General features: G+C 68.1%; 53 protein-coding genes (2 of these 53 cut by a window edge). 24 read left to right on the top strand and 29 right to left on the bottom strand.

The window, feature by feature from the left end; translation table 11 throughout:
- The 4 genes from G6032_RS00735 to G6032_RS00720 all read left to right on the top strand — a co-directional run.
- Positions 1-849, top strand: the 3' portion of a protein-coding gene (locus G6032_RS00735) for a homogentisate 1,2-dioxygenase (RefSeq protein WP_165280212.1). It extends 282 nt beyond the left edge of the window; the window shows 849 of its 1131 coding nt (coding positions 283-1131); its start codon lies beyond the left edge, outside the window; it ends in the stop codon at positions 847-849.
- Entirely contained in the window at positions 846-1832 is a 987-nt protein-coding gene (locus tag G6032_RS00730) for a fumarylacetoacetate hydrolase family protein (RefSeq protein ID WP_165280211.1), read from the top strand. Before G6032_RS00735 ends, G6032_RS00730 begins: the two co-directional genes overlap by 4 nt.
- Positions 1807-2496: a maleylacetoacetate isomerase gene (maiA, locus tag G6032_RS00725; RefSeq protein ID WP_165280210.1), complete on the top strand. Its 690-nt coding sequence runs from the start codon at positions 1807-1809 to the stop codon at positions 2494-2496. The genes G6032_RS00730 and maiA overlap by 26 nt, the downstream gene beginning before the upstream one ends.
- Before the next feature lie 92 nt (positions 2497-2588).
- Positions 2589-3065, top strand: coding sequence for a hypothetical protein (locus G6032_RS00720; protein ID WP_165280209.1), 477 nt, complete (start codon positions 2589-2591; stop codon positions 3063-3065).
- A 14-nt stretch (positions 3066-3079) separates the two neighbouring features.
- On the opposite strand, the gene G6032_RS00715 is transcribed toward G6032_RS00720, so the two are convergent.
- A complete protein-coding gene (locus G6032_RS00715) occupies positions 3080-3709 on the bottom strand; it encodes a glutathione S-transferase (protein ID WP_165280208.1) in 630 nt (209 codons plus the stop codon).
- 100 nt (positions 3710-3809) lie between these two features.
- Positions 3810-5384: a peptide ABC transporter substrate-binding protein gene (locus G6032_RS00710; RefSeq protein WP_165280207.1), complete on the bottom strand. Its 1575-nt coding sequence runs from the start codon at positions 5382-5384 to the stop codon at positions 3810-3812.
- Positions 5385-5543: 159 nt separating this feature from the next.
- Here G6032_RS00710 and pdxH point away from each other — a divergent pair, with 159 nt between their 5' ends.
- Positions 5544-6179, top strand: a complete 636-nt coding sequence (pdxH, locus tag G6032_RS00705; RefSeq protein ID WP_165280206.1) for a pyridoxamine 5'-phosphate oxidase — start codon at positions 5544-5546, stop codon at positions 6177-6179.
- Here the strand turns inward: pdxH and G6032_RS00700 are convergent.
- The 6 genes from G6032_RS00700 to G6032_RS00675 form a co-directional block, all read right to left on the bottom strand.
- Positions 6157-7155, bottom strand: coding sequence for an ArsA family ATPase (locus G6032_RS00700; RefSeq protein ID WP_165280205.1), 999 nt, complete (start codon positions 7153-7155; stop codon positions 6157-6159). The two genes, pdxH and G6032_RS00700, sit on opposite strands and share 23 nt — an antisense overlap.
- Positions 7146-7418, bottom strand: coding sequence for a cory-CC-star protein (locus G6032_RS00695; RefSeq protein ID WP_206211722.1), 273 nt, complete (start codon positions 7416-7418; stop codon positions 7146-7148). Before G6032_RS00695 ends, G6032_RS00700 begins: the two co-directional genes overlap by 10 nt.
- Before the next feature lie 6 nt (positions 7419-7424).
- Complete coding sequence (locus G6032_RS00690; RefSeq protein WP_165280204.1) at positions 7425-9098, bottom strand: carbon starvation protein A; 1674 nt, start codon at positions 9096-9098, stop codon at positions 7425-7427.
- 41 nt (positions 9099-9139) lie between these two features.
- The gene (locus G6032_RS00685; RefSeq protein WP_165280203.1) at positions 9140-9895 is read right to left on the bottom strand and encodes a hypothetical protein; all 756 of its coding nucleotides are present in this window, start codon (positions 9893-9895) and stop codon (positions 9140-9142) included.
- A 2-nt stretch (positions 9896-9897) separates the two neighbouring features.
- On the bottom strand, positions 9898-10641 hold the full coding sequence (locus G6032_RS00680) for an MliC family protein (protein WP_165280202.1): 744 nt from the start codon (positions 10639-10641) through the stop codon (positions 9898-9900).
- A gap of 70 nt (positions 10642-10711) precedes the next feature.
- Positions 10712-11392, bottom strand: a complete 681-nt coding sequence (locus G6032_RS00675) for a DUF480 domain-containing protein (RefSeq protein WP_165280201.1) — start codon at positions 11390-11392, stop codon at positions 10712-10714.
- A 120-nt stretch (positions 11393-11512) separates the two neighbouring features.
- On the opposite strand from G6032_RS00675, the gene G6032_RS00670 reads away from it, so the two are divergent.
- Entirely contained in the window at positions 11513-13459 is a 1947-nt protein-coding gene (locus G6032_RS00670) for an ATP-binding cassette domain-containing protein (protein ID WP_165280200.1), read from the top strand.
- 6 nt (positions 13460-13465) lie between these two features.
- On the opposite strand, the gene G6032_RS00665 is transcribed toward G6032_RS00670, so the two are convergent.
- The 4 genes from G6032_RS00665 to G6032_RS00650 all read right to left on the bottom strand — a co-directional run bounded on the left by G6032_RS00665 (position 13466) and on the right by G6032_RS00650 (position 16566).
- Positions 13466-13675, bottom strand: a complete 210-nt coding sequence (locus G6032_RS00665; RefSeq protein ID WP_165280199.1) for a SlyX family protein — start codon at positions 13673-13675, stop codon at positions 13466-13468.
- Between the two features lie 52 nt (positions 13676-13727).
- Positions 13728-14666 carry a hypothetical protein gene (locus tag G6032_RS00660; protein WP_165280198.1) on the bottom strand — a complete coding sequence of 313 codons (939 nt, stop codon included), beginning with the start codon at positions 14664-14666 and terminating at the stop codon, positions 13728-13730.
- Positions 14667-14737: 71 nt separating this feature from the next.
- Positions 14738-15370: a response regulator transcription factor gene (locus tag G6032_RS00655; protein ID WP_165280197.1), complete on the bottom strand. Its 633-nt coding sequence runs from the start codon at positions 15368-15370 to the stop codon at positions 14738-14740.
- Positions 15367-16566, bottom strand: coding sequence for a histidine kinase (locus G6032_RS00650; RefSeq protein WP_165280196.1), 1200 nt, complete (start codon positions 16564-16566; stop codon positions 15367-15369). The genes G6032_RS00655 and G6032_RS00650 overlap by 4 nt, the downstream gene beginning before the upstream one ends.
- Positions 16567-16682: 116 nt before the next feature.
- On the opposite strand from G6032_RS00650, the gene G6032_RS00645 reads away from it, so the two are divergent.
- The 8 genes from G6032_RS00645 (at position 16683) to G6032_RS00610 (ending at position 25484) form a co-directional block, all read left to right on the top strand.
- Positions 16683-17351, top strand: coding sequence for a hypothetical protein (locus G6032_RS00645; protein WP_165280195.1), 669 nt, complete (start codon positions 16683-16685; stop codon positions 17349-17351).
- 82 nt (positions 17352-17433) lie between these two features.
- On the top strand, positions 17434-17904 hold the full coding sequence (locus G6032_RS00640) for a hypothetical protein (RefSeq protein ID WP_165280194.1): 471 nt from the start codon (positions 17434-17436) through the stop codon (positions 17902-17904).
- Between the two features lie 37 nt (positions 17905-17941).
- Complete coding sequence (locus G6032_RS00635) at positions 17942-18451, top strand: exonuclease domain-containing protein (RefSeq protein WP_165280193.1); 510 nt, start codon at positions 17942-17944, stop codon at positions 18449-18451.
- Positions 18452-18544: 93 nt separating this feature from the next.
- Positions 18545-20920, top strand: coding sequence for a hypothetical protein (locus G6032_RS00630; protein ID WP_165280192.1), 2376 nt, complete (start codon positions 18545-18547; stop codon positions 20918-20920).
- Entirely contained in the window at positions 20917-21648 is a 732-nt protein-coding gene (locus G6032_RS00625; RefSeq protein ID WP_165280191.1) for a hypothetical protein, read from the top strand. The genes G6032_RS00630 and G6032_RS00625 overlap by 4 nt, the downstream gene beginning before the upstream one ends.
- 56 nt (positions 21649-21704) lie before the next feature.
- Complete coding sequence (locus G6032_RS00620; protein ID WP_165280190.1) at positions 21705-24617, top strand: M14 family zinc carboxypeptidase; 2913 nt, start codon at positions 21705-21707, stop codon at positions 24615-24617.
- 4 nt (positions 24618-24621) lie between these two features.
- Entirely contained in the window at positions 24622-25053 is a 432-nt protein-coding gene (locus G6032_RS00615) for a CrcB family protein (protein ID WP_165280189.1), read from the top strand.
- Positions 25050-25484: a CrcB family protein gene (locus tag G6032_RS00610; protein WP_206211721.1), complete on the top strand. Its 435-nt coding sequence runs from the start codon at positions 25050-25052 to the stop codon at positions 25482-25484. Before G6032_RS00615 ends, G6032_RS00610 begins: the two co-directional genes overlap by 4 nt.
- Here G6032_RS00610 and zapE read toward each other — a convergent pair.
- The 13 genes from zapE to G6032_RS00545 form a co-directional block, all read right to left on the bottom strand.
- Positions 25472-26581 carry a cell division protein ZapE gene (gene zapE / locus G6032_RS00605; RefSeq protein WP_165280188.1) on the bottom strand — a complete coding sequence of 370 codons (1110 nt, stop codon included), beginning with the start codon at positions 26579-26581 and terminating at the stop codon, positions 25472-25474. The two genes, G6032_RS00610 and zapE, sit on opposite strands and share 13 nt — an antisense overlap.
- Complete coding sequence (locus tag G6032_RS00600; RefSeq protein WP_165280187.1) at positions 26581-28533, bottom strand: acetoacetate--CoA ligase; 1953 nt, start codon at positions 28531-28533, stop codon at positions 26581-26583. The genes zapE and G6032_RS00600 overlap by 1 nt, the downstream gene beginning before the upstream one ends.
- 45 nt (positions 28534-28578) lie before the next feature.
- The gene (locus G6032_RS00595; RefSeq protein ID WP_165280186.1) at positions 28579-29538 is read right to left on the bottom strand and encodes an electron transfer flavoprotein subunit alpha/FixB family protein; all 960 of its coding nucleotides are present in this window, start codon (positions 29536-29538) and stop codon (positions 28579-28581) included.
- Positions 29535-30284, bottom strand: coding sequence for an electron transfer flavoprotein subunit beta/FixA family protein (locus G6032_RS00590; protein ID WP_165280185.1), 750 nt, complete (start codon positions 30282-30284; stop codon positions 29535-29537). The genes G6032_RS00595 and G6032_RS00590 overlap by 4 nt, the downstream gene beginning before the upstream one ends.
- A gap of 12 nt (positions 30285-30296) precedes the next feature.
- A complete protein-coding gene (locus G6032_RS00585) occupies positions 30297-31958 on the bottom strand; it encodes an electron transfer flavoprotein-ubiquinone oxidoreductase (protein WP_165280184.1) in 1662 nt (553 codons plus the stop codon).
- Positions 31959-32012: 54 nt separating this feature from the next.
- Positions 32013-32780: an SDR family NAD(P)-dependent oxidoreductase gene (locus tag G6032_RS00580; protein WP_165280183.1), complete on the bottom strand. Its 768-nt coding sequence runs from the start codon at positions 32778-32780 to the stop codon at positions 32013-32015.
- 63 nt (positions 32781-32843) lie between these two features.
- Positions 32844-33746 carry a hydroxymethylglutaryl-CoA lyase gene (locus G6032_RS00575; protein WP_165280182.1) on the bottom strand — a complete coding sequence of 301 codons (903 nt, stop codon included), beginning with the start codon at positions 33744-33746 and terminating at the stop codon, positions 32844-32846.
- Position 33747: 1 nt separating this feature from the next.
- The gene (locus G6032_RS00570) at positions 33748-35757 is read right to left on the bottom strand and encodes an acetyl-CoA carboxylase biotin carboxylase subunit (protein WP_346763728.1); all 2010 of its coding nucleotides are present in this window, start codon (positions 35755-35757) and stop codon (positions 33748-33750) included.
- Positions 35754-36572, bottom strand: a complete 819-nt coding sequence (locus tag G6032_RS00565) for an enoyl-CoA hydratase-related protein (protein ID WP_165280181.1) — start codon at positions 36570-36572, stop codon at positions 35754-35756. The genes G6032_RS00570 and G6032_RS00565 overlap by 4 nt, the downstream gene beginning before the upstream one ends.
- 11 nt (positions 36573-36583) lie before the next feature.
- Positions 36584-38194, bottom strand: coding sequence for a carboxyl transferase domain-containing protein (locus G6032_RS00560; RefSeq protein ID WP_165280180.1), 1611 nt, complete (start codon positions 38192-38194; stop codon positions 36584-36586).
- A 5-nt stretch (positions 38195-38199) separates the two neighbouring features.
- Positions 38200-39378, bottom strand: a complete 1179-nt coding sequence (locus G6032_RS00555) for an acetyl-CoA C-acyltransferase (RefSeq protein WP_165280179.1) — start codon at positions 39376-39378, stop codon at positions 38200-38202.
- A 10-nt stretch (positions 39379-39388) separates the two neighbouring features.
- Entirely contained in the window at positions 39389-40528 is a 1140-nt protein-coding gene (locus G6032_RS00550; protein ID WP_165280332.1) for an isovaleryl-CoA dehydrogenase, read from the bottom strand.
- Positions 40529-40574: 46 nt separating this feature from the next.
- Complete coding sequence (locus G6032_RS00545; protein ID WP_165280178.1) at positions 40575-41696, bottom strand: Glu/Leu/Phe/Val dehydrogenase; 1122 nt, start codon at positions 41694-41696, stop codon at positions 40575-40577.
- A 333-nt stretch (positions 41697-42029) separates the two neighbouring features.
- On the opposite strand from G6032_RS00545, the gene G6032_RS00540 reads away from it, so the two are divergent.
- From G6032_RS00540 to G6032_RS00495, 10 genes are all read left to right on the top strand, one after another.
- A complete protein-coding gene (locus tag G6032_RS00540; RefSeq protein ID WP_165280177.1) occupies positions 42030-45455 on the top strand; it encodes a methylmalonyl-CoA mutase family protein in 3426 nt (1141 codons plus the stop codon).
- A 132-nt stretch (positions 45456-45587) separates the two neighbouring features.
- On the top strand, positions 45588-46367 hold the full coding sequence (locus G6032_RS00535) for a DUF3450 domain-containing protein (protein ID WP_165280176.1): 780 nt from the start codon (positions 45588-45590) through the stop codon (positions 46365-46367).
- Complete coding sequence (locus tag G6032_RS15530) at positions 46364-47707, top strand: MotA/TolQ/ExbB proton channel family protein (RefSeq protein WP_165280175.1); 1344 nt, start codon at positions 46364-46366, stop codon at positions 47705-47707. Before G6032_RS00535 ends, G6032_RS15530 begins: the two co-directional genes overlap by 4 nt.
- Positions 47704-48228, top strand: coding sequence for a MotA/TolQ/ExbB proton channel family protein (locus G6032_RS00525; protein WP_165280174.1), 525 nt, complete (start codon positions 47704-47706; stop codon positions 48226-48228). Before G6032_RS15530 ends, G6032_RS00525 begins: the two co-directional genes overlap by 4 nt.
- 13 nt (positions 48229-48241) lie before the next feature.
- Positions 48242-48652: a biopolymer transporter ExbD gene (locus G6032_RS00520; protein WP_165280173.1), complete on the top strand. Its 411-nt coding sequence runs from the start codon at positions 48242-48244 to the stop codon at positions 48650-48652.
- A gap of 44 nt (positions 48653-48696) precedes the next feature.
- Complete coding sequence (locus G6032_RS00515) at positions 48697-49107, top strand: biopolymer transporter ExbD (RefSeq protein WP_165280172.1); 411 nt, start codon at positions 48697-48699, stop codon at positions 49105-49107.
- On the top strand, positions 49107-49733 hold the full coding sequence (locus G6032_RS00510) for an energy transducer TonB (protein WP_165280171.1): 627 nt from the start codon (positions 49107-49109) through the stop codon (positions 49731-49733). Before G6032_RS00515 ends, G6032_RS00510 begins: the two co-directional genes overlap by 1 nt.
- Complete coding sequence (locus G6032_RS00505; RefSeq protein ID WP_165280170.1) at positions 49733-51022, top strand: hypothetical protein; 1290 nt, start codon at positions 49733-49735, stop codon at positions 51020-51022. The genes G6032_RS00510 and G6032_RS00505 overlap by 1 nt, the downstream gene beginning before the upstream one ends.
- A 185-nt stretch (positions 51023-51207) precedes the next feature.
- The gene (gene xerD / locus G6032_RS00500; RefSeq protein ID WP_165280169.1) at positions 51208-52158 is read left to right on the top strand and encodes a site-specific tyrosine recombinase XerD; all 951 of its coding nucleotides are present in this window, start codon (positions 51208-51210) and stop codon (positions 52156-52158) included.
- A 129-nt stretch (positions 52159-52287) separates the two neighbouring features.
- Positions 52288-53007 carry a DsbC family protein gene (locus tag G6032_RS00495; RefSeq protein WP_165280168.1) on the top strand — a complete coding sequence of 240 codons (720 nt, stop codon included), beginning with the start codon at positions 52288-52290 and terminating at the stop codon, positions 53005-53007.
- A 104-nt stretch (positions 53008-53111) separates the two neighbouring features.
- Here G6032_RS00495 and fdxA read toward each other — a convergent pair whose 3' ends face one another.
- From fdxA to feoB, 4 genes are all read right to left on the bottom strand, one after another.
- Positions 53112-53435 (bottom strand): ferredoxin FdxA, encoded by a 324-nt coding sequence (gene fdxA, locus G6032_RS00490; RefSeq protein WP_165280167.1) that lies wholly within the window; start codon positions 53433-53435, stop codon positions 53112-53114.
- Between the two features lie 119 nt (positions 53436-53554).
- Entirely contained in the window at positions 53555-54097 is a 543-nt protein-coding gene (locus tag G6032_RS00485) for an NUDIX hydrolase (protein ID WP_165280166.1), read from the bottom strand.
- A gap of 119 nt (positions 54098-54216) precedes the next feature.
- Entirely contained in the window at positions 54217-54447 is a 231-nt protein-coding gene (locus G6032_RS00480) for a FeoC-like transcriptional regulator (RefSeq protein ID WP_165280165.1), read from the bottom strand.
- Positions 54448-54456: 9 nt separating this feature from the next.
- On the bottom strand, positions 54457-56769 hold the 3' portion of the coding sequence (gene feoB / locus G6032_RS00475; RefSeq protein ID WP_165280164.1) for a Fe(2+) transporter permease subunit FeoB. 24 nt of this gene lie beyond the right edge of the window; 2313 of the gene's 2337 nt are visible here — the last part of the coding sequence; its start codon lies beyond the right edge, outside the window — the gene reads right to left on this strand; its stop codon occupies positions 54457-54459.

Raw genomic sequence — 56769 nt, 5'->3', positions numbered from 1 at the left:
CTGGAGCGCAACATGCCGGCGCTGGCGCGGAACTCGGATGGCGACGAGCTGCTCTTCCTGCACTCGGGGGAAGCGCAGCTGTTCTGCGATTACGGCCATCTCGAGCTCGTGGCCGGCGATTATCTCGTGCTGCCGCGCGGGACCATGTGGCGCCTCGAAGTGTCTGCGCCGATCTCGGCCCTGTTGATCGAGGCCACCAACGACAGTTATTGCCTGCCCGACAAGGGGCTGGTCGGGCCACATGCGATTTTCGACGAAGCGATGCTGGACACGCCGGCGATCGACGAGCGCTTCCGCGCACAGCAGGACGAGCAGACCTGGCGGGTGGAGGTGAAGCGCCGCGACGCCGTCTCCACCATCACCTATCCCTACAACCCCCTCGATGCCGTCGGGTGGAAGGGCGACCTGGCGCCCGTGCGCATCAACTGGCGAGCGATCCGCCCGCTCATGTCGCACCGCTACCATTTGCCGCCGTCGGCCCACACGACCTTCCTGGCCGGGCGCTTCGTGGTATGCACCTTCGTGCCGCGTCCCTTCGAGAGCGATCCGGAGGCGCTGAAAGTTCCCTTCTTCCACAACAACGACGACTTCGACGAGGTGATCTTCTACCATGCGGGAGAGTTCTTCTCGCGGGACAACATCCATCCGGGCATGATCACCATGCATCCCTGCGGCTTCACGCACGGACCGCATCCCAAGGCGCTCAAGAACATGCTTTCCCAGTCCGCGCCGGGCACCAACGAGGTCGCCGTCATGCTCGACACGCGCGATGCCCTCGAGGTCGATGAGGCGGCGGCCGGTATCGAGTGGGACGCTTACGTGGACAGCTGGAAAGGAGGCGCGGCATGAAACTGGGCACCCTGAGAGCCGGAGGGCGCGACGGCACCCTCGTGGTGGTCAGCGCGGACCTGGGGCACGCCGTGGTCGCGCGGGACATCGCACCGACCCTGCAGGCGGCGCTCGACGACTGGGATCGCACTGCGCCGGCGCTGGCCGAGCTCGCCACCGCGCTCGAAGCAGGTTCGGTCGAGGGACGGTTCGCGCTGCGCATAGAAGATCTCGCCGCACCGCTGCCGCGCGCCTACCAGTTTCTCGACGGCAGCGCCTACCTGGCCCACGTCGAGCGGGTGCGCCGCGCCCGGGGTGCCGAGATGCCGCCCAGTTTTCTCGAGGATCCCCTCATGTACCAGGCGGCCTCCGACGGTTTCCTCCCCCCGGTCGGCACGATCCCGGTGTCCAGCGAGGAATTCGGCATCGATTTCGAGTCCGAGGTCTGCGTCGTCACGGGGGACGTGCCGATGGGCGTCGGTCCGGCGGAAGCCGCGAACCATGTCCAGCTCGTATGCCTGGTCAACGATGTCTCGCTGCGCAACCTGATCCCCGCCGAGCTGGCAAAGGGCTTCGGCTTCGTGCAGAGCAAGCCGCGCTCGGCCCTGTCGCCGGTGATGGTGACGCCGGATGAGCTCGGCGACGCGTGGCGCGACGGCAAGCTGCACCTGCCGCTGCTGACCTGGCTCGACGGTGAGCGCTTCGGCGCCCCGGAGGCCGGTGCGGACATGCAGTTTTCCTTCCACGAGCTGATCGCGCACGCCGCGAAGACGCGGCCGCTGGCAGCGGGGACCATCATCGGCTCGGGCACGGTCGCCAACCAGGACGAGTCGCTCGGCGCATCCTGCATGGCGGAGAAGCGCATGCTGGAAATCATCCGGGACGGCAAGCCGAGCACGCCCTTTCTTTCGTTCGGCGCCCGGGTGCGCATCGAGATGCTGGACGGTGCGGGACGCAACATCTTCGGCAGCATCGAGCATGTCTACGAACCTTACCGCCGCTGACCGGGCGCTGCCCCGGCTTCACGGCTACTGGCGCAGCTCCGCCGCATGGCGCGTCAGGATTGCGCTGAACCTGAAGGGCGTGGAATGGAGCGCCACGCCCGTCCACCTGGTGCGCGGCGGCGGCGAGCAGCGCCAGCCGGCTTTTCTGCGGCTCAACCCCCAGGGACTCGTGCCGGCGCTCGAGATCGACGGGCTCGTGCTGACGCAGTCGTTGGCGATCATCGAGTATCTCGAAGAAACGCGCCCCGCGCCGGCCCTGCTGCCGCCCGACCCTGCCGGGCGCGCCCGGGTACGCAGCCTGGCGCAGCTGGTTGCCAGCGACATCCATCCGCTCAACAACCTGCGCGTCCTGCAACAGCTGGAAGGACGCTTCGGCCTCGACGCGGCGCAGCGCCGCGACTGGTATTGCCACTGGGTCGAGGAAGGTCTGCGGGCGCTCGAGAAGCGCATTGCCGCGGCGCCGGAGACCGGCCGCTTCTGTCACGGGGATGCCCCCGGCCTGGCCGACTGCTGCCTCGTGCCGCAGCTGTACAACGCGCGGCGCTACGGTTGCTCGCTCGAGGGGCTGCCCGAGTTGTTGCGTATCGAGGCGGCCTGCGCGGTCCTGCCGGCGTTCACCGCCGCGGCCGCCGATGCCCAGGCCGACGCGGTGGCGGGAGCCTGAGCGACGGCAGGCAGCGGCCCTCCGCGACACGCGTCGAGACTGCCGCGAGCGTCTAGAATCAGGGTAGGGCAAACAGCCACGGGAGCATATCGATGAGCATATTCAGTCTCGACAAGATTCCTGCCGCACCGGGGGTCTATGCCTTGTACGCCCATGATCGCCCGCTGCTCGTCGGTTCGGCGTCCAACCTGCGCGAGTACGCCGCGGAGCACCTGTTCGGCGGCGACGGGCCCAGCGAGGCCTTGCGCCAGTCGTTGCCGCACCCCGAACAGGTGACGGAGGTGAGCTGGTGGCAGCATCCGGAGATGCTGGACGACGCGCGTCGCGAGGCCGCCTGCCAGGTGGCCGTCCAGGCCTTGTCCCCGGCGGCCAGGCCGCGCTCGAGGCTCTCGGATCTCGGCGGGATCGCGCTCGAGGATCCGGGCTTCGTCAAGGAGATGAACGCCCTGTTCCACGGTCCTCCGAGCGGATCCTTCGTGCCGCAGTCGCTGCATGAACTGGCCCGCAGCGTCTACGAACTCAGGGACAAGGTGGCCGAGCTGGAACGGCGCCTCGAGGAGCGTCGCTGAGCCGTTGGCCCCGGTCAGGCCTGCGCGCTGGGCCGCGCGGATACCTGGGCATGCCAGCGCGCGAAATGCGCGCAGCCCTCGGGGGCCGGCAGCTTGACGGCCACCGCGAAATCCACGATACAAAGCAGCGTGATGTCGGCGAGGGAAAAATGCCCGCCCGCCACGTACTCGGACTCGCCGAGGCGCCGATCGATGGCCGGGTAGAAGTCCGCGAGGCGTGCACGGCCGCGCTCGACGAGGCCGGGAATGGCCGCCGTACCGCTCCGGCCGGGGATCGCCCGCTCGGCATAGGGCGGGTAGCTGTTGCGGAACGCGTCGATCACGGGCTGTCCCGCATCGAACTCGATGCGCCGGTTCCAGCATTCCACCATGGCCTGCTCCAGCGGCGTCGTGCCCAGCAGCGGCGGCTCCGGATGCAGTCCCTCGAAGTAACGGCAGATCGCCGTGGTCTCGTCGATCACCGTGCCGTCTTCGAGCTCCAGCGTGGGCAGGAGCCCGCGCGGATTGATGGCGAGGAAGGCGGGCTCGAGATTCTCTCCGGCGCGAATATTGATTTCCACACGCGGCACATCGAGGCCTTTCTCGGCAATAAAGATGCGCACCCGGCGTGGATTGGGCGCGACCCGCATATCGTAGAGTTTCATGGCCTGGACCTCGCTGCCGTGGTGCCCGGATCATAGCGCAGTCGCCAGCCGCCAGCCGCCAGCCGCCAGCCGCCAGCCGCCAGCCGCCGCCGCGCCGCGTTCAGTCGTACGGTGGTGAAAGGCCGAGGTAGCGGCTGCGATTGACGTCGAGCAGGTTGTCGCTCCAGCCGACGACGCGCGGGCCGACCAGGTTGCGCGAAGCGTGGTGATACAGCGGGATCAGGGCCTGGGTCTGCATGGCCAGCGCCTCGGCCTCGCGCAGCAGCTTCGCCCGTTCGCTCATGTCGCCACGGCCCGACGCCTCGTCCGTGAGCCGATCGTAGTCGGCGTCCGAGTAGTCGCCGAGGTTGTTGGGGCCGCTGTCCGTCTGCAGCAGCAGGGTGAAGGTTTGCGGATCGTCATAGACGGCCAGCCAGCTTGCGAGGCCGAGATCGAAGTCGCCCTGCTGCAGGGCCGCGTAATGCACGGCGGTCTCGGCGCGTTCCAGCGTGACGTCGGCGAATATCGCGCGCCACATCGACTGCATCGCGATGGCCACGCGTCGATCGTTGTCCGACAGCGGGTAGCGCAGTTTCAGGTGGAGCGGCCTGTCGCGGTGCCAGCCGGCGGCGGCCATGAGTTCGCGGGCGCGCAGCTGCCGCTTCGCCAGTGGTTCGTCGCGCCATGCGACCTGCGCCGGCGCGGCGTAATGCGCGGTGCCGGGCGGGACCAGGCTCCAGGCCGGGCGCTCGCCGCTGCCGAGCACCTGCGTCGCCAGGATCCGCCGGTCGATCGCCATCGACAACGCCTGGCGGACCCGTTCGTCGCGCAGTGCTTCGCGCGCGTGATTCACAGCGAGGAACGACAGGCCGAGCATGGGTGAGGCGTGCACGGCCTCGGGCAGGTTGTCCTCCAGCCACGCCGTGCGCCCCGCGGGAAAATCACGCAACACGTCGAGTTCGCCCGCCCGAAAGCGCAGCAATGCGGCGTCGCGGTCCTCGAGGCCGAAATAGATCACGCCCTCGAGCCGCACGTCGTCCGCCGCGAAGAACGCGGGGTTCTTTTCCAGCACCACGTGGTCGTTGGGCTGCCTTGCGGCCAGGCGAAAAGCGCCGTTGGCCGGCATTCGCCCGGGGTCGGTCCAGTCCTCGCCATGCGCCTCGATGGCATGCCGCGGGACCGGGAAGGCCGCGAAGTGCATGAGGAGTCCGGGGAAATAGGGGGTGCGCCGCTCGAGGCGAATCTCGAGCCGATCGGACGCCAGCGCCTCCACGCCGAGGGCGGTGGGCGGCAACGTCCCGGTGGTCACGGCGCGCCCGTTCTCGATCACCCAGAAGAACTGGGCATAGGGCGAAGTCGTGTCGCCGGACATCATGCGGCGGAAGGAATAGACGAAATCCTCCGCGGTGACGGGCGGGCCGTCGGACCAGCGGTGCGGGCGCAGCGTGAACTCGTAGCGGAGGCCGTCTGCCGAAACGCTCCAGTCTGTCGCAGCGCCGGCGCTCACCGCGCCATCCGGCCCCTCGGTGGTCAGGCCCATCAGCATGTCGCCGACGATCCGGTTCTCCCAGACGCCGGTGATGCGGTGCGGGTCGAGCGAGGCGGGATGCCCCGGGTTGCCCACCCGCAGCACGCCGTCGGCCGCGGCCGGCAGGGCGACGAGCACGCACAGCAGCGCTGCGGCGCTACGGCGCACGGGGAATCTCCATCGGCAGTTCACGCGAACTAGAATAACGGTTGGGGCCGCGGGCTTCGACCCCTGCGGCCGGGCCGGGAACGACGGGGCGTAGCCAGGCGTCTGGCCGTGGCAGTACGCTGGGCCGGAAACGAAAATCCTACAGGCGGGAGCATCGACATGGACATCGGCGACCTCAGGAACGAATACAGCGGCGAACCGTTTCGTCGCGTCGATCTCGATCCGGACCCCGTGGAGCAATTCGGTCGCTGGTTCGGGCAGGCCCGCGAGGTCGCCCAGCCGGAGGTCAATGCCTGTGCGCTGGCCACCAGCGGACTGGACGGGCGGCCGAATGCGCGCACCGTGCTGCTGAAGTACTTCGATGTGGACGGCTTCGTATTCTTCACGAACATGGAGAGTCGCAAGGCGCGCGAGATGGCCGAGAACCCGGCCGTCGCGCTGCTGTTCTTCTGGCAGTCGCTGGAGCGCCAGGTAAATATTCGCGGCCGCGCTGAGCGGATCAGCGCCACGGAGGCGATGCGTTATTTTGCGCGGCGCCCGCGCAACAGCCAGCTCGGCGCCTGGGTCTCCGAGCAGAGCGCGGTGATCAGTTCACGGTCCGTGCTCGAAATGAAACTCGATGAACTGAAGCGCAAGTTCGCCGCGGGGGACGTGCCGTTGCCGTCGTTCTGGGGCGGCTACCGGGTGCGTCCCGAGGAGATCGAGTTCTGGCAGGGGCGGCAGTCGCGCCTGCACGATCGTTTCCGCTACCGGCGCATCGACGACACCTGGGTCATCGAGCGTCTCGCGCCCTGATCAGGGCGGCGAACTCGGACAACGCCGCAGGGCCCACGATATCGTGAGCGCTCAGCGGCAACTCGATGCGCGCCAGGCCCGGCAGACCGGCATCGAGCGTCTGCAGGTGTTCCGCTTCCTGGTGCCGCCGCGCGGCGAGAAACTCCCCGGCATCCTCCGGGGAGCGCTTGTTCACCACCAGCCCCCCGACAGTGACGCCTGCGACGCCGAGCTTTTCGGCCAGTTCGAGCGTTTCGAGGACCGGCAGGCGTTCGGCGGCAAGCACGATGACGAAAGCCGTCAGCGACTTGTCCGCCAGCGTGTCGCGCAACAGTGCGAGACGTTCCCGCCGCCGATTCAGCAGGTGGCGGATCCGGTCGTCGCGGCCACCCCCTTCGCCGGGCCCGCCACCGAACAGCCGGTCACCCATCTCGGCTTCGCCGCCAAGATTGCCGAGCGCGGTGTCGAAGCGCCCCGCGCGCGTGCGCCGCGCCAGCAGCCCTTCCGTCCACGCCGCCATCATTTCCGGCAAGGCCATCAACCGCGCCGTATGCCCCGAGGGGGCCGTGTCGAAGACCAGCAGGTCGTGCTCGGAGAGGCCGCGCGCCACGGTTTCGGCGATGCGCTCCAGCAGCGCGGCCTCCTGCATGCCCGGCGCCTCGCGCGACATCTGCATGTGGCGATCGACCTCGCCGGCGAGATGCTCCGGCATCAGCCTGCGCAGGGCCGTGCCGACCTCGGCGAGATGCGCATCCACCACGCGATCCGGGTCCAGTTCCACGCCGTCCAGTCCCGGTGCCAGCCGCACCGGCTCGGGCCCCACGGCGCGGTTCCACAGGTGACCCAGGTTGTGCGCCGGGTCGGTCGATACCAGCATGACGCGGCGTCCCCGCTCCGCTTCGGCCAGTGCCACCCCGCTGGCCACCGTGGTCTTGCCGACGCCCCCCTTGCCGCCGAAGAACAGTACCCGTCGGTCGGCAGCGAGCTTCAACAGCACCGCAGGTGATCCAGCGGGGAATGCTCCATGCCCATGCGGCGATGCCAGTCGTGGAAGGACTCGTAGAGGACCGGCATCATCTCGAGCGTGTACCAGGAGGCGGGATTCGGCACGCCGAGCGTCTCCGAGAACACCAGCAGCATGAAGAGGTCGTCCTCGTCACGCTTCAGGCGTGCGAAGGTCCGCCGGTACGGGGCGATATAGAACTCCCGCAGCGCCGCGGAAAGCCGTTCCATGCGACCCGGCCGGCGGACCTCGCTCATCGACCGCTAGACCTCGGTCTCGATCGCCGGGACCCCCTTGGTGCCCCGGCTCATGGCCACCGCCGCCTCGAAGATCACCCACAACGCGGCCAGCAGGATCACGATGTCCATGCCGAGCAGCAGCCAGTTCTCCTGGCGGTAGAACTGCCCGAGCTGGACCAGCAGGGCGAACACGGACATCGTCAGCAGGAAAGCCAGGGGCACGGCCGTGAACCAGGCCGGCCGTCCCTGGCGGATCAGGATCACGGAGATGATCGAGAGCGTCAGGCCGGCCAGCAGCTGGTTGGTGGTGCCGAACAGCGGCCAGATGACCATGCCGCCTGCGCCGTCCGCGCCCGCGCCGAAAGCCAGCGCCAGGCAGAATCCCAGGGCGAGGAGGGTGCTGAAGACCACGTTGACCTTGACGCCCGCGACCTCCGCCGCTTCCTGGATCACGTAGCGCTGCAGGCGCAACCCCGTGTCCATCGTGGTGGCCGCGAAGAGGATGGCCATCACCGCCAGCATGGTTGCGCCGAGCTGGGTCGACATGCCGTAGCCGGCGCTGAGAATACTGCCGCCGCCCTGCACGAACGCGCCCACGCTGCCCGCGCCGAACTTCGAGTAGATCGCCTCCCAGTCGGCCAGGCTCGCGAACCCGGCGGTCGTGCAGATGATGGCTGCGAGCGCCAGCATGCCTTCGCCCACGGAGCCCCCGTAGCCGACGAAGCGCGCGTCGGTCTCCTTGTCGAGCTGCTTGGAACTGGTGCCGGAGGCCACGAGGCCGTGGAAGCCGCTGATCGCGCCGCAGGCAATGGTGACGAACAGCAGCGGCAACAGGCTCGGCGTCCCTGCCGGGACATTCTGGTTCAACGCGGGCGCGACCACGTCCGGCGCCGCGATCAGCACGGCGCCGTAAAGCAGCCCGAGGCCGAGGAACAGCTGCAGGCCGTTGATGTAGTCGCGCGGCTGGAGAAGCACCCAGACGGGCAGCATCGAGGCGATCCCGGCATAGAGGAACAGCAAAAGGATCCACTGCGAGCGCGGCCCGAGCCCCAGCACGCTGGCCGGCAGCTCGATCGGGAAACTGCTGCCGATGAATATCAGGCTGTAGAGCGCGACGACACCGATGATGGACGGCCAGAGGAGCCCCATCTTGTAGCGATAGATCAGCTGCCCGATCACCAGCGCCACGAGGATCGCGCCCCAGGTCGGAATGACGGCCGTCGGGGTGGACACCAGCAGGTTGGAAATCACCACCGCGAATGCGGCGTTGACCATCAGCAGCAGGAGGAAGATCACGACCAGGAACAGGTTACGCGCACGCGCGCCGATCACGTTTCCGGTGAGCGTGCCGATCGATTTTCCCTTGTTCCTGACACTGGCCCAGAGCGCGCCGAAATCATGCACGCCGGCGAAGAAGATGGTGCCGAAAATGACCCAGACGAAGGCCGGTCCCCAGCCCCAGATGACGGCGATCGCCGGTCCCACGATGGGTGCGGCGCCGGCGACGGACGTGAAGTGGTGCCCCCAGAGGACGAACTTGTTGGTCGGCACGTAATCGACACCGTCCCGGAACTCGTGCGCCGGCGTGCGGAAATCCGGATCGAGCCGATAGATTCGCTCGGCGATGAAACGTGAATAGAAGAGATATCCGCCGGCCAGCATCGCCAGGCCGAACAGCAACATCGTCACAGCACTCATCTGCTTCCCCTTTGTCTGGATCTATTTGTTTTATTGGTTGCTCAGGCGGAGGACCCGAAACGCGCAGGGTCCACCTCGATCCAGGTTGCCCGGCCCCACGCGCAGGGCGTGCCGTCCGCACGCCAGATCGCGGTGCCGGAAAAATGCTTGCGGCCTTCGCGGCCGAGCCGCCAGCCGCCGACGATGTATGACTTGCCGGCGATCACCCGCTGCGCGATGTCTACCGCCAGGCGCCCCAGCACGAGCGGCCGTTCCATTTCGTCGAGCCAGGCCCACGCCCCGGGACAATCCAGCGCCGCCCAGAGGAACTCGGATCGCACTTTGCCGTCATCATGCGCGAGGTCGGCATGGGGCGTCCACAGGCAGGCGACCAGTTCCTTCTCGGCCACGCGGCCGGCGAACAGCCGCAGCCCGTCCCCGGGCGCACGCGCCGGGCCGCAGACGAAACAGTGGGGGAAGGCATGAGTCTGCAGGCCGTGATAGTGCGCTGCGGCCTGGGCGGCCGTCTCCGGCTCGGGCGCGGGCGGCAACGGCAACGCGAGCGGGACATGGCGGGCCTGGGCAATGGCCGTGCCATCGTCATCGAGGAGCACATGTTCCCCGTCACGGCTCTGCACGGGGAGTGCGCGATCGAGCGGCGGCGGCTTTCGCAGCGTCACTTCGACGGGCAGTGGCAGCCCGGCGGCGAGCCGGCCACAGGTGTAGCCGCCGTTGCCCGAATCGGTAGGGCCGCAGAATCGCGCTGCAATGGCCAGGGTCGCGGTCGCCTCCGGAGATGGGGGGCGCGCCTGGGGCATGCCTAGTCGAGGTTCCGACCGCAGCCCGAATAATTGCGGCCGTCGAGCGTGACCTCCGCCGTGATCGGGTACATCGTGCCGCTCATGACGTCGGTGCAGGCGCGATCCTGGGCGACCAGGAGCAAATCGTGCTCCTCCGTGATCGAATGCCAGCGACGGGTCGGAAGGTCGGGATCCTCGACGACGCCCGGGTTCGGCACCACGACCTTTCGCTCGCCGTACTGGTACACCATCACCAGCCGCTCCGGGTGCACTTCGATATGCCAGCCGGGCTCCTGGCCCACCGCGCGGAACGTGGCACCGCGCGCGCGCGCGTCCACCCACGGCGTATCGGCACGGTTCAGTTCGCAGGTCATTTCCTCGCCATCGAGGGTCAGCGTCGCGCTGTTCATGCCTTTGCCCCAGAACACGGTGTCGTCGGCGGCGTAGCGCGCGCCGGAGGCCGCCTCTACCTGCGGCAGGACGATGGACCGCTCGCCGACCTCCAGGGTCAGTTCCTCGTCCCCCGGCCGCACCGTGACACGCCGCCCGTTGCACTCGTAGGCATAGGCTTCGAAGCTGAACGACCCGGTGAGCGGCTCGCGCGCGATCACGTCCTCGATCTGCGGCGCCGACTCGGGCTCGCTCCCGATGGTTGCCGGGGGTCGCGTGGGCGTCGGTGGCGGCTCGGTAGGTACCTCACTGCGGCCACAGCCTGTCGCCCCCGCGCAGGCCAGCGCCAGCACGGGCAACAGGATGTTACGCATGGGGGTCACTCCTTCACTCGTCATACCCTCAATGCTAGCAGACCCGTCCGTGCGCCGGCGACACGGGAACTCATCCGCGCGCCGTCGGGTCGGTGTCCCCCGTGAGCGCATCGATGCGGCGGCGCAATTCCTCGAGCTCGGACTGCAGCGAATCGACACGCCCTTCCAGGATCTCGAGACGTTCGTTGCGTGATCCCGCGGCCATCTTGTCGTCGCGTGCTGCCGCAGGCGGCGGTGGCGTCTCGCCCGTGAACAGCTGCATCCAGCGGCAGTCCCGCCGCCCTGTTTCGCGCGGCAGCTGGACCACCAGTGGCTCCTCGCGGCCCGCCATGTTGCGCAACGCCTGCTCGACCTCGCTCACGTCGCGCAATGGCGCCAGGCGGTTGGCACGGGTACGCAATTCGCCCGGCGTCTGCGCGCCGCGCAACAGCAGCTCGCAGATGATGGCCCGCTCGGCGGGCTCGAGGTGGAGGTTGCCGAACTGGGTATTGCAGAAACGGTGCCGGTAGCGGGTGACGCGGCCCCCGACGCCTCCGCTGCGGTCCGTTACGAGGTGTTTTTTCATCAATCCGTCGAGAATCTCCTGGACTTCGCTGCTGCCGAGCTCCAGCACCGGGTCACGGTTGCTTTTCTGGTTGCATGCGGCGGTCAAGGCATTCAGTGACAGCGGATACTGATCGGGCGTCGTGATTTCTTTCTCGATCAGGCTGCCGATGACGCGGGCTTCCAGGGGGGTCAACTCTGTGCGCATTAAGGTTCTCCACGAACGACAGGCGTGCGGTTCGGCAGCCTAAGGTATAAATCCGCGGCGCGGAAGCCGGCAGGATAGAATGACGGGCCAGGCCTCGCGCCCGACCATCGTCACGAGTCCATGCTGCTTCGATTCGACCAGGTTTCACTACGTTTCGGCGACCAGGCCATCCTCTCGGCTGCGGATTTCACCATCGAGGCCGGCGAGCGCGTGTGCCTGATCGGGCGCAACGGCGCGGGTAAGACTTCGCTGCTCAAGCTCATCTCGGGGAGCATCGCGCCGGACGACGGGGAAATACAGGCGCGCGCCGGACTGCGCGTCAGCCGGCTCGAACAGGATCTGCCCGACGAGCTGGATTCCACCGTGCGCGAATCGGTGATGAAAGGACTGGCACCCGTGCGCGCCCTGGTCGCGGAATACGAGCGGCTGGCCCACACCGAGCTCGGCTCGCACGGACTGAGTGATCTCGAGGCGTTGCACCGGCGGATCGACGCGGCCGACGGCTGGAACGTCGAACGCGCGGTGGACACGCTTCTGACGGAGATGAAGCTGCCCGGCGATCAGCCGCTCGGCGCGCTGTCCGGCGGGTGGCGCAGGCGCGCCGCACTGGCGCGGGCGCTCGTGAGCAGGCCGGACCTGCTGTTGCTCGACGAGCCCACCAATCATCTCGACCTGTCCTCCATCCAGTGGCTGGAGCAGCGCATCGTCAACTGGCCGGGCGCGGTGTTGTTCATCACCCATGACCGGGCATTCCTGCAGCGCCTCGCCACCCGGATCGCGGAAATCGACCGCGGCAAGCTGGTCAGCTGGCCGGGAGACTATCGTGACTACCTGCGGCGCAAGGCCGACGCCATCGAGGAGGAAGAACGGCAGAACGCCGAGTTCGACCGCAAGCTGGCCGGCGAGGAAGCCTGGGTGCGGCAGGGCATCAAGGCGCGCAGGACCCGCAACGAGGGCCGGGTGCGCGCGCTGGAGGCATTGCGCGAGGAGCGCGCCCAGCGTGTCAAGCGCCCCGGCACCGCGCGGATCAGCATCGGCGAGGCCGAAAGCTCCGGCCGCAAGGTCCTGCAGGCGAAGAATGTCAGTTATGGCTACGACGGAAAGCCCCTGATCACCGCACTCGACCTGAAGATCATGCGCGGCGACCGCCTCGGCCTGGTGGGGAACAACGGTGTCGGCAAGAGCACCCTGCTGAAGCTGCTGCTCGGCGAGCTGGAGCCGCAGGCCGGCACCATCAAGCAGGGCACGCACCTGGAGATCGCGTATTTCGACCAGATGCGCCAGTTGCTGGAGCACGACAAGAGCGTCGCGTACAACGTCGGCGACGGCCGCGACCACGTCGTCGTGAACGGCAAGCCGCAGCACGTCGTGGGCTACCTCGGCGGCTTCCTGTTCACCGCCAAGCGGGCCCTGACGCCGGTCGCCGCGTTGTCCGGGGGCGAACGCAACCGCGTGATCCTGGCGAAACTGTTCACCCAGCCGAGCAACCTGCTGGTGCTCGACGAGCCGACCAACGACCTCGACGTGGAAACGCTCGAAGTGCTCGAGGCCCGCCTGGCCGAGTATGCGGGCACCCTGCTCGTCGTCAGCCATGACCGCGAGTTCCTGGATAACGTCGTGAACCGCATCCTCGTTTTCGAGGCGGGCGGACAACTGGTCGAATATGTCGGCGGCTACAGCGACTGGGTGCGGCGCGGCCGCGAGCTGGCAGAGATGGAAGCGCCGGCGGAGGCGATGTCTTCGGAGGGTGCGGCACCGCGACCGGGCGCGACGCCCGCAGAGGCGCCGGGGGGTTCCGGGCGGCCGGCGCGCACGGCGCACAAACTGGGATACCGGGAGCAGCGCGAGCTCGATGCGCTGCCGGGACGGATCGATGCGCTGGAAGACGAAATCGCCGCGCTCGAGGCCAGGATGGCGGCGCCGGAGTTCTACGCGCAGCCCTGGGAACTGACCCAGCCGGTCATCGATGCCCTGGCCCGGAAGCAGGCCGAACATGACCGCCTGACGAACCAATGGCTGGCGCTCGAGGAGCGCCGCGCCGCCCTGGCCGCCGGCCGGGAGCGCTGACGGCGCTCAGTAATGCGGCGGCTTCTCGTCCGCCGCAGAGTGCTCCGGACCCTGCTCCATCGCGGCGCGCAGCTGTTCCGCCAGGCGCTCGACGCGTGCCGCCAGGGCATCCAGCGCCTGTTGCTGGCGATAGACGACGTCGCCGAGCTCCTGGTTGCCGCGCTCCAGGTAGGCGAGCTGGGATTCGAGGTCTTCGAGTCGCTTGCTGTCGTTCATTCCGTCATGTCCGGGGGATGCCGGTGGGTTGATGCGGTGCGCCGCCCGATCGTCAACGCGCGCCATGATCGGCCCTGATGCGATCGCGCACCAGTTCCAGCAGTTTACGCACGAGTTCCGGGCGGCGCGGATCGATGTGGCCGCCTTCGGTCCAGATCAGTTCCTTGGGTTGACGGGCGGCCGCATAGAGCTTCTCGACCTTGTGCTCGGGAAGTCGCTCATCGTCGCGCGCGCCGACGACGATCAGTTCACGCGGTGCGATGCGCGCAACCCACGATTCGGTATCGAAAGAACTGCCATGAGCCAGCAGGTGGGCGAGCCAAGCGGCCGCCGGACGCAGCCAGTCCTGCGGCACGCGATCCTCCAGGTTGTGCTCGATCCAGCCCCGATTGCCGGCCCCGCCGTGAATGATCCATACGCGGCGGAAGCGTTCGTCCAGCGCGCCCGCCACGGCGACGAAGGGCGCACCGAAACTCACCCCGACGAGCTCGGCGCGGTCCGTATCGGCCCACGGCTGGGTGGCGAGCCAGTCGAGCGCGACGGACACCGCGGGCGGCGTATCCAGGAGCGCCTGTTGTACCTCTCGCAAGCCGCGGAAAAAGCTGCCGATCGAGCGAATCTCGATATCCCCGTGATAGGGGTAGTCGAGGGCGACCATGACGAACGGACCGGGATGGCCGACGAGATCCACGGCATTGCGGCCGGTGCGGTGACCGCCGAGCAGCACGAGCACCGGCAGCGGCGCATCCTGGACGGTGGGCCGCAGGAGGCGCGCATCGACCCTCAAGCCAGTAGCGGTGCTGAGGTGCACCGCCTGGCTGGTGAACCCGCCCGGGTGGGAGACGATCGCTTCCGTTTCCGCCACCGGCACCGCGCCGCGGTGGGCGACGAAGGCGTCGTGCCGCAACCGGGTGTGGTCGGCGAGCCACCAGGCGCCCCACGCAAGCGTCGCCAGGAAAAGCCCCAGCATGAGCCATCCGATGAGTTTCATGGGCGGGATTATCGCATCGCCGCTCGTCGCGTGCGCGGCCGGATCCGCGTGACGGCGCGGATCACGGGACCTCAGATGATGCGCAGCGTGATCGCCTTCAGCACGGCTCGCGTCCGGTCTCGCGTGGCGAGCTTGTTGAGAATATCCGAGACGTAGTTCTTTATCGTGCCTTCTGCGAGGAACAGGGAGGCCGCGATCTCGCGGTTGGAGTAGCCGCCGGCCATCAGTCGCAACACGGCGATCTCCCGCGGCGTGAAAGTGTCGGTCGGGGGCGCCTCGTCGTGATAGGCGAAGCGCTCGCGAAGCGCCCCCGTGGTCACGGGCTGCAGGCAGCGCTCGCCTTGCGCCGCCCGCCGGATCGCCTCCGCGAGATCCTCCGGAGAGGCATCCTTCAGCATGAAGCCATGCGCCCCGGCCGCCGCCGCCTCCAGCACCAGGCCATCCTCGTCGAAGGTGGTCAGCAGCACCACCGGCGGCCCGCCGGCCGCATCCAGTTCGCGGCACAAGGCCAGGCCGTCCATGCCGGGCATACGGACATCTGAGACCACCACGTCGGCCGGCGTATCGCCGAGCGCGTCCAAGAGCGCTGCGCCGCTTGCCGCCTCGATGACCACCCGGATACCCTCGAGGTCGTTGATCACCGCTCGAAGGCCCTGCAGCACGAGGGCCTGGTCGTCGGCCAGCGCCACCCGGATGACGCTCATGCCGGCGCCTCCAGGGGCAGCCACGCGGTGAGCCGCAGGCCACCACGCGGGGACACCGAGAGGTCGAGACGGCCGCCAAGCAGCTCGAGCCGTTCGCGCATGCCCTCCAGGCCGTTACCGGGCGCGACGGGCCACCGGACCCTGCCATCGTCGTCCAGGATCAACTCTATACCGGCATCTTGCCGCTGCAGCCGGATCCAGGCCCTGGCGGCATTGGCATGGCGCGCCGCGTTGGTGAGGCCTTCCTGGGCCGCCCGCAACAAAGCCATCGCCTGCTCGGCCCGGGGCACGCGGGCGCCGGGCCCGATTTCGATCTCGACGCGGGGACGCGGCAGCGGCTCCGCCAGCCGGCGCAGTGCGGCCTCGAGGTCGAGGCCGTCCCCGATCCGCAACTGCCGGACCAGGGCGCGCAACTCGTCCAGCAGCTCATCCGCGAGGCGTGCGCTGACCTGCAGCTCCTCGCGCTCGCCCAGTGCCGGATCGCCCGACAAGCGACGCAGGTTGAGTTTCAGCGCGGTCAGCTTGTGGCCGGCCACATCGTGGAGTTCGCGCGACACGCGGAGCCGTTCCTGGTCGCGCGCCGTTTCATCGAGCACCAGGCGCGTGGCCAGCAGGCCGGCATTCACCACCCGCAGTTCCTCCGCCAGGTGGCCCGCACGGATCGCGTAACGCACCATCAGCACGGTGAAGGCCTGGAAGCCGAGCCACGCGACCCAGGCGCTGAATGCCGATCCCAGCGGCCAGTGCCAGTGCCAGGTCATGATGCCCAGCAGGCCGAGGTTGATCGTCGCCAGCAAGGCGAGCTCGACCGGCAGCGAGAAACGCAGGGTCATGGTCGCGGCGAGCAGGATCAGCAGGATCGCTGCGGTGCCGCTCGGCCCGAGCGCCAGCAGCACGGTGATCGCGACCAGTTGGCCCAGCAGGCCGAGGTCGCGAAGGGCGACGCGCCCGGGGCGTTCGCTGTACACGGTGAGCGTGAAGCAAGCCATGAAGGCGAGCAGCGCGATGCGCGCCGGCCACGCCAGTGCGGGGTCTCGGGATGCGAGTTGCGCGACGACTTGCACCCACACGGCCATCCAGGTGATGAGCGCCGCGATCAGCAGCGGCAAGCCGGTCGGCCCGGGCCGCGGCCGTGCAGCAACAAGCGACTCCTGCGGATGCTTCATGCGCAGCAGGTTGCTGCGAGGACGACACATGCGCAAGAGCCTGCGCGCATAAAGTGACTTTCGGCACCCCCGGCGAGTGACCAATGGCACCTGCGGAGAGCGGCCGGGAGCGGCACAGTGACGGCCGTCCACCGCGGAGAACACACATGAACCTCCATGCCGCTTCCATCGATCTGCATCTCGCCACCGGCGTGGTCGCACTGTCCTCGTTCTGGATCGCCGCCCTGGCACGCAAGGGCAGCCGGCCGCACATCTGGTCGGGTCGAATCTACCTGGGCGCCATGCTGGGCATCATCCTGACGGGCATCCCGCTGGTGGCCGGCTTCGCTGCAGCCGGCAAGCCGGTGGCGACGGCGTTCTTCGGCTTCCTGCTGGCGCTGGTGGGCTGGACCTGCTGGTGCGCCTGGCGGGCCATCCGGGATCGTCATCACCCCGAGCGCTACGCCGGCCCGGTGTACTGGCTCCTGACCTGGCTGGTGCTCGCAGGCGGGGCGGGGATCGTCGTGCTCGGTGTCGTGCGGGGTGCTGCGTTGCTCATGGTATTCGGTGCCGTCGGTGTGCTGGCCGGCCTCGATGCACTGCGGATCCGCCGGCGGATCCGCGACGATCGCCGGTGGTGGCTGAAAGCGCACCTCGGCGCGATGATCGGCAACGGCGTGGCCACGCACATTGCCTTCATGTCGATCGGGCTGCGCAGCGTGTTGCCCGAAGCGGACGGCCGGCTGCTGAATTACCTGGCGTGGTTCGGTCCCCTTGCCGTCGCGCTGGCCGCGAGCTGGTGGCTGAATCGCCGCTATCTCCGGCTCGGCCGATAGCGCGACGGGACTCGATTTCCTCCCCGTCGCGCGGGACGTTATGCTTGGCGGCGAACGCGATACGCGCCACGGGATGCCGAACATGAGACGCCTCGCCACGCCGTTGCCGGCCATCCTGCTGTTGGTCTTCGCCGTGGGCCTGTCCGGCTGCGGCCAGTCGGAAGCGACGCGGTATGCCGGCACCTGGGAGCTGGATACGGCCATCGTCAAGGCCGCCATCGAGGCGGAGATCGCGAGCATCGAAGACGACGAGGAACGCCAGGCCATGGAAGCCGGCATGGCGCTGATGGGTTCGCGCATGCTCGAGGCGCTGCGCATCACGCTGGTGCTCAATGACGACGGGACGGCCGTGAGCACCACCAGCATGATGGGCGAGAGTGAAACGGTGAACGGCACCTGGTCCGCCGCCGACGACATCCTGACGATCGAGATGACGGGGGACGGTGAGTCCCAGTCCATCAGGGGACGGGTCGAGGACGACCTGCTCGAACTGTTGCCGGCCGAAGACGAGGAACTGCCTTTCCCCATGGTGTTGCGCAAGCAGCCCGGCTAGGGTCGGCGTAACGGGTCTCAGGCCCAGGGGGCACTTCGTGACACGCATACTTGCGCTCGATTTCGAGACCGCCAGCCACGCCCGCGACAGCGCCTGTGCGCTCGGGCTGGCCTTGATCGAGGACGGGCGCATCGTCGCCGAGGACGCCTTCCTGATCCGGCCTCCGGAGCCGGAATTCGTGTTCACCCATATCCACGGCCTGTGCTGGAACGACGTCGCGGGTTCGCCGCTGTTCGACCAGGCCTGGCCGCGGCTGGAGCCCTGGTTGCATGAGGTGGACTGGCTCGCAGCGCACAATGCACCTTTCGATCGCGGCGTGCTCGATGCGTGCTGCCGGACGTACCGGCTGGCCTCCGTCGATACGCCCTTCTTGTGCACGGTGCAGGTCGCGCGCCAGGTCTGGGGCATCTACCCGACGAAGCTGCCGCTGGTCTGCCGGGCGCTCGATATTCCGCTCCGGCATCATGATGCGGCATCCGACGCGTCGGCCTGCGCACGCATCCTGGTGCGCGCGCTGGAGTCCGGCTGGTGCCCGCCGACACGGTAAATCGTCGAGTTGATTGAATCTTGACGCCCTCCCACGGTCGAAAAATGTGATGTGTAACAGGTAGCGGGCGGCGCTCGTGGGGAGAATGGTGCAATGAAGACGATTGCAGAACCCGGTCTTCGGCGATTCGCCTGGCGGCGGGGCGTGGCCTCGCTGGCCGTCTTCACGCTGCTCGCAGCGTGTGGCGGCGGTGGTGGCGGCGGCGGCGGAGAGGCCGACTCGATCGGATCAGTCCAGCGGATGGTGGCGGATGTCGCCGGCGACAGCACCGGAACCGTCGGCGAGCCGCTGGGCGTCGTGCCCGGCATCCGGGTCGTCGACGGCAGCGGCGCCGGGATCGGCGGCGTGACGGTCAGTTTCCGCGTCGAGCCGGGCGGTTCGGTCTCGCCGGCCACGGCCGTCACCGGCGCCGACGGCCGGGCCCGGCCGTCGGCATGGACACTCGGCGGTGCGGCGGGCACGCAGGTGCTCGTGGCGACAGCCACCGGCGGCGGCGAGCAACGTTTCAGTGTCGCCGCGATGCCGGGTCCGCCGAATCGACTCGAGGCGGTCAGCAGCCTGGCCCAGTCGGGAGAGCAGGGCGGCGCGGTTGCCCAGCCGCCCGCGGTGCGCGTGCTGGATGCCTTCGGCAACCCGATCCCCGGCGAAACATTGTCGTTCGTGGTGGAGCAGGGCGGCGGATCGATCTCGGGAAGTCCTGCGTTGACCAGTGCCGCCGGGGTGGCCACGTTACAGGCCTGGACGCTCGGGTCCGATCCCGGCAGCAACGTCGTGCGCGCCGTGTATCCGGGCCTCCCCGACGTCGTCTTCACGGCAGAGGCGCTCGAGGCGCTCGCTCTTTCGATCGAATCGGTGCAGATCAACCAGGGAACCCAGAGCCCCAGCGGCGATGTGGATCTCGTGGCGGGGCGCCCGGGCCTTCTACGCGTCATGCTGAAAGCGAACCGCAGCAACACTGCGCGTCCGGAGGTGCGCGTCCGGCTGTTCCAGGACGGCGCGCCGCTGTGGACGGAGATCATTCCAGCGCCGCTGAGCGGCGTGCCGACCGATCCCGACCTGTCGTCGGTGGTGCAGACCTGGAACCTCGCGCTCACCGGGGACGAGATCCGCCCCGGAATGAGCCTCGAGGTGGTGGCGGATCCCCAGGAGCTGGTCACGGTCAGTTCGCGGGACTCGATGCGTTTCCCGGTCGGCAGCGGCGCAGCCCCGGTCCAGGTGAGAACGCTCGCGCCGCTGCGGATATTGTTCATCCCGATCGAGGCGACGGCCCACGGCCGGACAGGCGGCATCTTTCCGGAAAACGTCGAGAATTTCCTGGCCTCGACACGTCGCTGGTTGCCCACGGCCGAGATCCAGGCGGAGTTGCGCGGGACGAATTTCGTCACCGATGCGGACCTCACCGACCAGGACGCCATCGGCCAGCTGCTGTCCGACCTGCAGGCGGCGCGAAGCCTGGAGTCGGCCGGTGATCGCTATTATCACGGCATCATCCCGCGCGTCAGCGGCTTGCCTATTTCGGGCATTGCTTTCCGTCCATCATTCCCATCCAGCTCCTTTCGCAGCGCCCTGAGTTTCGACCACCTCCCGGGCGCGGCCGAGACGGTGGCCCACGAACTGGGGCATAACCTGGGCCGGATGCATGCTCCCTGCGGCGACCCGGATTCCCCGGACCCGAATTTTCCCTATCCCGGAGGCGCCACGGTCATGCCCGGCTACGACGTCACGGACAGGCTTCTGCGCAGCGCGTCCGACTTCAGCGATTACATGGGCTACTGCCGGCCCCGCTGGACGAGCGACTACACCTACCAGGGCATTCTCGACTGGCGCCGCAACGATCCGCTGGCGGTCGCCGGGGACGAAGGGGCGGCGGTGGATGCCGACGCCCTCCCTCGCCCGGGTCTGCTGCTGTGGGGGCGCACCGGCGCGAACGGAGTGGAGCTCAATCCGGCGTTCCGCCTGGAAGCCGCGCCGGTGTTGCCGGACGAAGACGGCCCGAATCGGTTGCGGGGCCTCGCGGCAGACGGGCGCGTCGTGTTCGACCTGTCATTCGCCGGCGTGACCGTCCCGCATGCCGCGGATCCTGCGGCGCGACATTTCTCCTACTTCGTCCCGCTGGCGGAGGCCGACTTTGCGGCCCTGCATACGATCGAGCTGGCCGGTCCGCAGGGGCGCGCCAGCCATGTCCTGGAAGCGGCCGCAGGCTCCGGTCCCGCGCCCGCGAAGGCCAGCGAGGCGATGCAGGCGGTGCGGCAGGATGCATTGCCCGGCGGCGGCCTGCGCGTGCGCTGGGACAGGGCGCGAAGCCCCGTGGCGATGCTGCGCGACCGTCGCTCGGGCCACATCATGGCGATCGGCCGCAGCGGCGACCTGAGCCTGTCGGCCGAGGCTGTCGCCGGGACCGAACCGGAGCTCCTGTTTTCCGATGGCGTGCAGACGATGCGTGCGACGCCGCAGTGGCAGGAGAAGTGATCCCGGCGGCACGTTGTCGGCCCGGCTTCAAACGCAGCCCGTGGGCGGCGCTCCTCCTGGCCAGCGGGATCGGGCTCGCCGCCTGCAACGCGCCGCCGCACGGCGAGCATGCGGCCGGAACCATGAGTGACGACGCCTGGTCGCTCGAGCGTCGCCTCGGGGACGAGCGCGTGATGTTGAGCGGCCGGATCGATACGGAGGCCTTCGGGCTCGACCCGGTGGTGGTCACCGCCGGTCCGAGCGACCCCGATCCTTCTGCGCTCGAATCCGCAGCACCCTACCGCTTGCGCGGTTTCGATGACGCCGGTGCAGAGCTGTTCGCCATGCGCTTCGGCGCCGCGGCGCTGGTCGCCGTTTCCCCGGGTCCGGCGCGCCGGTTCATGTTCGTCGCGGAGGTCCCGGGGGGCGCCGCGCAGCTCGCCCGGGTCGAACTGACTGCAGCGGACGGTCGCCAATGGGCGCGCGAGGCCCGCCTCTCACGCGCCGGACTCGAGGCTGCGCTGGAGCGCGGTGAGGGCCTGTCGGTGGAGGGACGCCCGGGCGATGCGGTCGGAATCCGCTGGGATCCGGGGCGTTTCGTCCTGCTGCATGTGCATGACGCGAAGACCGGCCTGGCGCTGGGTGCCGGGCGCGCAGGGGAACTGGTGGTCTCGACGGAGGCGATGGCGCTCGATATCGCGGTCTCGGACGGGGTGCGCAGCGGCGCTGTACGCATGCGCGCTCGATAGTTTGCGCCCAGGTGTCTTAAACTTTCGGGGTCTCCCCTGATTCCGGAACCCGAACCATGCTGAACCTGGTGCGTATCGCGCTCCCGTCGTTGTGGATGATCCTGTTGCCCGTCGCGGCGCCGGCCGCCGAGACACCCTATCCGGCGCCAGGGCCTTCACCGCTCGAGGGCATTTCATACGGCGAGTCGCTGTACCCGGACGGCGCCGACCACGATCCGTCCGTGCCTGCGCCGGACGCGTTCACGGCTGCCGAGAACGGTCGGCGCGCCGCGACCTCCGAGCAGATCGTCGCCTATGCGCGGGCGGTGGCCGAGGCCTCGCCACGCGTGGAGCTGACCGAATACGCGCGCAGCTACGGCGGGCGGCCGCTGGTCTACCTGGTCATATCCAGCCCGGAGAACCTGGCGCGCAGCTCAAGCATCAAGGAAGGCATGGCGGCCCTCGCCGATCCGCGCGGACTCGGCGCGGCGCGGCGTGACGAATTGCTGGACACCCTGCCGGGCGTCGCCTGGCTGGGCTACTCGATCCATGGCAACGAGACCTCCGGCTCGGATGCCGCGCTCACCGTGATCCATCATCTCGCCGCCGACCGCTCGGACACGACGCGCCGCCTGCTCGATGAGCTCGTGGTCATCATCGACCCGAACAAGAACCCGGACGGCCGGGAGCGCTTCGTGAAGAGCATGGCGGAGACCCGCGGCGTGCAGCCGAACGTGGACGACCAGTCCACGCTGCACACGGGATACTGGCCCTACGGTCGCGGCAATCATTACCTGTTCGATCTCAACCGCGACTGGATCTATGCGCGCCACCCGGAAACCCGCGGGCGCATTGCCGCGTTCCTGGAATGGCGGCCCTTGCTGTACATAGACGCGCACGAGATGGGCGCACAGGACACCTACCTGTTCTCGCCGTCCCGCGAGCCGCACAACCCCAACCATCCGCCTTACCGCCAGGTCATCGGCCAGGTCTTTGCGACCGACCAGGCGCGCGCCTTCGACCGCTTCGGGTACCCGTATTATTCCGGCGAGTGGCACGAAGACTGGTATCCGGGCTACAGCGACGCCTGGGCCGGATTGCGCGGCGCGCACGGCATTCTCTACGAGCAGGCGCGCATCGCGGAGGACGGGGTGCAGCGTCATGCCGGCCTGTTGAGTTATCGCCAGTCGGTCCACCACCAGGTCATCTCCTCGTTCGCGAACCTCGAGACGCTGCGCCGCGAGCGGCGCAACATGCTGGAGACCTTCGTCACGGATCGCGCCAACGTGGCCTCCGCCCGCGGGCCCTATGCCGACCGCAGTTTCGTCGTCCTGCCAACCGATAACGCGGGGCGGCTCAACGACCTGCTGGACCTGGTCCGGATCCAGGGCTTCGAAGTGCACCGCCTGACCCGCGCGCTGCGCGTCGGCGTCGCCACCGACCAGTTCGGCCGGCAACTTCGCAACCATGAACTGCCTGCAGGCAGCATCGTGCTGCGCAACCGGCAGCCCGAGGGCCGGGTGCTCGCCGCGATGTTCGAATTCGATCCCCGCATGTCCGCACAGGCATTGGCCACGGAACGCGAGCAGGTGCTCAAGCGCGGGCGCAGCACGATCTACGACACGACCGCCTGGAACGTCTCGATGATGTTCGGCCTCGACGCCCTGACCGTGCCGCAGCACCTGGAGGCCGGCCTGGAGGCGATCCAGTGGCCTGGCGCCGAGACGGCCGCGACGCCTCCGGCGACCAGCGAACCGGCCATGATCGGGCTGGCGGTCTCCGGTGCCGATGACCGGGCGCTGGCGTTCGCGGCCCGCATGATGGAGCGGGGTCACGCGGTGCGGGCCAACCGGGAACCCTCCCAACTCGGCGACCATGCGCTGCCGATCGGCTCCATCGCCCTGACGCGCGACGACAATCGCGACGGCGACGGCTGGCGCGAGGACGCCCGCGAGGTGGCTGCGCAACTCGGGATCCGCCTGCACGTGATTACACACGGTCGCGCGCCTGGCGACCTCGCGGATCTCGGCGGGCAGCAATGGCGCCTCCTGGCCAGGCCGCAGATCGCCCTGCTGTCGCGCGGCCAGACCAACATGCTGGATTTCGGCGCCGCCTGGTACCTGCTCGATCATCGCATCGGCATTCGCCACAGCCACCTCGACGAGGAGCGCGCCGGCAGTTTCGACCTCAGGCGTTACAACGTGATCTACCTGCCCGAACGGCTTGGACGGGCGCCGCTGCCCGACGCGCTCGTGACGGCGTTGACTGACTGGGTGCGCGCCGGCGGCACTCTTGTGGCGGTGGGCCATTCCGCGCGGGAACTGGCGGATGCCGACTCGACCTGGGTGGCGACGAGCCTGCTTTCCGACGTGATCGACGGCGACGTCGCTTCCTACCAGGACGCGATTCACCGGGAATGGCTGGCCGGCCGGCCCCTGCCGGATGATGAACTGGCCTGGGGCCGCGAGGCGACACCGGGCGACAGTCCGCCGTGGGGCGCCGATGACGGGCTTGCCGAGCCCGAGGCGCGAGCGCGGCTCGACGCGTGGCAAGCCATGCTGATGCCCTCGGGCGCGCTCGTCGGCACCCGCGTGGACACGGGACACTGGTTGACGGCCGGAGTCGGGCCCGTCCTGCCCGTGCTGTATTCCGACTCGCCGATACTGATGTCCACCCCCCCGATCGAGGCGCCCATGCGCATCGGGGTCTACCGGCCGGCGGACACCGACGCCGCCACCCTGAACTGGGCCCCGGTGCCCGAAGGCCAGGCATTGCAGGTGCGCATGTCGGGCTTGTTATGGCCCGAAGCACGCGACCGGATCGCGTCGTCGGCCTGGGTGACCCGCGAGTCGATCGGTCGCGGGCAGGTGATCCTGTTCGCCAGCGCCCCGGCCTTCCGTGCGGCCCAGCTCGGCGCGATGCGCGTGCTGGAGAACGCCCTGGTCCTCGGGCCCGGGATGGGCGCAAGCCGGCCGGTGCCATTGCCCTAGCACCATGTCCGAGCTCGCCGCCATCCTCGTCGGCAGTGCGTTGGGCGGCGTCGCGCGGATGTGGTTCGGCGCATGCGTGGCGCGCCGCTTCGGCACCGCCTTCCCGTGGCACACGCTCGCGGTCAACATGAGCGGCGCGTTGGCGATCGGCGTGCTGGCGGGCGTCCTGTCGAGCGGGCTGGCGGGCGGAGTGTCGGGCGGACTGGCCGGCGGACTGGCCGGTGGCAGTCCCGGCACGGCCTGGTGGCTGCTCGGCATCGGGGTGCTCGGCAGCTACACCACGGTCTCGTCCTTCAGCCTGGAGAGCCTGGCTTTGGCACATGCAGGCCGCTGGCGGGCCGTCGCCGCAAATATCGGGTTGTCGCTTGGGTTGTGCCTGCCGGCGGTCGCCGCGGGCGTCTCGGTCGGCGCATGGCTGTCGGGATCAGGGTGGTGAGCGATACGCCTGTCATGCAAGCGGCATCCAGGCGCGATCGATGGCCGGGTTATTTGGCGGTCGCGGTGGGCAGCGGACTCGGCGGCACGTTGCGCTGGAGCCTGTCCGGCCTCCTGGCGGACCAGGGCGGCGACATGCCCTGGGCCACCGTGATCGTAAACCTCAGCGGTTCCTTCCTGGTCGGCGCCTATGCCTCGCTCGTCTCGCCGGGTGGCCCGTGGGCGCACAGCGTGCCCACCCGGTTGTTCTTCATGACGGGCTTCTGCGGCGGCTTCACGACCTTCTCGATGTTCGGTCTCGAGACCCTGGGGGCTCTCCAGGTATCGGGCTGGCGATGGGCCGGAGCCTATGCGCTCGGCTCCGCGCTCGCGTGGCTGGGCGCGGCCTGGGCCGGTTTCGCCCTGGCACGACGGGCGTATCAGGGCAGGTGAGGTGCGGCCAGGTAGGTTGCGCTGCGCATTTCTTCGAGCCGGCTGATGGTGCGCTGGAACTCGAACGTGAGCCGTGAGCCGGTGTACAGCACGGCCGGCGGCACCGCGGCCGACAGTATGAGCTTCACCTTGCGCTCGTAGAACTCGTCCACGAGCGCGATGAAGCGGCGCGCCTCGTTGTCGTTGTCGGGGCCGAACTGCGGCACGCCGGACACCAGCACGGTGTGGAAGCTGCGTGCGATCTCGATGTAGTCGGCCTGGCTGCGCGGCCCGCCGCACAGTGGGACGAAATCGAACCACGCCACGCCATCCGCGCGGCAGCGCACGGGGATCGTGCGCCCCAGCACGCGCAGGTCGCCGTGGTTGCGCGTATCCTCGGGCGCGGCGTCCGCGAAGAATTTTTCCAGCCCGCGCTCCGCGGCGTCGCCGAGGGGGACGCGGTAGATCTCGGCGCGCTCGAGGAGCCGGAAGCGGTAATCCGTATCCCCGCCGATGGGGAAGACTTCGGTGTGGCGCTCGAGTTGTTCGATGGCGGGCAGGAAGCGGGCGCGTTGCAGTCCGTCCCTGTAGAGGTCCTCGGGCGCCACGTTCGAGGTGGCCACGAGGGTCACGCCGCGCGCGAACAGCTTCTCGAACAGCAGGCCGAGAATCATGGCGTCGGCGATGTCGGAAACGAAGAATTCGTCGAAGCAGATCACCCGGGCGCGCCCCGCGAGCTGGTCGGCCACCTTCTCCAGCGGATCGGCATGATCGGCATGCGCCCTGAGCTCTGCGTGCACATCGGCCATGAAGCGGTGGAAATGCCGCCGGATCTTCTCGCGAAACGGCAGGCACTTGTAGAAGAGATCCACGAGCCAGGTCTTGCCGCGCCCGGTCCCGCCCCACAGGTAAAGCCCGCGCACGGGCGCGACGGGCCGGGTTCTGCGAAACAGGCGCTTCTTGCGTGGCGGCGCCGTCACGAGCGCGTGGTGCAACGCGTCCAGGCGTTCCACCGCGGCGGCCTGGTGAGGATCCGCCACCCAGCCGAGCCGTGCGATCTCGGCCTCGTAACGCGCCAGCGGGGTCACCGGGAGGCGGGCGCTGTCGGCGGCGTCCATCAGTCGCCTGCGAGTTCCGGCCGGTCGCGAAATTCCTCGAGCGCCTCGGGATTCGCCAGCGCGGCCGTGTTCCTGACAGCCCGGCCGTGCACGACGTCGCGGACCGCGAGTTCCACGATCTTGCCGCTGCGCGTGCGGGGAATGTCGCCGACCTGGAGAATTTTCGCCGGCACGTGCCGCGGTGTGGCGTTGGCCCTGATCCGCCGGCGAATCCGCTGTCGCAGGTCATCGTCCAGCACCAGCTCGTCACGCAGGCGGACGAACAGGACGATGCGCTGGTCGTCTCCCCAGTCCTGGCCGATCGCCAGCGATTCGACGATCTCCTCAAAGTCCTCCACCTGGCGATAGATCTCCGCGGTGCCGATGCGCACGCCCCCGGGGTTCAGCACGGCGTCGCTGCGCCCGTAGATCACGAGCCCGCCATGCGGCGTCAGGCGCGCCCAGTCGCCGTGGTGCCAGGTGTTCTCGAAGCGCTCGAAGTAGGCGGCACGGTAGCGGCTGCCGTCCGGATCGTTCCAGAAGCCGACCGGCATCGACGGAAAGGGCCGCGTGCAGACCAGTTCGCCGGGTTCATCGACGAGCGGCCGGCCCGCCTCGTCGACCACCGCCACCGCCATCCCGAGGCCGCGGCATTGCAGTTCGCCCCGGTACACGGGCAGCACCGGGCTGCCCAGCGCGAAGCAGGACACAATGTCGGTGCCGCCGGAGATGGAGGCCAGTTGCTGGTCGGCCTTGACGTGGCGATAGACGAAATCGAATGAGGCCGGCATCAGGGGGGAGCCGGTGGAAAGGATCGCGCGCAATGGCGCCAGCCGGTGGTGCCGCGCAGGCTCGTAGCCGGCCTTTTCGACGGCGGCGAGATACTTGGCGCTCGTACCGAAGACGGTGACGCCTTCCTCCTCGGCCATTTTCCAGAGGGCTTCCGGGCCGGGATGGAATGGGTTGCCGTCGTACAACACGAGGGTGGCGCCGCTGGCCAGCCCCGAGACCAGCCAGTTCCACATCATCCAGCCGCAGGTCGTGAAGTAGAACAGCACGTCGTCCCGGCCGATGTCGGTGTGCAGGCGGTGCTCCTTGAGGTGCTGGAGCAGGGTGCCGCCCGCGCCGTGCACGATGCACTTGGGGGCGCCGGTGGTGCCGGACGAGTACAGGATATAAAGCGGATGATCGAAGGGCAGCTGGGCGAATTCCAGGCGCCCGGTCGGAGACAGGAAATCAGCCCAGGCCGCGGCTCGCGGCAGCGCCGAGGTGTCGGGCCGGGCTTCCAGGAAGGGCACCACCACCACGTGCGCGATGTCCTCGATCCTTTCGAGCACGCTGCGGATCCGCGCCAGGGAGTCGATGGCCTTGCCGTTGTAGCGATAACCGTCGGCGGTGAACAGGATCTTGGGACGGATCTGGCCGAAGCGGTCGATGACCCCCTGGACGCCGAAGTCGGGCGAGCAGGACGACCACACGGCGCCGAGGCTCGTCGTCGCGAGCATGGCGATCACCGCCTCCGGGCAGTTCGGCAGGAAGCCCGCGACGCGATCCCCGGGGCCGACGCCGCGTTGCCGCAGGGCATCGCTGAGCCGGGCCACCTGCACGTGGAGCTCCGCGTAAGTGCAGGTGCGCCGCTGCCCGTCCTCGCCGCGCCATACGAGCGCCGGCCGGTCATCGTCGAAGCGCAGCAGGTTCTCCGCGAAATTGAGACGGGCCCCAGTGAACCAGCGGGCCCCCGGCATCGCGTCCGGGTTTTCGAGCGCCACGTCCCAATGGCGCGACGACCTCACTGCGCAGAACTTCCACACCGCGGGCCAGAAGTGTTCCGGGTGGTCGACACTCCACTGCCACAGCGCATCCCAGTTCTCGAGGGACGGGGCGAGCACGCCGCTCACGGACCTGATGAAACGCGTCACCTGGGCGCCTTCGATGCGCGCCGCGGAGGGTTGCCAGAGGGGCGCGTCGGTCATCGGAGGAGTCCGTGGTACATGAAAAGCACTCGCTCGGGTGACGGCTCAGGAACCGTCCAGCGCCTTCTCCAGGGCGGGCAGCAGCTGGAACAGGTCGCCGACCAGGCCGAAGTCCGCCGCCTCGAAGATCGGCGCGTCGCCGTCCTTGTTGATGGCGACAATGCAGCCGACGTCCTTGATGCCCGTCATGTGCTGGATGGCGCCGGAGATCCCCACGGCGATATACAGGTCGGGCGCGATGATCTTCCCGGTCTGGCCCACCTGCATGTCGTTCGGCACGTAGCCGGCGTCCACGGCGGCGCGGCTCGCGCCCACCGCGGCGCCCAGCTTGTCGGCGAGGCGATAGATGATTTCGAAGTTCTCCTTGCTGCCCACGCCGCGGCCGCCCGCGACCACGCGCGTCGCGCTCTGCAGGTCCGGCCGGTCGCCGCCGCCGGCCGCGGACAGCCCGATGTAGCGGGTGTGCGTGGGCAGTTCGGCACTCGTCGAGGCCGAGACGATCGGTGCATCCCCGCCGGCGTCGACGGCGCTGAACGACGCGATGCGCACCGTGGCGAGGACCGGGATGCCCTCGGGCACCTTGACGGTCGTGATGACGTTGCCGGCATAGATCGGCCGCTTGAAGGTGCGTGCGTCGATGATTTCCATCAGGTCGGACACCTGCGGGACGCCGAGCAGGGCCGCGACCCGGGGCAACAGGTCCTTGCCGAAAGTCGTCGAGGGGGCGAGCACGTAGTCGTACCCGCCTTCATGTTCGCGGGCGAGCGCCGCCACCTGCGGCGCAAGCACGGCGGCCAGCGGGCCTTCGTTGGCCGGGTCGCTGATCGACAGCACCCGCGAGACCCCGTCGAGTTTCGCGGCGGCCGCGCAGGCCGCATCTTCGTCCGGCGCATGGAACACGGCGACATGGACCGTGCCGAGCTGTCGCGCGCAGGCCACCGAGCGCGCGATGCCCGTGTTGAGGTTCTTGCCGTCGTGGTCGGCGATCAGCAATACAGTGCTCATGACAGGAGCCCCTTGTCCTTGAGGGCGGCGACCAGCGCCTCGACGGAATCGACCTTGACGCCGCCCTGGCGCCGTGGCGGCGGTTCGTAACGCCCCGTTTCCAGCTGCGGCGGCAACTCCACGCCCAGCTCGGCGAAGGGCCGGATGTCGAGTGGTTTGCGCTTGGCTTTCATGATGTCCGGCATCTTCACGAAGCGCGGTTCGTTGAGACGCAGGTCCACGGTGATCACGGCGGGCAGGTCCACTTCGATGGTCTCCAGCCCGGCGTCGACTTCACGCGTCGCCTTCGCGCTCCCGTCGTCGAACTCCAGCGCGGACACGAAGGTCGCCTGCGGCCGGTCCCAGAGCGCCGCCAGCATCTGCCCCACCTGGTTGGCGTCGTCGTCGATGGCCTGCTTGCCGAGCAGCACGAGCCCCGGGTCTTCTTCCTTGACCACGGCGAGCAGCGCGCGAGCGGCCGTCAGCGGCTGGATCTCTTCGTCCGACGTCAACAGGAGGGCGCGGTCGGCGCCCATCGCCAGCGCGGTGCGCAGTTGCTGCTGGGCGGCCTCCGGGCCGATCGACACCACCACCACCTCGGTGGCGGCGCCGCGTTCCTTCATGCGCAGGGCTTCCTCGAGCGCGATCTCGTCGAAGGGGTTGATGCTCATCTTCACGCCGTCCTTGACGACGCCCGTGCCTTCGCGATTCACCTGCACGCGCACGTTGTAGTCGATGACGCGCTTGATGCCGACCAGGATTTTCATTTCAGTTCCTTGTCACAATGTCTGGTAATTCGGCCCGCTGCCGCCCTCGGGCGTCACCCAGTCGATGATCTGGTAGGGGTCCTTGATGTCGCAGGCCTTGCAGTGGACGCAGTTCGAGGCGTTGATCTGCAGCCGGCGTCCCCCTTCGCCGTCGTCCACCATCTCGTAGACGCCGACCGGGCAGAAGCGCGTGCAGGGATTGCCGTAGTCCTCCGCGCAGCGCGTGGCGCAGATCGACGTGTCGGCGACGCGCAGGTGCACCGGCTGGGATTCCTCGTGCGCCGTGTTGGCGAAATACACGCTGGCCAGCCGGTCGCGCGGCGGCAGGGTGCGTTCGGCCTGCCAGTCGGCCGCCATCGCCGCCTGCTCGCCGTGCGCTTTCGCCTGGGCGCGCGTCTCGAGGCTGTCCCAGTCCGCGTGGGTGCGCAACGTCCAGGGGCTGCGTCCGCCGAGCACGGTCTCCAGCGCGGCGTTGGCCATGCCGAGCCACAGCCCCCGGTAAAAACCGGGTCGTATGTTGCGTACCTTGTGCAGTTCCCGGCCGCCTGCGGAGGCGCGGAAGGCGGTATCGAAGCCGGCCGGCGAACCGCTGTCCGCCAGGTGGTCCGCAGCCAGCATGGCCGAGCGCAGTGCCTGGTGCACGCCCTTGATCTTGGGGACATTGAGCGTTCCTGCGGCATCGCCGATCAAGAGGGCGCCCGGCATGTCCATGCGTGGCAGCGCCTGGAGGCCGCCCTCGATGATCGTGCGAGCCCCGGAAGAGACGATTTCGCCGCCTTCGAGCAGCGCCGCGATCTCCGGGTGATGCTTGAACTGCTGGAAGGCCTCGAAAGGCGAGAAACGCGGGTCCGCGTAATCGAGCCCGACCACGTAGCCGATGTACAGCCGGTCCTCGTCGAGGTGATAGAGAAAGCTGCCGCCGTAAGTGTGATTGTCCATCGGCCAGCCAACGGTGTGCTGGATCAGGCCGGGGGTCGTGCGTCCGGCGGGGAGTTGCCACAACTCCTTGAAACCGAGGCCGTAGGTCTGTGGCATCGCGTCCCGGTCCAGGCCGAAGCGCGCGATCATCTGCTTCGCCAGGCTGCCGCGGCAACCTTCCGCGAGGATCGTCGTGCCGGCATGGATATCCACGCCCGGGGCGAAGTTGGCGCCCGGGTGGCCGTCGGGCGTGCCGTCGGCTTCCACCCCCATGTCACCGCAACGCACCCCGATGACGCGCGCCTCGGCGCCTTCGCCCTCGACGAGGACGTGGCGTCCCGGGAACCCCGGAAACACCTCCACGCCCAGCGACTCGGCATGCGCGGCCAGCTGCTTGCAGAGCTCCCCAAGGGAGACGATGAAATTGCCGGCGTTGTGCATCTGCGGGGGCGTCGGCAGGCGGAAGGAGCGTTTCCGCGTGAGCAGGCGGAACTCGTCCCGCCCGGCCGGGACGCAGATCGCCGGCGGGGTGTCGCGCCACGACGGCATCAGCTCGTCGAGCGGCTGCGGCTCCATGACGCAGCCCGAGAGAATGTGCGCACCGATCTCCGAGCCTTTCTCGAGCAGGCAGATGCTGGCGTCGGGGAGGCGCTGCTTGAGACGGATGGCGCAGCCGAGCCCGGCCGGCCCGCCGCCGACGATGGCGAAGTCATATTCCATGACGTCGCGCTCCGTCTCGTTGCCTTGCTCGCTCATGGGCGTACTGCTCGTGATTCCGGGCCAGCGCTCAATTTTACCTTAGCCATGCTGCTATTTGGGCTGCATGCGGATTGCGCCGTCCAGTCGGATCGTCTCGGCGTTGAGCATGGTGTTGGTGCAGATGCAGGCCACCAGGTCGGCGAATTCTTCAGGCCGGCCGAGTCGTGACGGGAACGGCACCTGCGCCGCGAGGGATGCCTGGATGTGCTCCGGCATGCTTTCCATCATCGGCGTCAGGAAGATGCCCGGCGCGATCGTGTTGACGCGGATGCCGAGGCGGGCGAACTCGCGTGCCAGCGGCAGCGCCATCCCCGCCACGCCCGCCTTGGACGCCGAATAGGCCGCCTGGCCGACCTGGCCCTCGAAGGCCGCGACCGAAGCGGTGTTCACGATGAGACCGCGCTCGCCCGCCTCGTTGGGTTCGTTGTGCTGCATCCGGGCGGCGGCGGCCTTGGCGAGCTGGAACGTGCCGACGAGGTTCACCATGATCACCTTGGCGAAATACTCGCCGGCCATCGGGCCTTCACGGCCGAGCACCCGGCCGGCGCCGAGAATCCCGGCGCAGCTGACGGCGAGATTGATCCCGCCGAAGGCCTCGGCCGCGCCGTCCACGCTGGCGATGACGTCGGCGTCATTGCTGACGTCCGTCCTGAAGAAGCGCGCGGCTGCGCCGAGTTTCTCGGCCGCTTCACGGCCCTGCGCCTCGTTCACGTCGAGAATCGCGACCCGGCCGCCATCCGCGACGATCCGCCGCGCCACCGCATGACCGAGACCGGAAGCGCCGCCCGAGACGACGGCTTTCAAGCTGCTGAGTTCCATTCGTACATTTCCTCTGTTCCACGGGAGTATGGGTCGTTCCACGGCGGCGCGCGCCGCGGAAGCTCAGGATCGACAGTCGGGCAGGCGGCCGAGCCGGCTGCCGGGCTCGCGGCCGAGTTCGCCGCAGATGTACCGGCCGGCGCCGACCAGCGCCGGCAGGTCGATGCCGGTCTCGATGTCGAGGCCCTGCAGCATGTAGACGAGATCTTCGGTGGCCACGTTGCCGGAGGCGCCCTGCGCATAAGGGCAGCCGCCAAGGCCCGCGACCGAGGCGTCCACCACGCCCACGCCCGCCTCGAGGCAGGCGTAGATATTGGCCAGGGCCTGGCCGCGGGTGTCGTGGAAATGCACCGCGAGGCGTTCCATGCCGCAGGCCGCGGCCACCGATTCGAGCAGTCGTCGGGCCGCCAGCGGCGTGCCGACGCCGATGGTGTCACCGAGCGAGACTTCGTAACAGCCGAGTGCCAGCAACGCACGGGCGACCTCGACGACGCGTTCCCCGGCGATCTTGCCCTCGTAGGGGCATCCGAGCACGCAGGAAACGTAGCCGCGCACGCGCAGCCCCCGGGCCCGCGCCGGCCCGGCGACGGCTTCGATGCGCGCCAGGCTCTCGTCGATCGAGGCATTGATATTCTTCCGGTTGAAGGTCTCCGACGCAGCCGTGAACACGGCGATTTCCTCGACGCCGGCGGCCAGGGCGCGCTCCAGGCCTTTCAGGTTCGGCACGAGGGCGGGGTAGCTGACGCCGGGCCGCCGTCGCAGGCCCGCGAAGACCTCCTCGGCATCCGCAAGCTGGGGAATCCAGCCCGGGCTGACGAAGCTGGTGGCCTCGACGGCGGGCAGGCCGCTGGCCGCAAGCCGCTCGATGAACTCGATCTTGACGGCCGCAGGAACGACCCCGGGCTCGTTCTGCAGCCCGTCGCGCGGCCCGACCTCGACCACCCGGACGCGTGCGGGGAACGTCATGTCACTCGGTCTCGTCCGGCCGGATGTCCACCAGCGTGGCGTCGGCCTCGACGCTGTCCCCGACCGCGCACAGCACGCGTTCCACCACGCCCGCCACCGGCGCCGCGAGGGTCAGTTCCATCTTCATGCCCTCCATGATCAACAGCGCATCGCCGGCGCTCACCCGGTCACCCGCACTCACCCTGATCGCGACGATGGTGCCGGGCATCGGCGCAACGGGGTGCGCATCCTCCTCGCCGGCCGCCGTTGCGACGGGATGCAGCGGCTCCACGACGAAATCCCAGCCGTGGTCGTCGAGGCCCACGTATATGCGCCCGGCGTCGGCGGTGACCAGCGCGTCGTCGATGTGACCCTGGACCTCCACCTGCACGCGACCTGCGCCGAGGTCGATGAGCCGGGCGTCGAGATGGTGCGTGCCGTAGTGGACCCGGATCCCGACCTCGCGAAATTCGAGCCGCAGCTCGTGTCTTCGGCCTGCGGCGTCCAGCAGGCGCACCGGCAGGCCACCCGCGCCGGTGGCCCGCCAGCCGTCGCCGAGCGCCCACGGCGACCAGGGGTCGCTCGGTGTCGTCGGCCGCGGCAGGTCGCGTGCGATGCGCCAGGCAGCGGCGGTGAGGGCCGGCAGGGGCGGCGGCGGCACGTTCCACAGCACCTCTTCGAGGTCCCGGTCCAGAAAGCCGGTGTCGATCTCGCCGGCGGCGAAGACCGGGTGCGCCGCGACCGCGCGCAGCAACGGCAGGTTGGTTTCCACGCCGGCCACGGCAGTATGAGCGAGCGCCGCGCGCAGCCGTCCGACACATTCCGCGCGATCGAGGCCGTGGACGATGAGCTTCGCCAGCATGGGATCGTAGTGATGGCTGACCTCGTCGCCCTCATCGACACCGGAATCGAGCCGGATGGCCGGATGCTTCTCGGGTGCGCGCAGGCGGCGGATTCGGCCGCTGGACGGCGTGAAGCCGGTGGCGGGGTTCTCGGCGTAGAGCCGCGCCTCGATGGCGTGGCCGCGACGCGGGATCTCCGCCTGTGCCAGCGGCAGAGGCTCCCCGGCGGCGATGCGCAACTGCCATTCGACGAGATCGAGCCCGGTCACCATTTCGGTCACCGGGTGCTCGACCTGCAGCCGCGTGTTCATTTCCATGAACCAGAATTCCCGTGTCGGACTGCAGATGAACTCGATCGTGCCGGCGTTCAGGTAATCCACGGCCCGCGCCGCTTCGACCGCGGCCGCGGTGATCGCCTCGCGCGTGGTCTCGTCGAGCAGCGGCGAGGGGCTCTCTTCGATGACCTTCTGGTAGCGCCGCTGGGTCGAGCACTCGCGTTCCCACAGGTGGACGATGTTGCCGTGGCGATCGCCGAAGACCTGCACCTCGACGTGCCGTGGCCGCTCGATGAAGCGTTCCAGGATGACCTGCTCGTCGCCGAAGGCCTTGGCGGCCTCGCGGCGCGCCGCCGCGAGCGCTTCCGGAAACTCGGCGGCCGCGCGCACCACGCGCATCCCCTTGCCGCCGCCGCCCGCGGAGGCCTTGATCAGGAGCGGGAAGCCGATCCCCGCCGCAAGTTCCGCGAGCCGTCCGGCGGACTGCTCCGCGCCATGGTAGCCCGGCACCACGGGCACCCCTGCATCCTCCATGACGCTCTTGGCCTCGCTCTTGGAGCCCATGCGCCGGATGGTTTCCGCGCGGGGTCCCACGAACAACAGGCCGGCCTCGGTGCAGGCCTGCGCGAACCCGGCGTTCTCCGACAGGAAGCCGTAGCCCGGATGGACCGCATCGACGCCGGCGGCGAGTGCGGCCTCGATGATCCGCCTGCCGTCCAGGTAGCTCTCCGAGGGTGCGGCGCCGCCGATGGCGATCGCCGTGTCCGCGAGGCGCACGTGTCGCGCGCGCGCGTCGGCCGTGGAATGGACCGCCATGGTCTCGATGCCGAGCCGGCGGCAGCTACGGATGATGCGGCAGGCGATCTCGCCACGATTGGCGATCAACAGGCGACGCAGGCGCAGTTCGTGGGTCACTCCGCATCCTGCTCCGCGGTCACTGGCGCAGCCCAGACGGGCGGGCGCTTCTGCAAAAAGGCGCTGAGGCCTTCCTGGCCCTCCGGAGAGACGCGCAGCTGGGCGATGATCTGCGCCGTGCGGTGCCTGAGGGCGTCACTCGCCGAGATCCGTCCCCCTTCTACCGTGAAGATCAGTTCCTTGCTTTCGCGCAGGGCGATCGGGCCGCCCTTCAGCAGCATCCCGATCTGGTCCTCGACGGCGTCCTCCAGCTTGTTCGGCTTGGCGATCTCGTGGACCAGTCCCACCCGGCGCGCCAGCTTCGCGTTCATCGCCTCGCCGCTCAGGAACAGCCGGCGTGCGTTGCGTTCACCGATGGCCCCCAGCACGTAGGGACTGATGACGGCGGGCACCAGTCCCAGGCGCACTTCCGAAAGCGCAAAACGCGCCTCGTTGCTGGCGATGGCGATGTCGCAGCAGGCGATCAGGCCGACTCCGCCGCCGAAGGCATGGCCGTTGACGCACGCGACGGTCGGCATGGGCATCGAGTTCAACAGCGCCATGAGGTCCGCAAGGTGCAGCGCATCCTCGACGTTGTCTTCCTCGTCCGAGCTGGCCATGGAGCGCATCCATGCGATATCGGCACCGGCCGAGAAAGCGGCCCCCGCGCCGGTCAGCACGACGATCCGTACCTCGGGCCGGCTTTTCAGCTCCACGAGCAGTTCCGTGAGCCGGCCGACCAGTGCCGCGTCGAAGGCGTTGTGGACCTCCGGCCGGTTGAGGGTGAGCGTCGCGACGCCGCGCGGATCGATTGCAAGCAAGACGTTGTGTGCCATGAGAAGTGCCGTTACATCCTGAAGATGCCGTAAGGGGTTTCCGCGGCGGGCGGCGCATTGCGGACCGCGGACAGGGCCAGGCCGAGCACCCGGCGGGTATCGGCGGGATCGATGACGCCGTCGTCCCACAAGCGGGCCGTGGCGTAGTAGGGATGGCCTTGCGTTTCGTAGCGCTCGCGGATTCCCGCGCGAAAACGCGCTTCGTCTTCGGCGGGCCATTCCTCGTTCCGTGCGGCGAGCCCGTCGCGGCGCACCGTGGCCATGACGCTGGCGGCCTGCTCCCCGCCCATGACCGAGATCCTGGCGTTGGGCCACGTCCAGAGGAAGCGCCCGCCGTAGGCGCGTCCGCACATGGCGTAATTGCCGGCGCCGAAGGAACCGCCGATGACCACGGTCAGCTTCGGCACCGTGGCGGTGGCCACCGCGTTGACCATCTTGGCGCCGTCCTTGGCGATCCCCGCGTGTTCGTACTTGCGCCCGACCATGAAGCCGGTGATGTTCTGCAAAAACACCAGCGGCACGCCGCGCCGGTTGCACAGCTGGATGAAATGGGCGCCCTTCAGGGCCGATTCCGAGAACAGGATGCCGTTGTTGGCCAGGATGCCCACGGGATAACCGTGGATATGGGCGAAGCCGCACACCAGGGTCTTGCCGTACAGCGGCTTGAATTCGGTCAGCGCGGAGCCGTCCACCAGCCGGGCGATCACTTCACGCACCTCGTAAGGGTAGCGGGTGTCCTGCGGCACGATGCCGTAGACCTCGTCGAGCGGGTACAGCGGCGCGACCGGGTCCGCCACCTCGCCATGGGCCGGCTTGACCCGGTTGAGCGCCGCCACCAGTTCGCGCGCGATGGCCAGGGCATGGGCGTCGTCGTTGGCGAGGTGGTCGGTGACGCCGGAGATGCGGCTGTGCACCTCGCCCCCGCCGAGCGTCTCCGCGTCGACCTCCTCGCCGGTCGCCGCCTTCACGAGCGGAGGTCCAGCGAGAAAGATCGTGCCCTGGTTGCGCACGATGATGGCCTCGTCGCACATCGCCGGCACATAGGCTCCGCCCGCTGTGCAGGATCCCATCACCACGGCGATCTGCGGGATGTTGGCGGCGGAAAGGCGCGCCTGGTTGTAGAAAATTCGCCCGAAATGATCACGGTCGGGGAAGACTTCGTCCTGCAGCGGAAGAAATGCACCGCCTGAGTCCACAAGGTAGATACAGGGCAGGTGATTTTCCAGCGCGACTTCCTGGGCGCGGAGGTGCTTTTTCACCGTCACGGGGAAATAGGTGCCGCCCTTGACGGTTGCGTCATTCGCGACGACCACCACCTCGCGCCCGCACACCCGTCCGATCCCCGTGATGATGCCGGCGGCAGGGGCCTGGTCCTCGTAGAGCCCGTGGGCCGCAAGGGGCGAAAGCTCGAGAAACGGGCTGCCCGGATCCAGCAAGGCGTCCACCCGCTCGCGAGGCAGCAGCTTGCCGCGGTCCGCGTGCCGGCCCCGGGCACGCTCGCCGCCGCCGAGGGCCGCGTGGGCCACCTGCCGGCGGAGATCCTCGACCAGCGCTTCCATGTGCTTGCGGTTGGCGACGAAGTCCTCTGCGCCGGCGCGGATCGCGGTGGAGAGCACGGCCATCGGCTTCAGAATGCCTCGATCGCGACGGCGGTCGCTTCGCCGCCCCCGATGCACAGCGAGGCGACGCCGCGTTTCAGTCCGCGCGCCCGCAAAGCGTGGGCGAGGGTGACGAGCAGCCGCGCGCCGGTGGCGCCGATCGGGTGGCCCAGCGCGCAGGCGCCGCCGTTGACGTTGACCTTGTCGTGGTCGAGGCCGAGATCGTGCATGGCGGCCATGGTCACGATGGCGAAGGCCTCGTTGATCTCGTAGAGATCGACGCTGTCGGGCGCCCAGCCGAGCCGCTCGAGCAGCTGCTTTGTCGCCGACACCGGCGCCGTGGTGAACCACTCCGGGGCATGAGCGAAACCCCCGTGGCCCACGATCCGGGCAAGGGGTTCGAGGCCGCGGCGTCCCGCTTCGGCCTCGGTCATGAGCAACAGCGCCGCGGCGCCGTCGGAAATCGATGACGACGAGGCCGCCGTGACGGTGCCGTCCTTGCGAAAGGCCGGCCGCATGGTGGAAATCTTGTCGATCTCGCAGCGGCCCGGTTCCTCGTCATGGGACACCACGGTTTCACCGCGGCGGGTCTTCACCGTCACCGGGGCGACCTCCGCGGCGAATGCGCCCTCGATGGCCTGCAGCGCGCGCTGCACGCTCGCCAGCGAGAATGCGTCCTGCGCCTCGCGCGTGAAGCCGTACTTTTCCGCGGTGAGTTCGGCGAAGTGGCCCATCATGTTGCCGTCGTAGGGATTCTGCAGGCCGTCGTAGAACATGTGATCGAGCACTTCCTGGTGGCCCATCCGGTAGCCGGCGCGCGCCTTCGGCAGGAGATACGGCGCATTGCTCATCGACTCCATGCCGCCGGCGAGCACGACCCGGCCGGAGCCCGCGCGCAAGAGGTCATGACCGAACATGGTCGCCTTCATGCCCGAGCCGCAGACCTTGTTGACCGTCGTGCAGCCCACAGCGTCGGGCAATCCGGCGGCGAGGGCCGCCTGGCGGGCCGGCGCCTGGCCGAGTCCGGCGGGCAGCACGCAACCGATGATGGCCTCGGAGACTTCGTCCGGCGCGACCCCCGCGTCCTCCAGGGCGGCGCGGATCGCGACCGCCGCGAGTTGCGGTGCCGGCACGGGGCTCAGGCCGCCCTGGAAGGCGCCGATGGGGGTGCGGCGCGCCGCGGCGATGACGATGGTGTCCTGGCTCATGATCGACTCCTCAGTTCGAATCGGGGTTGCCCGTCGTGCGGAACAGCTCGCGGCCGATCAGCATGCGGCGGATCTCGCTGGTGCCCGCGCCGATCTCGTAGAGCTTGGCGTCGCGCAGCAACCGGCCGGCGGGATATTCGTTGATGTAACCGTTGCCGCCGAGGATCTGCACCGCTTCCAGGGCGAGCGTCACGGCGGAGCCGGAGGCGAGCAGCAGGCAGGCGGCGGCGTCCATGCGGGTGGGCTCGCCGCTGTCGAACTGGCCCGCCACGCGGTAGGTGAATGCGCGCGACGACTGCAGCGCCGTGTACATGTCGGCGATCTTCGCCTGCATGATGCCGAAGCTGCCGATCGGCTCGCCGAACTGCTTGCGTTCATGCAGGTACGGCAGGACCGTGTCCATGCAGGCCTGCATGATGCCGAGCGGCCCGCCCGAGAGGACGAGGCGCTCGGAATCCAGGCCGCGCATCATCAGGTAGGCGCCGCCATTGACTTCACCGAGCACGTTCTCGGCAGGGATCTCGCAGTCCTCGAACACCAGCTCGCAGGTGTTGGAGCCCCGCATGCCGAGCTTGTCCAGCTTCTGTGCCGTGCGGAATCCGGGCATGTCCCGCTCGACCAGGAAGGCCGTGACGCTCCTGGAACCCGCGGAGGCGTCGGCCGTGCGCATGTAGACCAGCAGCACGGAAGCCTCCGGGCCGTTGGTGATCCACATCTTGGAGCCGTTGGCGATCCAGGTGTCGCCGCGGCGCACGGCGGTGCAGCTCATCGACCCGATGACGTCGGAGCCGGCGCCGGGCTCGGACATTGCGAGCGCCCCGACCCATTCGCCCGAGCACAGCCGGGGCAGGTATTTCTTCTTCTGTGCCTCGTTGCCGTTGAGCCAGATGTTGTTCAGGCAGAGATTGGAATGCGCGCCATAGGAGAGTCCGACCGAAGCCGAGGCCCGGGAGATTTCCTCCATGGCGACGCAATGCGCCAGGTAGCCGAGCCCGGCGCCGCCGTAATCTTCTCCGACGGTGATGCCCAGCAGGCCCATTTCGCCGAGCTCGGTCCACAGCGACTGCGGGAACTCGTTGCGCGCATCGATCTCTGCGGCCTGGGGCGCGATGCGCTCGGCGGCGAAACGCCGGACGGCGTCGCGCAGCATGTCCAGGTCTTCCCCGAGAGCGGTGTTGAAAGCGCTCAAGATACGATCACTCCTGCGCCGCGGTCGCGTGGCCGCGGCGACCCGATAGGCGGTCCTTGAAGCGCTTCGAATAAGGCTCCTTGACCTTGGTGATCATGGCGATGCGTTCCTCGGCGAGGCGGTCCGCGGCTTTCCACGTCGGGATGCCGTCGCGTTCGGCGAGCTGGAAGATCCGCCCCATAATGTCGCGGATGCTCGACACGGTGCGGTAGGCGCGATCGCGGTCATAGCCCTGCAGCTCGATCGCCACGTTCATGAGGCCGCCGGCGTTGATGGCGTAGTCCGGCGCGTAGAGAATGCTGCGTTCTTCCAGGGCCGTGCCGTGCGCGCTGGTCTCGAGCTGGTTGTTGGCGCTGCCGGCGACGATGTCGAATTTCAGCCGCGGCAGGGTGTCGTCGTTGATGACGCCGCCGAGGGCGCAGGGCGAGAAGACGTTGGCGTCCACGTCGTAGATCTGCTCCATGGGTACGGCTTCCGCGCCGAACTCCTCCACGACCTGTGCCACGCGGGCGGTATTGATGTCGCAGACGAACACCTTGGCGCCGGCCTCCGAGAGGAATTTCGTCAGGTAATAACCGACGCTGCCCACCCCCTGGATGGCGAAACTCACCTTGCCGGGATCCTGGTGGCCGTATTTCTTCTGCAGGCAGGCCATGATCCCCTGCAACGTGCCGAAGGCCGTGAACGGCGAGGGATCGCCGCTGCCGCCATGGACCCGGTGCACGCCGACCACGCGGTCCGTCTCCTGGTAGATGTAATCCATGTCGTCGACGGTGGTGCCGACGTCCTCGGCGGTGATGTAGCGGCCCCCGAGCGAACCGATGAAGCGGCCGAAGGCGCGAAACAGGCCTTCGCTCTTGTCCGTCGCCGGGTCGCCAATCAGCACGGCCTTGCCGCCGCCGAGGTTGAGCCCGGACACCGCGGCCTTGTAGGTCATGCCGCGTGACAGTCGCAGGACGTCCTTGATCGCGTCCTCGTCGCTGGCGTAGGGCCACATCCGCAAGCCCCCGAGCGCCGGCCCGAGCGCCGTGTTGTGGATCGCGACGATGGCTTTGAGCCCGCTGTCCTTGTGCTGGAAGAACACGACCTGCTCGTGGCCCATACCCTCGAGCTGCTGGAAGAGATTCATCTGGGGAGACCTCCTGGGGTGCGGGCCGACGGGCGGTGTCCGCAGCTGGCTTCGTCATTCTGGTGCGCTGCGCTCCACGGTCCCCCGGGGGGCCGCGCAGCGGTTCTGCGGTTCGCTGGTTCCGTCGCGGGGCAGACCCGGGAGGCGAAACTCCGTGGCGGGCCGGGCGACGAAAACGGGCCGGCGAATTATAGCGGCCGCGGAAAACTCGTGCATTGCCGGAAGCTTATGTGGCATCGCAGCATTCGTGCCGAGGCTCCGTCGCGTGATCCGTTGCCGCTATAATTTGTGGCTTGCCGCCCTGCGCGGCGCCGCCCGGGTCCCGTCATCGCCATGAGCACCGCCGCAAAAAACCTGCAGATATTGCCGGGAACGGACGCGAAACCGCTGCGGTTCATCACCGCCGCCTCGCTGTTCGACGGCCACGATGCCGCGATCAACATCATCCGCCGCATCCTGCAGTCCGGCGGCGCGGAGGTCGTGCACCTCGGACACAACCGCAGCGTCGCCGACATCGTGCGCGCTGCGCTGCAAGAAGACGCCGACGGCATCGCGGTGTCCTCGTACCAGGGCGGGCACAACGAGTACTTCCGCTACATGATCGATATGCTCCGGGAGCATGGAGCCGAGCATATCCGCGTGGTGGTCGGTGGCGGCGGGACGATTTCGCCCGAGGAGCGCCGCGCGCTCGAGGAGTACGGGGTCGAGCGCGTCTACGGACCGGAGGAAGGCTTGCGCCTCGGCCTGGAGGGCATGATCGACGACGTCTTCAAGCGGGTCCGGGCGGCCCGTCGCCCGACACTCCGCCCCGGAGCGGACGGCCCCGGCGATTTCCTGCGCATCGGCCACAGCCTCAGCCTGATCGAGCAGTCGGCCGACGACACGGAATCCACGGTGGTGCTGCGGGGTCCGCGCGAGGAGACGGCCGGCCGGGTTCCGGTGATCGGCATCACGGGCACCGGCGGCGCCGGGAAATCGAGCCTCACGGACGAGATCCTGAACCGTTTCCTGCGGAGTTTTCCCGACCGGCCGATCGCGGTGCTGGCGGTCGATCCGACCCGCCGGCGCACCGGCGGCGCATTGCTCGGCGACCGGATCCGCATGAACGCCCTGTCCGACGAGCGCATCTACATGCGCTCGGTCGCCACCCGGCGACAGCACCTGGCGACCAGCGCCGCGCTCGCCGAGGCCATCGAGTTCCTCAAGTCGGTGGGGTTCGGCCTCGTGATCGTCGAGACGGCGGGCATCGGCCAGAGCGACACCGAGATCGTCGATCTCGTGGACCTGCCGGTGTACGTGATGACCAGCGAATACGGCGCCGCCAGCCAGCTGGAAAAGATCGACATGCTCGATTTTGCCGACATCGTGGTGCTGAACAAGTTCGAGAAGCGCGGCGCCGAGGACGCCTTGCGCGACGTGCGCAAGCAATGGAAGCGCAACCGCAAGGCCTTCGACCTGGCGGACGACGACGTGCCCGTGTACCCGACCATCGCGAGCCAGTTCAACGACCCGGGGGTGAACCGACTGTTCACCGCGCTGTGCGAGAAGATCGTGGCCCGCTGTGGCGTGGAGGCGGCCGACTGGACGCCGCCGGCGTTGCCGGCCGCCACCGATCACGGTGCATTGATTCCCCCGCGCCGCGTCCGGTATCTCGCCGAGATCGCCGAGGACGGCCGGCGCGCCAACCACGATGCCGAGCATGCGGCGGAGGCCGCCGCCACCGCCTGGGCCTGCTGGCGGGCGCTGGAGGGCCTGGATCCGGCGCGGCCGGCGGCGCTGCATCCCTACCCGGCCGAGGCGCTTCATGGCGACGATGCGCTGGCGGGCGTGCGGCGGCGCTACAACGAGGCGCTCGACACCCTGGGGCCGGAATGCATCGGCCTGCTGCAGGACTGGCCGGCACGCCGCGAGGGCATCGAGGCCCCGCAGTACCGTTACCGGGTCCGGGACCGCGAACTGACCGGGGAGAACTACACCGAATCGCTGGCCCGGTTGCCGCTGCCGCGGCTGGCGGCGCCGCAATACGAGGACTGGGGCCAGCTGCTGCGCTTCCTGCTGCGCGAGAACCTGCCCGGCGCCTATCCCTATACCGGCGGCGTCTATCCCTACCGGCGGGTCGAAGAGGACCCGATCCGGATGTTTGCCGGCGAGGGCATGCCCGAGCGCACCAACCGCCGCTTCCATTACCTGGCCGGCGGGCATGCCGCCACGAGACTCTCGACGGCCTTCGATTCCGTGACCCTGTACGGCGAGGATCCCGACGAGCGACCCGACGTCTATGGCCGCATCGGCAATTCCGGCGTCTCGATCGCCACCCTGGACGACATGAAGCGCCTCTACTCCGGCTTCGACCTGTGCGACCCGGCGACCTCGGTCTCCATGACGATCAACGGCCCGGCGCCGATGATCCTGGCGATGTTCATGAACACCGCGATCGACCAGCAGGTCGAGCGCCACCTCCGCGCCACGGGCGGCTGGCCGGAGGCCGAGCGCCGCATCGAGGCCCTGCTGGGAGAGCGCCGCCCCCGCTATCGCGACACCCTGCCGGAGGGGCACGACGGCTCCGGGCTCGGGCTCCTGGGCCTGTCGGGCGACCAGGTCGTGGATGCGGCGACCTACGCGCGCATCCGGGCCGAGACCCTGGCGAAGGTCCGGGGCACGGTCCAGGCCGATATCCTCAAGGAGGACCAGGCCCAGAACACCTGCATCTTCTCCACGGAATTCGCCCTGCGGATGATGGGCGACGTGCAGCAGTACTTCATCGACGCCGGGGTGCGGAATTTCTATTCGGTGTCGATCAGCGGCTATCACATCGCGGAAGCGGGCGCGAACCCGGTCACACAGCTCGCCTTCACTCTGGCGAACGGCTTCACCATCGTCGAGTACTACCTTGCGCGGGGCATGAAGATCGACGAGTTCGCGCCCAACCTGTCGTTCTTCTTTTCCAACGGCATGGATCCGGAGTACGCCGTGATCGGCCGGGTGGCGCGACGCATCTGGGCGCGCGCCATGAAGCGGCTCTACGGCGCCTCCGCGCGCAGCCAGATGCTCAAGTATCACATCCAGACATCCGGGCGCAGCCTGCATGCCCAGGAGATGCAATTCAACGACATACGCACGACGCTGCAGGCGCTGTACGCCCTGTTCGACAACTGCAACAGCCTGCACACCAACGCCTTCGACGAGGCGCTGACCACGCCGACCGAGGCCTCGGTGCGCCGCGCGGTCGCGATCCAGCTGATCATCAACCGGGAACTGGGGCTCAACCGCAACCAGAACCCCTGGCAGGGGTCCTTTGCGATCGACTACCTGACCGACCAGGTGGAGGAGGCCGTGTACCAGGAATTCGAACGGCTCGCGGAGCGCGGCGGCGTGCTGGGCGCCATGGAGTCCATGTACCAGCGGGGCCGGATCCAGGAGGAAAGCCTGTACTACGAGCACAAGAAACACGACGGCAGCCTGCCACTGGTAGGCGTCAACACCTTCCTGGGCCCGGACGGGGCCGGCGAGGCCTCCGTCGAGGAGGGCCAGCTGATCCGGTCCGGGGAGCACGAGAAAAAGGCCCAGGTAGAGGCCGCCAGGGCTTTCAATGCGCTGGGTGGCGCGGCCGGGGAACGGGCCCTGGAGGACCTTGCCGGGATCGCCGCCAGCGGCGGCAACGTTTTCGGCGCCCTCATGGAGACCGTCAAGCACCGTTCCCTCGGGCAGATCAGCCGGACGCTCTACTCCGTCGGAGGGCAATACCGCCGTAACATGTGAGGCTCCGGGTGCCGGTTCTTCCGCCTCGGCGCGCTTTTCATCGGCGGATGATTCTGCTAGCTTCTCACGCTTCCCGCGGCTCCGCCTGCGGCCGTACCCCATACCTGTCTCTGTCCTATCGAAGAGGTTCTCATGCATCAAATCAGGAGATGGCGCCCGAGTGCGTTCGCCGCCCTGGCGCTGGCGGTGGTGCTGCCGCTCGGCTCGGCCGCAGCGCAACAACGCACCCTGAACACCGCGCTGGCGGAACAGAAGTCCAGTGTCCAGGATGCGGCGCGCTCACAGGCGCGGATCGCCCAGCTGGCCGATGAGACGACGGAGCTTCTCGGCGACTACCGCGTGGTGATCCAGCGCCTCGACCGGGTCCAGATCTACAACGAGAACCTGGCGGCACTGGTCAACGACCAGGAGAGCGAGAAGCAGGACATCGAACGGCAGCTGGTCAGTTTCCAGGAGGTCCAGCAGGAGATCATCCCGCTGATGTTCGAGATGATCGAGGACCTGGCCACCTTCATCGAGCTCGACATGCCGTTCCAGCTCCAGGAACGCCGCAACCGGGTGGAGATGCTTCGCGAGATCATGGAGCAGTCCGACGTCACCGTCTCCGAGCGGTACCGGCAGATCATGAACGCCTACCAGATCGAGGCCGATTTCGGCCGGACCACCGAGGCCTACGACGGCCAGCTCGGCGACCGCAAGGTCGATTTCCTCCGTGTCGGCAGGATCCTGCTGGCCTACCAGACGCCGGATCGCGAGGAAACGGGGTTCTGGAACAAGAACACCGGCGAATGGGAAGTCGCCAACGACTACCGCAACGACGTGGTCGAGGGGCTGCGGATCGCCCGGCAACAGGCTGCACCGAACCTGCTGCGCCTTCCGGTTCCCGCCCCCGAGACGGAGCAGGTGCAATGAGAAAGTTCATTCTTGCCGCGGCCGCGTTGACGGTCGCCCTCGGGGCTTCGCCGGCACTCGCCGTCGATTCGCTCGACGAGTTGCTGCAACAGGTCCGCGAGTCCCGCAGCCAGCTCAGCGCGGAGAACCAGGAGCGGGAACGCCGCTTCTTGCAGAACCGCAACGAGCAGCGCGAGCTGTTGAACCAGGCGCGCCAGGAACTGGCCGCCGCCGAGCGCCGCAGCGACGAGCTCACCAACCAGTTCAACGCCAACGAACTGGAGCTGGCGGAACTCAACGACACGTTGCGCACCCAGCTCGGCAACTTCGGCGAGCTGTTCGGTGTCGTCCGGCAGGTCTCGGGCGATACGGTGGGCCTGATCCGGACCTCGCTGGTGACTGCGCAGGATCCGAATCGCGAGGAGCTCGCCGAGCGTCTCGCCAAGGTGCGCGGCGTGCCGTCGATGGAAGATCTCAATGCGTTGCGCGCGCTGCTCACGGAAGAAATGGTCCGCAGCGCCAAGGTGGCCCGTTTCGACGCCACCGTCACCAAGCCCGACGGCACCTCGGCCGAGGAGACGGTCGTCCGGGTCGGTGTCTTCAACCTGATCTCGGACAACGGGTTTTTGAACTACATTCCCGAGACGCAGACCATCCTCGAGCTCGCCCGCCAGCCGCAGGCGCGCTACGTGTCGATGGCGCAGAACCTGTTCGAGGCGAGCCCGAACACCACGGTGGCGGCGGCGGTCGATCCGGGCCGCGGCTCGCTGCTCGCGCTGCTCATCCAGGAACCGAGCCTGGCCGAGCGCACGGCGCAGGGCGGCGTGGTCGGCTACGTGATCATCGCGCTGGGCATCGTCGGCCTGCTGATCGCGCTGGTGCGCTGGATCTATCTCACGACCGTAGGCACCAAGATCCGCGGCCAGCTGAAGAAGGAGACGGCCACCGAGAACAATCCGCTGGGCCGGATCCTGAAGGTCTACGAGGACAACACGGACGCCGACACCGAGACGCTCGAGCTGAAGCTCGACGAGGCGATCCTCAGGGAAGTGCCGAAGCTGGAGACCTGGCAGGGGGCCATCAAGGTCATCGCCGCGGTCGCGCCGTTGCTCGGCCTGCTCGGCACCGTGACCGGCATGATCGCGACCTTCCAGGCGATCACGCTGTTCGGCACCGGTGATCCGAAGCTGATGGCCGGCGGTATTTCCCAGGCACTCGTCACGACGGTGCTCGGCCTGACGGTCGCGATTCCGCTGGTGCTGCTGCACAGCGTGGTGGCGAGCCGCAGCAAGGCGCTCATCGAAGTGCTGGAGGAGCAGAGCGCGGGCATCATCGCGAAGCAGTCGGAAGCCGGCAGATGAACCCGTTCGTCGATGCATTCGTATCGATCCGGGATTTCTTCGAAATGGGCGGCAACGTCCTGTACGGCATCCTGGTCGTGACGGTGCTCATGTGGACGTTCATCATCGAGCGGATCTGGTACTTCTATTTCGTGATGCCCGGGCGGTTGCGCGAAGTGGAGGCCAACTGGGACGCGCGGCAGGATACGACGTCGTGGTACGCCAACCAGGTGCGCAACGGGGTCATCTCGGAGGTCAAGCTCGAGAGCCGTCGTTACCTCCTGCTCATCAAGACGCTGATGGCCGTGCTGCCGTTGCTTGGGCTGCTCGGTACGGTGACGGGCATGATCGCCGTGTTCGACGTCATGGCCTTCGCCGGGACCGGCAACGCGCGGCTCATGGCGGGTGGCGTCTCCAAGGCGACGATTCCGACCATGTCCGGTCTCGTGGCCGCGCTGTCGGGACTTTATTTCGCCGCCTGGCTGGAAAAAAAGGCCGGCGCGCAGATCGATCGGGCCGAAGCCCTCATGATCCGACATTGAGGATTGACTTGGCATGAGACGCAGGATCGCCAGAAGCGAGGATGAAGCCGAGATCAACATCACGCCGATGTTGGACATCGTGTTCATCATGCTGATCTTCTTCATCGTGACGACGTCCTTCGTCAAGGAAATCGGCCTGGAGCTCAATCGTCCGTCGAACGAGCCGCAGGAAGAGAAGAAGATCAGCGAGGTGATCGCGATCCGCATCGAGTCGACGGGCGTCATCGAAGTCAGCGGCCGGCAGGTCGATATTCGTGCCGTGCGGGCGAACGTGGAAGGCGAGCTCGCCACCAAGGGACAGGACACGCCGGTGGTCGTCATCGCCGATCGCGCGTCGGATTCCGGGCTGATGGTCCGGGTCATCGACCAGGCCCGGATGGCCGGAGCGGACCAGGTCTCGATCGCCGCGATGGCGAAGCGCTGACCGGCGGCACGAAACTTTAGGCACCCAGCGAGACTCTCAACCTTATGGCAAGAAGGCACGCGACGCGCGAGGAAGAGGCCGAGATCAACATCACGCCGATGTTGGACATCGTGTTCATCATGCTGATCTTCTTCATCGTCACGACCTCGTTCATCCGCGAGACGGGCATCGACCCGCAGCGGCCCGAGGCGCTCACCGCGAGCCAGCAGGCGCGCGGCAACATCCTGATCGGCGTCTCCGCCACGGGCCAGATCTGGATGGACAAGCGCGAGGTGCCCCTGGAGGCTGTGCGGCAGCGCGTCGAGCAGGCCCGCAACGAGAGCCCGGAAAGCACGGTCGTGATCATCGCCGACGAGCGTTCCGAGACCGGCATCCTCATCGACCTGATGGACCAGGTGCGCCTGGGAGGCATCCTGAACATATCGGTCGCGGCGCAACCCGCGGGAGGTGGCTGATGCGATTCCTGGCTTCCATTGCCGCGGGTACCGTGGTCGCCCTGCTGCTGTTCCTGGTGATGCATCTGCTCGTCGGGGGCCGGGACGGTTTCCAGCGGCCCGACGAGACCGGCAAGGTGATCGACTTCGTGCGCGTCAAGGCCGAGGAGATCGTCCAGACGCGCGAGCGCCAGGTGCCGCGCAAGCCGCCGCCGCCCGACAAGCCGCCCCCACCACCGCAGTTGCAGACCCAGGCGCCCCAGCAGGTCGTGAAGCAGCGCCTCGACATCGAGACGCCGGATATCTCCGCCAGTTTCACCGGGGGACCCGTCGTGGCCGCCGGGTGGCAGACGGGGGACGGCGCCGCGGACGGGGACATCGTGCCGATCGTGCGCATCGAGCCCAGCTATCCCCGCGATGCACTGCTTCGGGGCCTGGAGGGGTGGGTGCGGATCAAGTTCACGATCGCCCCGGACGGTACCGTGCTGAATCCCTCGGTCATCGAGGCCCAGCCGCCGCGTGTCTTCAACCGTGAGGCCGTGCGGGCCATCCTGCGCTGGAAGTTCAAGCCGCGGATCGTCGACGGGGAGGCTGTCTCGAGAGAAGCCGAACAGACGATCGAATTCAACATCAACCCGGAATCGTGATGATGTTCCAGCCGAGCGAACGAATGATGTCCATCGTCGCGGGCTTCTGCACCGCGGTCCTGCTCGCGGTCGCGGCGGCCCCGTCCGGCGCGCTTGCGCAGGAAGCGCCGAAGCCGGAGCTGGAACGCAAGGAGCCCAACGCGCTGATGGGGGAACGGGCGTACCGGCGCTTCGACAGCCTCGTCCAGCACTACACGAACAGCGACTACCAGGAAGCGCTGAAGTCGGCGCAGGCCTACCTCTCGTCCGAGCTCAGCGACTATGAGCGCGCCATGGGCGAACAGATCTACGGCTACATCCTGATCGCAGTGGATCGCGTCAACGAAGCCGTGCCGCACTTCGAGACGGCCGTCGAGCTGGACGCGCTGCCCAACAGCGCCCACTTCAACATGATGAGGGCGCTCGCCCAGCTCTACTCCTCGCGTGAAGAGTGGCAGAAGTCCATCGACATGATGACGGAGTACTTCCGCTACCAGCCGGAGAAGACGCCGGAAGACCAGATCATGATGGCGCAGAACTACGCGCAGATGGAGCGCTACCGCGAAGCGCTGCCATGGGTCCGGGGCGCCATTCGCGATGCCGGCGCCAAGGCGGCCGAGAGCTGGCACCAGCTCGAGCTGGCGATCCACTTCGAGCTGAAGGATTTCCGCGCGGCGCTGGACGTCCTGAAGATACTCGTCTCGATGGCGCCACAGAAGCTGAGCTACTGGGAGATGCTCTCCGGGGCGCACCAGGAGCTCAACCAGGACACCGACGCGCTGGCGGCGCTGATGGCGGCCTACAACGCCGGGCTGATCGAGGAAGAAAAGAAGCTTCTCAACCTCGTGCGCATGAGCATGTTCGTCGAACTGCCTTTCCAGGCCGGCCAGATTCTCTCCGCGGCCATGGAGGCGGGCCGGGTCGCGCCGGAGGAGGCCAATCTCAGGCTGCTGCTGCAGGCCTGGACCGCTGCGCGCGAGTACGAGCGGGCCGGCCGCGTGATCGACCGGCTGGCCCCGATGACGGGTGAGGGCGACCTGTTCATGCAGAAGGCGCGCCTGATGATGGAACAGAACGAATGGCAGGCAACGGTGGATGCGGCCCGCCAGGCCCTCGAGGTCGGCAACCTGTCGAACCCGGGTGGCGTCTGGTTGATGATCGGCATCGGCACCATGGAGCTCGGCGAATTGCGCGAGGCGCGCCAGGCCTTCCAGCGCGCGCAGGATTTCGATGCCAAGATCCGGTCCCAGGCGCGCGAATGGCAGCGCTTCGTCGAGGACCGCATCCAGGTCGCGGAACTCAGAAACTAGGGTACCCATCGCCCAGCCCGGCTCCGCGGGCGCGTCCCGGCCCGCGGAGCCCCCGCCGTTCGATTTATGTTAATCGCGGCCTGATATGTGACGCTGGTCGCATCGTCACCCGCCGTGTCCGTCGAGAATGTCTGCTCTCATGGGGCCCGTGGGCCTTGCGGACAGTGGACAGCGAAGTGGACGGGATGAGCGCAGGCGGGAACAGCGGACGTCGGGAGGAGGCCGGGATCGACCAGGGTCATCTCGATGCGTCCACGCAGGCGATCGATCGCTTTCTCGATGCCGCCTGGATGGAGCGTGGCCTGTCGAAGAATACCCTGTCCGCTTATCGCACCGACCTGCTGGCCCTGGCGCGCTGGATCGCACCGAGCGGCAAGCCGATCACCGAAGCCGGGCGGGATGACGTCCTCGGCTTCATCGCCGGACGCGCGGAGGGCGGCGCGCGGCCCCGCTCCTCGGCCCGCCAGTTGTCGAGCTTCCGTCGGTTTTTCCGCTGGCTGCTCCGCGAGCGGGGCGCGGGCGAGGATCCCACGGCGGAAATCTCGATGCCGAAAATCGGACGCCCCCTGCCGAAATCGCTCAGCGAGGAAGAGGTGGAGGCCCTGCTCGACGCGCCGAAGACAGAGGAGCCGCTCGGCCATCGGGATCGCACCATGCTCGAAGTGTTGTATGCGACGGGGCTGCGCGTGACGGAGCTCGTCAGCCTGCGGCTCGCCCAGGTGAATCTCAACCAGGGTGTCGTGCGGGTGATCGGCAAGGGCGGGCGGGAACGGCTGATTCCCCTGGGCGAGGAATCGCTCGAGTGGCTGCAGCGTTTCATCGCCGGGCCGCGCGACGAAATACTGCTGGAAAAGCAGACGGAGTTCGTTTTTCCGACCCGGCGCGGCGACTGCATGACGCGACAGGCTTTCTGGCACATCATCAAGCGGTATACGCAGCAGGCCGGAATCGGCCAGGCGCTGTCGCCGCATACCTTGCGTCACGCCTTCGCCACGCACCTGCTGAACCATGGTGCGGACCTGCGCGTAGTGCAGATGCTGCTGGGCCATAGCGATCTTTCGACGACCCAGATCTACACCCATGTCGCCCGCGAGCGGCTCAAGGAAATGCACTCCCGTCACCATCCTCGCGGCTGACCCCGCGCGACGCCGCTCCCGGCTTCGCGATAGAATCTGTTGCCGACCCGAGAGGCACAGGAACATTCCCGCGCCCGCTCCGGTCAGAACTCTCCGTCGGCCAGGTCTTGTCATTCTCCAGGAGCCCTAATGAACACAGTGTTTGCCGCCATCGGGCTGATCGCCCTGCTTCCCGGTTCTGCCGCGGGCGACGTCTCCGTGGAGGAGAGGCTTGCCGCACGTCTTCCGGGCGTGGAGGCCGAGAACGTCAAGCCCACGCCCATCGCCGGGCTCTGGGAGATTTCCATGGGGCCGCAGGTCGTATACGTGAGCGAGGACGGCCGCTACCTCTTGCGCGGCGACGTCGTCGACATGATGAACGGTGACAATCTCACCCGTGCGCGGCAGGCGGAGTTGCAGGCGGAAATCGTCGATCGTCTCGCCGGAGAGTTCGACGAATCGACCATGGTGATCTTCCCGGCGGAAAATGCGCAGCACACCGTCACCGTGTTCACCGACGTGGACTGCACCTATTGCCGCAAGCTGCACCGCGAGATCGAGACCTATACGGATCAGGGTATTTCGGTGCGCTACATGTTCTACCCGATTGCCGGCCCCGGCTCGGCGGGCTGGACCAGGGCCGACGCGGTGTGGTGCTCGTCCGACCGCAACGACGCCATGACCCGCGCCAAGCTCGGCCAGCCGGTGACGGCCGAGGGGGCATGCGAGGACACACCGGTCGCCGCGCACTACCGGCTGGCCATGGACCTCGGATTGCGCGGCACCCCGGCCATCGTCACGGACGGCGGGGCGGTGGTGCCGGGCTACCTGCCGGCCGCCGACCTGGCACGTATGCTCGAACAGGAATAGCACGGCAGGAAGCGCGCGGCCACGGGTCCCTGGCCCTGGCTCCTGGCCCCTGGCCCGGTATCGACCAGGCGTACCCTGTCAGCGCGGCAGGGTACGCCGCCGGTTCAGCGCTCCAGGTGCTGGAGCTTGCCGGTCTTGCCGTCCCATTCCTCGGCATCCGCAGGCGGCTCGCCTTTTTCGGTGATCACCGGCCACTGCTCCGACAGCTCCTTGTTGAGCTCCAGGAAATGCGCCTGGGCGGCGGGCAGGTCTTCCTCGGAGAAGATCGCCTCGGCGGGGCATTCCGGTTCGCACAGCGTGCAGTCGATGCATTCTTCGGGATCGATGACCAGGAAGTTCGGGCCTTCGTGGAAACAGTCCACAGGGCAGACCTCGACACAGTCCATGTATTTGCACTTGATGCAATTTTCTGTGACGACGAAAGTCATGGTGATCGTAACTCCGAATTGAATCTGCGAGGCGCAGGGGAACCGCGCCGATATTGTGCCACAGGGCGTTCCGGTTGGTTCGTTCGCAGCCGGGGTCATCCGGGCAGCCGCGAGTCGACTCAGCCGCCCCCGCGCCGCTCCAGGGCGGTCGTATGCAGCCGCACGACGCCGGCGGCCCGGTCCTCGAGGAATTTTTCCAGCGCGAAACGGACCGACAGGAAGGCGATCTCATCCCATGGAATGTCCCCGGGATCGAAAAGCGCGACCTCGAGGCTCTCGGCGCCCGCGCCGAACCGGCCGTCCAGCAATCTCGCGCGAAACATGACATGCACCTGGCGGGCGTGCACCACGTCCACGACCGCGAACATGTCCTGGATCTCGACGCGGGCCATGGCTTCTTCCATGGTCTCGCGTGCGGCGCCCTCGGCGAGCGTCTCGTCGTTCTCCATGAAGCCGGCTGGGATGGTCCAGTAACCGCGTCGAGGTTCGATGGCGCGGCGGCACAACAGGACCTGGTCGTTCCATTCGGGCACGCAGCCCACGACGAGCAATGGATTCTGGTAATGGACCTTGCCGCAGGATGGACACACGTAGCGGGTGAATGAATCACCGGCCGGGATGCGAAGTTCCACGGTGTGCCCGCAGGCGCTGCAGAAGTTCATGGTTTACCGAAAAAACGAGGGGGGCGCTATTCTGCCTCGCGGCGGCCGGTGCTGCCAGCGCCCCCCTCGAACCACGGTCACCCTGCCGGTTCACCCGGCCGGAGCGGCTTGCGGCGCGATCAGGTCGAGCGTTCCCCGGTCCACTCGTAAAAGTTCATCGCTTCAGGGCCGCATTTGCTGCACGCTCCGCAGCCATCGGTCAGGTCGGTCTTGCGCACGACGCCCTTGCGCTCGAGCGCTTCCAGCATGCCTTCGACCGCGGCCGGGGAGGCTTGCAGGTGATGCGCAAGATCCGCGACGTTGGCACGTCCGTGCATCTGCAGGTAATCATGGAGACGAGTAAGGATCATGATGCGTCCTCAGGTTTGCTGGCGCGCGGGCACGGCGGGAGACGACAGTCCCCGACTCTGCCAGCGCAGCACGAAGATGGTTGCAGCGAGCGCCGCGAGCACGCCGACGATCCAGGCCGTCGAGCTTGCCGGATGGCGCGAGAAGATGGCCGCCTGGTAGTAGACGGTGGCCAGGCCATAGCCGAGGCCGGTCGTCCACAGGGCGACGAACATGGCCCAGCGGCCTCCTGATTCCTGGTAAACCGCTGCGATGGCGGCCGCGCAGGGGAAGTACAGCAGGATGAACAGCAGGTAGGCGAAGGCCCCTGCCGTGCCGTCGAAGCGCAGCGCCATGGCGCCGAACGTCGCGCTTGCGACCTCCTGCGCCTCGGCCGCGGTGGCGGCATCGCTCAGGTCACCGACGCCGATGCCGAGCGGGTCTGTCCAGGTGCCGAGTGCGTCGCCCAGGTTGGCAGGAATCGTCGCCAGCGCCTCGAGCATGCCGGCGGCGAACCCAGGACCCTCTTCCGCTGCCTCAGCAACGCCGTCGGCTGCCGCATCGGCGGCGGCCAGCGCGCTGTAGGTCGCGTCCAGGGTGCCGACGACCGCTTCCTTGGCCAGGATCCCGGTGAAGATGCCGACGGCGGCCGGCCAGTTCTCCTCGTCCAGCCCCATGGGACCGAAGGCGGGCGCCACGGTGCGGCCGATCTCCGCGAGGACCGAGGACTCGCTGTCCTCGTGGTTGAAGGTGCCGTCCGTGCCGACGGAGTTAAGCACGTTCAGAACCAGGACCATCGGCACGATCACCCGGCCGGCCCGCACGATGAAGCTCTTCAGGCGGTCCCACGTGTGGATCAACAGTCCCTTGGCTTTTGGCACGTGGTACGGCGGCAGTTCCATGATGAACGGCGCCGATTCGCCCCTGAGTACCGTGTTCTTCAACGCCAGTCCCGTCGCCACCGCCACGGCGATGCCGATCATGTAGAGCCCGAAGACGACGTTCTGTGCGCCGTGCGGAAAAAACGCCGCGGCGAACAACACGTACACCGGGAGGCGGGCGCCGCACGACATGAACGGCGCCATCGCGATGGTCAGCAGGCGGTCGCGCCGGTGTTCGAGCGTGCGCGTCGCCATGATGGCCGGCACGTTGCAGCCGAAGCCCACGATCAGTGGGACGAAGGACTTGCCCGGCAGGCCGATCCAGCGCATGAAGCGATCCATGACGAACGCGGCGCGCGCCATGTAGCCCGAGTCTTCCAGGATGGACAGGAAAAAGAACAGGAAGGCGATGATCGGGATGAATGTGGCGACCGTCTGGATGCCGCCGCCGAGGCCGTTGGCGAGCAGTACGGTGGCCCACTCGGGACTGCCGATGCCGTTCAATAGCGCCGCGAAGCCGTCGATCGCCACGAGGCCTACCGCCTGGTCGAAGAAATCGATGAAGGCGCTGCCGATGTTGATGGTGAACATGAACATCAGGTACATCATGAACAGGAAAATCGGGATGCCGAGAATCCGGTTCAGCACGACGCGGTCGATCGCCTGGGTGAGGTTGCTGGCGACTCGACCGCTGATGCTCACGGCCTCGCGGACGATATTATTTGCGAGACCGTAGCGCGCGTCCGCGATCAGGATGTCGAGGTCGGAGCCCAGTTCGTCGGCATGGCGCTGCGCCTCGGCCGTGAGTTCCGGACCCGCGACGCGGCGCGCGAGCGGATCGCCCTCGAGCAATTGAACGGCCAGCCAGTAGGGCGACACGCCGGTGCTCTCGGCCGCCGGCGCGAGCCGGTCCGCCAGCGCCTGGCGCACCGGTGCAAGTCGTTCGTCGTACGGCACCTCCAGGGACGGGCGCTGCGCGCTGGCGACACTCGCGGTGATGGCCTCCTTGAGTTCCGCCATGCCCGATCCGCTCGTGGCGATCACCGCCACGACGGGGCAACCGAGCCGCTGCGACAGGGCGGCGGGATCGATGCGCACGCCCTTGTTCTCCGCGACGTCGCTCATGTTGAGCACCACTAGCAGCGGCAGGCGCATCTCGGCGAGTTGCGTCGTGAGGTAGAGGTTGCGTTCCAGGTTCGACGCATCCACGACGTTGATCATCAGGTCCACTTCGTTGGCGTGGATGAAATCGCGCGCGATTTTCTCGTCCAGCGAGATTTCCTGGTCCACCACGTCGATGGAGTAGGTGCCCGGCAAATCGACCACCTCGAAGCGTTTGTCCGCGTGGCGGAATTCGCCGATCTTCTTCTCCACCGTCACGCCGGGCCAGTTGCCGACGCGCTGTTTCGAGCCGGTCAGCGTGTTGAACAGCGTGGTCTTGCCGCAGTTCGGATTGCCGATCAA

The sequence above is a fragment of the Wenzhouxiangella sp. XN24 genome, from assembly GCF_011064545.1.
In the GTDB taxonomy this organism is placed as follows: Bacteria; Pseudomonadota; Gammaproteobacteria; order Steroidobacterales; family XN24; genus XN24.
The sequence above is the reverse complement of the archived record's forward strand: the minus strand, read 5'-3'. Positions and strand labels throughout refer to the sequence as shown.

What these genes read in the sequence shown, in the direction of transcription:
- G6032_RS00640 (WP_165280194.1), top strand. Translation starts at nt 17,434, where the DNA reads ATGAGACGCCTCGCCACGCCGTTGCCGGCCATCCTGCTGTTGGTCTTC.
- G6032_RS00665 (WP_165280199.1), bottom strand. Translation starts at nt 13,675, where the DNA reads ATGAACGACAGCAAGCGACTCGAAGACCTCGAATCCCAGCTCGCCTAC.
- G6032_RS00655 (WP_165280197.1), bottom strand. Translation starts at nt 15,370, where the DNA reads ATGAGCGTCATCCGGGTGGCGCTGGCCGACGACCAGGCCCTCGTGCTG.
- G6032_RS00525 (WP_165280174.1), top strand. Translation starts at nt 47,704, where the DNA reads ATGAACCCGTTCGTCGATGCATTCGTATCGATCCGGGATTTCTTCGAA.
- G6032_RS00645 (WP_165280195.1), top strand. Translation starts at nt 16,683, where the DNA reads ATGAACCTCCATGCCGCTTCCATCGATCTGCATCTCGCCACCGGCGTG.
- G6032_RS00510 (WP_165280171.1), top strand. Translation starts at nt 49,107, where the DNA reads ATGCGATTCCTGGCTTCCATTGCCGCGGGTACCGTGGTCGCCCTGCTG.
- G6032_RS00585 (WP_165280184.1), bottom strand. Translation starts at nt 31,958, where the DNA reads ATGAGCGAGCAAGGCAACGAGACGGAGCGCGACGTCATGGAATATGAC.
- G6032_RS00540 (WP_165280177.1), top strand. Translation starts at nt 42,030, where the DNA reads ATGAGCACCGCCGCAAAAAACCTGCAGATATTGCCGGGAACGGACGCG.
- G6032_RS00600 (WP_165280187.1), bottom strand. Translation starts at nt 28,533, where the DNA reads ATGACCGACGCGCCCCTCTGGCAACCCTCCGCGGCGCGCATCGAAGGC.
- G6032_RS00690 (WP_165280204.1), bottom strand. Translation starts at nt 9,098, where the DNA reads ATGAGTGCTGTGACGATGTTGCTGTTCGGCCTGGCGATGCTGGCCGGC.
- G6032_RS00660 (WP_165280198.1), bottom strand. Translation starts at nt 14,666, where the DNA reads ATGAAACTCATCGGATGGCTCATGCTGGGGCTTTTCCTGGCGACGCTT.
- G6032_RS00485 (WP_165280166.1), bottom strand. Translation starts at nt 54,097, where the DNA reads ATGAACTTCTGCAGCGCCTGCGGGCACACCGTGGAACTTCGCATCCCG.
- G6032_RS00730 (WP_165280211.1), top strand. Translation starts at nt 846, where the DNA reads ATGAAACTGGGCACCCTGAGAGCCGGAGGGCGCGACGGCACCCTCGTG.
- maiA (WP_165280210.1), top strand. Translation starts at nt 1,807, where the DNA reads ATGTCTACGAACCTTACCGCCGCTGACCGGGCGCTGCCCCGGCTTCAC.
- G6032_RS00670 (WP_165280200.1), top strand. Translation starts at nt 11,513, where the DNA reads ATGCTGCTTCGATTCGACCAGGTTTCACTACGTTTCGGCGACCAGGCC.
- G6032_RS00495 (WP_165280168.1), top strand. Translation starts at nt 52,288, where the DNA reads ATGAACACAGTGTTTGCCGCCATCGGGCTGATCGCCCTGCTTCCCGGT.
- G6032_RS00550 (WP_165280332.1), bottom strand. Translation starts at nt 40,528, where the DNA reads ATGCTGCGCGACGCCGTCCGGCGTTTCGCCGCCGAGCGCATCGCGCCC.
- G6032_RS00620 (WP_165280190.1), top strand. Translation starts at nt 21,705, where the DNA reads ATGCTGAACCTGGTGCGTATCGCGCTCCCGTCGTTGTGGATGATCCTG.
- G6032_RS00630 (WP_165280192.1), top strand. Translation starts at nt 18,545, where the DNA reads ATGAAGACGATTGCAGAACCCGGTCTTCGGCGATTCGCCTGGCGGCGG.
- G6032_RS00680 (WP_165280202.1), bottom strand. Translation starts at nt 10,641, where the DNA reads ATGCGTAACATCCTGTTGCCCGTGCTGGCGCTGGCCTGCGCGGGGGCG.
- G6032_RS00555 (WP_165280179.1), bottom strand. Translation starts at nt 39,378, where the DNA reads ATGAGCCAGGACACCATCGTCATCGCCGCGGCGCGCCGCACCCCCATC.
- G6032_RS00515 (WP_165280172.1), top strand. Translation starts at nt 48,697, where the DNA reads ATGGCAAGAAGGCACGCGACGCGCGAGGAAGAGGCCGAGATCAACATC.
- G6032_RS00575 (WP_165280182.1), bottom strand. Translation starts at nt 33,746, where the DNA reads ATGACGTTCCCCGCACGCGTCCGGGTGGTCGAGGTCGGGCCGCGCGAC.
- fdxA (WP_165280167.1), bottom strand. Translation starts at nt 53,435, where the DNA reads ATGACTTTCGTCGTCACAGAAAATTGCATCAAGTGCAAATACATGGAC.
- G6032_RS00565 (WP_165280181.1), bottom strand. Translation starts at nt 36,572, where the DNA reads ATGGCACACAACGTCTTGCTTGCAATCGATCCGCGCGGCGTCGCGACG.
- G6032_RS00595 (WP_165280186.1), bottom strand. Translation starts at nt 29,538, where the DNA reads ATGAGCACTGTATTGCTGATCGCCGACCACGACGGCAAGAACCTCAAC.
- G6032_RS00560 (WP_165280180.1), bottom strand. Translation starts at nt 38,194, where the DNA reads ATGGCCGTGCTCTCCACCGCGATCCGCGCCGGCGCAGAGGACTTCGTC.
- G6032_RS00615 (WP_165280189.1), top strand. Translation starts at nt 24,622, where the DNA reads ATGTCCGAGCTCGCCGCCATCCTCGTCGGCAGTGCGTTGGGCGGCGTC.
- G6032_RS00715 (WP_165280208.1), bottom strand. Translation starts at nt 3,709, where the DNA reads ATGAAACTCTACGATATGCGGGTCGCGCCCAATCCACGCCGGGTGCGC.
- G6032_RS00650 (WP_165280196.1), bottom strand. Translation starts at nt 16,566, where the DNA reads ATGTGTCGTCCTCGCAGCAACCTGCTGCGCATGAAGCATCCGCAGGAG.
- G6032_RS00545 (WP_165280178.1), bottom strand. Translation starts at nt 41,696, where the DNA reads ATGAATCTCTTCCAGCAGCTCGAGGGTATGGGCCACGAGCAGGTCGTG.
- G6032_RS00685 (WP_165280203.1), bottom strand. Translation starts at nt 9,895, where the DNA reads ATGCCCCAGGCGCGCCCCCCATCTCCGGAGGCGACCGCGACCCTGGCC.
- G6032_RS00520 (WP_165280173.1), top strand. Translation starts at nt 48,242, where the DNA reads ATGAGACGCAGGATCGCCAGAAGCGAGGATGAAGCCGAGATCAACATC.
- G6032_RS00505 (WP_165280170.1), top strand. Translation starts at nt 49,733, where the DNA reads ATGATGTTCCAGCCGAGCGAACGAATGATGTCCATCGTCGCGGGCTTC.
- G6032_RS00720 (WP_165280209.1), top strand. Translation starts at nt 2,589, where the DNA reads ATGAGCATATTCAGTCTCGACAAGATTCCTGCCGCACCGGGGGTCTAT.
- G6032_RS00675 (WP_165280201.1), bottom strand. Translation starts at nt 11,392, where the DNA reads ATGCGCACAGAGTTGACCCCCCTGGAAGCCCGCGTCATCGGCAGCCTG.
- zapE (WP_165280188.1), bottom strand. Translation starts at nt 26,581, where the DNA reads ATGGACGCCGCCGACAGCGCCCGCCTCCCGGTGACCCCGCTGGCGCGT.
- G6032_RS00590 (WP_165280185.1), bottom strand. Translation starts at nt 30,284, where the DNA reads ATGAAAATCCTGGTCGGCATCAAGCGCGTCATCGACTACAACGTGCGC.
- G6032_RS00480 (WP_165280165.1), bottom strand. Translation starts at nt 54,447, where the DNA reads ATGATCCTTACTCGTCTCCATGATTACCTGCAGATGCACGGACGTGCC.
- G6032_RS00695 (WP_206211722.1), bottom strand. Translation starts at nt 7,418, where the DNA reads ATGAGCGAGGTCCGCCGGCCGGGTCGCATGGAACGGCTTTCCGCGGCG.
- G6032_RS00535 (WP_165280176.1), top strand. Translation starts at nt 45,588, where the DNA reads ATGCATCAAATCAGGAGATGGCGCCCGAGTGCGTTCGCCGCCCTGGCG.
- xerD (WP_165280169.1), top strand. Translation starts at nt 51,208, where the DNA reads ATGAGCGCAGGCGGGAACAGCGGACGTCGGGAGGAGGCCGGGATCGAC.
- G6032_RS15530 (WP_165280175.1), top strand. Translation starts at nt 46,364, where the DNA reads ATGAGAAAGTTCATTCTTGCCGCGGCCGCGTTGACGGTCGCCCTCGGG.
- G6032_RS00580 (WP_165280183.1), bottom strand. Translation starts at nt 32,780, where the DNA reads ATGGAACTCAGCAGCTTGAAAGCCGTCGTCTCGGGCGGCGCTTCCGGT.
- pdxH (WP_165280206.1), top strand. Translation starts at nt 5,544, where the DNA reads ATGGACATCGGCGACCTCAGGAACGAATACAGCGGCGAACCGTTTCGT.